The 56,431-nt window shown below is 63.5% G+C and carries 52 protein-coding genes and 1 tRNA gene (1 of these 53 cut by a window edge); 25 read left to right on the top strand and 28 right to left on the bottom strand.

The features are described 5' to 3' along the window. The 4 genes from B3361_RS07005 to B3361_RS06990 all read left to right on the top strand — a co-directional run. On the top strand, positions 1 to 403 hold the 3' portion of the coding sequence (locus tag B3361_RS07005) for a TPM domain-containing protein (protein WP_054905627.1). 215 nt of this gene lie to the left of the window's left edge; only the last 403 of its 618 coding nucleotides appear in the window; its start codon lies off the left edge, out of view; it ends in the stop codon at positions 401 to 403. 349 nt (positions 404 to 752) lie between these two features. Continuing rightward, on the top strand, positions 753 to 1,967 hold the full coding sequence (locus B3361_RS07000) for a class I SAM-dependent methyltransferase (protein ID WP_054905626.1): 1,215 nt from the start codon (positions 753 to 755) through the stop codon (positions 1,965 to 1,967). A 193-nt stretch (positions 1,968 to 2,160) separates the two neighbouring features. Next, positions 2,161 to 2,430 carry a hypothetical protein gene (locus B3361_RS06995; RefSeq protein ID WP_082414699.1) on the top strand — a complete coding sequence of 90 codons (270 nt, stop codon included), beginning with the start codon at positions 2,161 to 2,163 and terminating at the stop codon, positions 2,428 to 2,430. A gap of 2 nt (positions 2,431 to 2,432) precedes the next feature. Continuing rightward, complete coding sequence (locus B3361_RS06990; protein WP_054905625.1) at positions 2,433 to 2,951, top strand: helix-turn-helix transcriptional regulator; 519 nt, start codon at positions 2,433 to 2,435, stop codon at positions 2,949 to 2,951. A gap of 8 nt (positions 2,952 to 2,959) precedes the next feature. Here B3361_RS06990 and B3361_RS06985 read toward each other — a convergent pair whose 3' ends face one another. Both B3361_RS06985 and B3361_RS06980 read right to left on the bottom strand, forming a co-directional pair. After that, positions 2,960 to 3,970 (bottom strand): DUF4917 family protein, encoded by a 1,011-nt coding sequence (locus B3361_RS06985; RefSeq protein ID WP_286920149.1) that lies wholly within the window; start codon positions 3,968 to 3,970, stop codon positions 2,960 to 2,962. A 63-nt stretch (positions 3,971 to 4,033) separates the two neighbouring features. Further along, positions 4,034 to 5,740 (bottom strand): SulP family inorganic anion transporter, encoded by a 1,707-nt coding sequence (locus B3361_RS06980; protein WP_054905623.1) that lies wholly within the window; start codon positions 5,738 to 5,740, stop codon positions 4,034 to 4,036. Here B3361_RS06980 and B3361_RS06975 point away from each other — a divergent pair. Continuing rightward, entirely contained in the window at positions 5,739 to 5,921 is a 183-nt protein-coding gene (locus B3361_RS06975; RefSeq protein WP_009683073.1) for a hypothetical protein, read from the top strand. The two genes, B3361_RS06980 and B3361_RS06975, sit on opposite strands and share 2 nt — an antisense overlap. 2 nt (positions 5,922 to 5,923) lie before the next feature. On the opposite strand, the gene B3361_RS06970 is transcribed toward B3361_RS06975, so the two are convergent. From B3361_RS06970 to B3361_RS06950, 5 genes are all read right to left on the bottom strand, one after another. Then, positions 5,924 to 5,997 (bottom strand) — tRNA-Gly (locus B3361_RS06970). 110 nt (positions 5,998 to 6,107) lie between these two features. Next, positions 6,108 to 6,995 (bottom strand): alpha/beta fold hydrolase, encoded by an 888-nt coding sequence (locus B3361_RS06965; RefSeq protein ID WP_054905104.1) that lies wholly within the window; start codon positions 6,993 to 6,995, stop codon positions 6,108 to 6,110. 459 nt (positions 6,996 to 7,454) lie between these two features. Continuing rightward, entirely contained in the window at positions 7,455 to 8,147 is a 693-nt protein-coding gene (locus B3361_RS06960) for a pseudouridine synthase (protein ID WP_054905105.1), read from the bottom strand. A gap of 9 nt (positions 8,148 to 8,156) precedes the next feature. After that, positions 8,157 to 8,369, bottom strand: a complete 213-nt coding sequence (locus B3361_RS06955) for a cysteine-rich CWC family protein (RefSeq protein WP_286920148.1) — start codon at positions 8,367 to 8,369, stop codon at positions 8,157 to 8,159. Then, on the bottom strand, positions 8,366 to 9,841 hold the full coding sequence (locus B3361_RS06950; protein ID WP_286920147.1) for a sensor domain-containing diguanylate cyclase: 1,476 nt from the start codon (positions 9,839 to 9,841) through the stop codon (positions 8,366 to 8,368). Before B3361_RS06950 ends, B3361_RS06955 begins: the two co-directional genes overlap by 4 nt. 212 nt (positions 9,842 to 10,053) lie before the next feature. Here B3361_RS06950 and B3361_RS06945 point away from each other — a divergent pair, with 212 nt between their 5' ends. Then, on the top strand, positions 10,054 to 10,512 hold the full coding sequence (locus tag B3361_RS06945; RefSeq protein ID WP_054905107.1) for a hypothetical protein: 459 nt from the start codon (positions 10,054 to 10,056) through the stop codon (positions 10,510 to 10,512). A gap of 12 nt (positions 10,513 to 10,524) precedes the next feature. Here the strand turns inward: B3361_RS06945 and B3361_RS06940 are convergent, their stop codons facing one another. Next, positions 10,525 to 11,631 (bottom strand): enoyl-CoA hydratase/isomerase family protein, encoded by a 1,107-nt coding sequence (locus B3361_RS06940; protein ID WP_029886128.1) that lies wholly within the window; start codon positions 11,629 to 11,631, stop codon positions 10,525 to 10,527. Positions 11,632 to 11,757: 126 nt separating this feature from the next. Between B3361_RS06940 and ung the strand changes: the two genes are divergently transcribed. Then, positions 11,758 to 12,450: a uracil-DNA glycosylase gene (gene ung / locus B3361_RS06935; protein WP_009683066.1), complete on the top strand. Its 693-nt coding sequence runs from the start codon at positions 11,758 to 11,760 to the stop codon at positions 12,448 to 12,450. A 60-nt stretch (positions 12,451 to 12,510) separates the two neighbouring features. Here ung and B3361_RS06930 read toward each other — a convergent pair whose 3' ends face one another. The 5 genes from B3361_RS06930 to B3361_RS06910 form a co-directional block, all read right to left on the bottom strand. Further along, positions 12,511 to 13,539: an AbrB family transcriptional regulator gene (locus tag B3361_RS06930; RefSeq protein WP_054905108.1), complete on the bottom strand. Its 1,029-nt coding sequence runs from the start codon at positions 13,537 to 13,539 to the stop codon at positions 12,511 to 12,513. After that, positions 13,532 to 15,046: a tripartite tricarboxylate transporter permease gene (locus tag B3361_RS06925; protein ID WP_054905109.1), complete on the bottom strand. Its 1,515-nt coding sequence runs from the start codon at positions 15,044 to 15,046 to the stop codon at positions 13,532 to 13,534. Before B3361_RS06925 ends, B3361_RS06930 begins: the two co-directional genes overlap by 8 nt. Before the next feature lie 3 nt (positions 15,047 to 15,049). Then, positions 15,050 to 15,508, bottom strand: a complete 459-nt coding sequence (locus B3361_RS06920; protein ID WP_054905110.1) for a tripartite tricarboxylate transporter TctB family protein — start codon at positions 15,506 to 15,508, stop codon at positions 15,050 to 15,052. 182 nt (positions 15,509 to 15,690) lie between these two features. After that, on the bottom strand, positions 15,691 to 16,671 hold the full coding sequence (locus tag B3361_RS06915; protein WP_054905111.1) for a Bug family tripartite tricarboxylate transporter substrate binding protein: 981 nt from the start codon (positions 16,669 to 16,671) through the stop codon (positions 15,691 to 15,693). Between the two features lie 45 nt (positions 16,672 to 16,716). Further along, on the bottom strand, positions 16,717 to 18,006 hold the full coding sequence (locus B3361_RS06910) for an OprD family porin (protein ID WP_009684775.1): 1,290 nt from the start codon (positions 18,004 to 18,006) through the stop codon (positions 16,717 to 16,719). A 197-nt stretch (positions 18,007 to 18,203) separates the two neighbouring features. On the opposite strand from B3361_RS06910, the gene B3361_RS06905 reads away from it, so the two are divergent. Then, positions 18,204 to 18,875 (top strand): response regulator, encoded by a 672-nt coding sequence (locus B3361_RS06905; protein WP_009684774.1) that lies wholly within the window; start codon positions 18,204 to 18,206, stop codon positions 18,873 to 18,875. Beyond that, entirely contained in the window at positions 18,868 to 20,247 is a 1,380-nt protein-coding gene (locus B3361_RS06900) for a sensor histidine kinase (protein ID WP_009684773.1), read from the top strand. The genes B3361_RS06905 and B3361_RS06900 overlap by 8 nt, the downstream gene beginning before the upstream one ends. A gap of 48 nt (positions 20,248 to 20,295) precedes the next feature. On the opposite strand, the gene B3361_RS06895 is transcribed toward B3361_RS06900, so the two are convergent. Continuing rightward, the gene (locus B3361_RS06895; protein ID WP_009684772.1) at positions 20,296 to 21,102 is read right to left on the bottom strand and encodes an HDOD domain-containing protein; all 807 of its coding nucleotides are present in this window, start codon (positions 21,100 to 21,102) and stop codon (positions 20,296 to 20,298) included. Between the two features lie 55 nt (positions 21,103 to 21,157). After that, positions 21,158 to 22,099 (bottom strand): YgfZ/GcvT domain-containing protein, encoded by a 942-nt coding sequence (locus B3361_RS06890; RefSeq protein ID WP_009684771.1) that lies wholly within the window; start codon positions 22,097 to 22,099, stop codon positions 21,158 to 21,160. A 133-nt stretch (positions 22,100 to 22,232) separates the two neighbouring features. Here B3361_RS06890 and B3361_RS06885 point away from each other — a divergent pair, with 133 nt between their 5' ends. Both B3361_RS06885 and B3361_RS06880 read left to right on the top strand, forming a co-directional pair. Then, complete coding sequence (locus B3361_RS06885) at positions 22,233 to 22,487, top strand: succinate dehydrogenase assembly factor 2 (RefSeq protein ID WP_009684770.1); 255 nt, start codon at positions 22,233 to 22,235, stop codon at positions 22,485 to 22,487. Beyond that, positions 22,471 to 22,935 (top strand): protein YgfX, encoded by a 465-nt coding sequence (locus B3361_RS06880; protein ID WP_054905112.1) that lies wholly within the window; start codon positions 22,471 to 22,473, stop codon positions 22,933 to 22,935. The genes B3361_RS06885 and B3361_RS06880 overlap by 17 nt, the downstream gene beginning before the upstream one ends. Here B3361_RS06880 and nadB read toward each other — a convergent pair. Then, positions 22,922 to 24,526 (bottom strand): L-aspartate oxidase, encoded by a 1,605-nt coding sequence (gene nadB / locus B3361_RS06875; protein ID WP_054905113.1) that lies wholly within the window; start codon positions 24,524 to 24,526, stop codon positions 22,922 to 22,924. The two genes, B3361_RS06880 and nadB, sit on opposite strands and share 14 nt — an antisense overlap. Positions 24,527 to 24,958: 432 nt before the next feature. Here nadB and rpoE point away from each other — a divergent pair, with 432 nt between their 5' ends. The 10 genes from rpoE to pdxJ all read left to right on the top strand — a co-directional run bounded on the left by rpoE (position 24,959) and on the right by pdxJ (position 34,976). Next, positions 24,959 to 25,540 (top strand): RNA polymerase sigma factor RpoE, encoded by a 582-nt coding sequence (gene rpoE / locus B3361_RS06870; RefSeq protein WP_003252049.1) that lies wholly within the window; start codon positions 24,959 to 24,961, stop codon positions 25,538 to 25,540. 31 nt (positions 25,541 to 25,571) lie between these two features. Beyond that, the gene (locus B3361_RS06865) at positions 25,572 to 26,162 is read left to right on the top strand and encodes a sigma-E factor negative regulatory protein (RefSeq protein ID WP_029886111.1); all 591 of its coding nucleotides are present in this window, start codon (positions 25,572 to 25,574) and stop codon (positions 26,160 to 26,162) included. A 12-nt stretch (positions 26,163 to 26,174) separates the two neighbouring features. Further along, on the top strand, positions 26,175 to 27,140 hold the full coding sequence (locus B3361_RS06860) for a MucB/RseB C-terminal domain-containing protein (protein WP_054905114.1): 966 nt from the start codon (positions 26,175 to 26,177) through the stop codon (positions 27,138 to 27,140). Positions 27,141 to 27,316: 176 nt separating this feature from the next. Continuing rightward, entirely contained in the window at positions 27,317 to 28,750 is a 1,434-nt protein-coding gene (locus B3361_RS06855) for a DegQ family serine endoprotease (protein ID WP_029886109.1), read from the top strand. Positions 28,751 to 28,931: 181 nt separating this feature from the next. Beyond that, the gene (gene lepA, locus B3361_RS06850; protein WP_029886108.1) at positions 28,932 to 30,731 is read left to right on the top strand and encodes a translation elongation factor 4; all 1,800 of its coding nucleotides are present in this window, start codon (positions 28,932 to 28,934) and stop codon (positions 30,729 to 30,731) included. A gap of 5 nt (positions 30,732 to 30,736) precedes the next feature. Beyond that, the gene (gene lepB, locus B3361_RS06845) at positions 30,737 to 31,591 is read left to right on the top strand and encodes a signal peptidase I (RefSeq protein WP_009684762.1); all 855 of its coding nucleotides are present in this window, start codon (positions 30,737 to 30,739) and stop codon (positions 31,589 to 31,591) included. Between the two features lie 163 nt (positions 31,592 to 31,754). Continuing rightward, on the top strand, positions 31,755 to 32,444 hold the full coding sequence (gene rnc, locus B3361_RS06840; protein ID WP_009684761.1) for a ribonuclease III: 690 nt from the start codon (positions 31,755 to 31,757) through the stop codon (positions 32,442 to 32,444). Further along, entirely contained in the window at positions 32,437 to 33,339 is a 903-nt protein-coding gene (era, locus tag B3361_RS06835; RefSeq protein WP_003252061.1) for a GTPase Era, read from the top strand. The genes rnc and era overlap by 8 nt, the downstream gene beginning before the upstream one ends. Positions 33,340 to 33,508: 169 nt before the next feature. After that, the gene (gene recO / locus B3361_RS06830; RefSeq protein ID WP_054905115.1) at positions 33,509 to 34,192 is read left to right on the top strand and encodes a DNA repair protein RecO; all 684 of its coding nucleotides are present in this window, start codon (positions 33,509 to 33,511) and stop codon (positions 34,190 to 34,192) included. A gap of 61 nt (positions 34,193 to 34,253) precedes the next feature. Then, the gene (gene pdxJ / locus B3361_RS06825) at positions 34,254 to 34,976 is read left to right on the top strand and encodes a pyridoxine 5'-phosphate synthase (RefSeq protein WP_154211104.1); all 723 of its coding nucleotides are present in this window, start codon (positions 34,254 to 34,256) and stop codon (positions 34,974 to 34,976) included. A 46-nt stretch (positions 34,977 to 35,022) separates the two neighbouring features. Here pdxJ and B3361_RS06820 read toward each other — a convergent pair whose 3' ends face one another. Further along, a complete protein-coding gene (locus B3361_RS06820) occupies positions 35,023 to 36,405 on the bottom strand; it encodes a heavy metal sensor histidine kinase (RefSeq protein ID WP_054905117.1) in 1,383 nt (460 codons plus the stop codon). Beyond that, entirely contained in the window at positions 36,402 to 37,076 is a 675-nt protein-coding gene (locus B3361_RS06815) for a heavy metal response regulator transcription factor (protein ID WP_054905118.1), read from the bottom strand. Before B3361_RS06815 ends, B3361_RS06820 begins: the two co-directional genes overlap by 4 nt. A 244-nt stretch (positions 37,077 to 37,320) precedes the next feature. On the opposite strand from B3361_RS06815, the gene B3361_RS06810 reads away from it, so the two are divergent. Beyond that, positions 37,321 to 37,524: a hypothetical protein gene (locus tag B3361_RS06810; protein WP_009684756.1), complete on the top strand. Its 204-nt coding sequence runs from the start codon at positions 37,321 to 37,323 to the stop codon at positions 37,522 to 37,524. Positions 37,525 to 37,751: 227 nt separating this feature from the next. On the opposite strand, the gene cmoB is transcribed toward B3361_RS06810, so the two are convergent. From cmoB to B3361_RS06775, 7 genes are all read right to left on the bottom strand, one after another. Further along, positions 37,752 to 38,708 (bottom strand): tRNA 5-methoxyuridine(34)/uridine 5-oxyacetic acid(34) synthase CmoB, encoded by a 957-nt coding sequence (gene cmoB / locus B3361_RS06805; RefSeq protein WP_054905119.1) that lies wholly within the window; start codon positions 38,706 to 38,708, stop codon positions 37,752 to 37,754. Further along, a complete protein-coding gene (gene cmoA, locus B3361_RS06800) occupies positions 38,705 to 39,448 on the bottom strand; it encodes a carboxy-S-adenosyl-L-methionine synthase CmoA (protein ID WP_054905120.1) in 744 nt (247 codons plus the stop codon). Before cmoA ends, cmoB begins: the two co-directional genes overlap by 4 nt. A gap of 88 nt (positions 39,449 to 39,536) precedes the next feature. Then, positions 39,537 to 39,929 (bottom strand): protease inhibitor I42 family protein, encoded by a 393-nt coding sequence (locus B3361_RS06795; protein WP_054905121.1) that lies wholly within the window; start codon positions 39,927 to 39,929, stop codon positions 39,537 to 39,539. 184 nt (positions 39,930 to 40,113) lie between these two features. Then, the gene (lon, locus tag B3361_RS06790) at positions 40,114 to 42,534 is read right to left on the bottom strand and encodes an endopeptidase La (RefSeq protein WP_054905122.1); all 2,421 of its coding nucleotides are present in this window, start codon (positions 42,532 to 42,534) and stop codon (positions 40,114 to 40,116) included. Positions 42,535 to 42,745: 211 nt separating this feature from the next. Next, complete coding sequence (locus B3361_RS06785; protein WP_054905123.1) at positions 42,746 to 45,157, bottom strand: glucose/quinate/shikimate family membrane-bound PQQ-dependent dehydrogenase; 2,412 nt, start codon at positions 45,155 to 45,157, stop codon at positions 42,746 to 42,748. 28 nt (positions 45,158 to 45,185) lie between these two features. Further along, on the bottom strand, positions 45,186 to 46,520 hold the full coding sequence (locus B3361_RS06780) for a carbohydrate porin (RefSeq protein WP_009681959.1): 1,335 nt from the start codon (positions 46,518 to 46,520) through the stop codon (positions 45,186 to 45,188). Between the two features lie 289 nt (positions 46,521 to 46,809). Beyond that, positions 46,810 to 48,849, bottom strand: a complete 2,040-nt coding sequence (locus tag B3361_RS06775) for a TonB-dependent receptor (protein ID WP_154211089.1) — start codon at positions 48,847 to 48,849, stop codon at positions 46,810 to 46,812. Between the two features lie 163 nt (positions 48,850 to 49,012). Between B3361_RS06775 and B3361_RS06770 the strand changes: the two genes are divergently transcribed. After that, entirely contained in the window at positions 49,013 to 49,234 is a 222-nt protein-coding gene (locus B3361_RS06770) for a VF530 family DNA-binding protein (RefSeq protein WP_009681956.1), read from the top strand. Between the two features lie 2 nt (positions 49,235 to 49,236). After that, positions 49,237 to 49,872, top strand: coding sequence for a Pr6Pr family membrane protein (locus tag B3361_RS06765; RefSeq protein ID WP_054905125.1), 636 nt, complete (start codon positions 49,237 to 49,239; stop codon positions 49,870 to 49,872). Between the two features lie 119 nt (positions 49,873 to 49,991). Here the strand turns inward: B3361_RS06765 and B3361_RS06760 are convergent, their stop codons facing one another. From B3361_RS06760 to B3361_RS06750, 3 genes are all read right to left on the bottom strand, one after another. Then, the gene (locus tag B3361_RS06760; RefSeq protein WP_054905126.1) at positions 49,992 to 50,753 is read right to left on the bottom strand and encodes a siderophore-interacting protein; all 762 of its coding nucleotides are present in this window, start codon (positions 50,751 to 50,753) and stop codon (positions 49,992 to 49,994) included. Continuing rightward, a complete protein-coding gene (locus B3361_RS06755) occupies positions 50,746 to 51,291 on the bottom strand; it encodes a PadR family transcriptional regulator (protein ID WP_054905127.1) in 546 nt (181 codons plus the stop codon). The genes B3361_RS06760 and B3361_RS06755 overlap by 8 nt, the downstream gene beginning before the upstream one ends. Positions 51,292 to 51,381: 90 nt before the next feature. Next, on the bottom strand, positions 51,382 to 54,528 hold the full coding sequence (locus B3361_RS06750; RefSeq protein WP_054905128.1) for a transglycosylase domain-containing protein: 3,147 nt from the start codon (positions 54,526 to 54,528) through the stop codon (positions 51,382 to 51,384). Between the two features lie 311 nt (positions 54,529 to 54,839). Between B3361_RS06750 and B3361_RS06745 the strand changes: the two genes are divergently transcribed. Next, on the top strand, positions 54,840 to 56,258 hold the full coding sequence (locus B3361_RS06745) for an amino acid permease (RefSeq protein WP_054905129.1): 1,419 nt from the start codon (positions 54,840 to 54,842) through the stop codon (positions 56,256 to 56,258). Positions 56,259 to 56,431 lie beyond the last annotated feature (173 nt).

The raw sequence follows: 56,431 nt of genomic DNA, 5'->3' as shown, positions 1-56,431 counted from the left end.
CAACATGCTGCTGTTTGTCGGCTTGTGCCTGCTGCTGCGCAGCCCGCGCCTGGCCGGCTGGCTGATCCCCCGGGTGCTGCGCCGCTGGCGTGCTTCGCGCCTGGCGCACCAGCAATTTCGCGAGCTGAACCTGCAGCGTACGGCGGCTGGCACGGCGGTGCTGATTTTTGTCAGCGAGGCGGAGCGGCATGTGGAAATACTGGTTGACCGCGGCATCGAGCACTGCCTGGATGCCAGCGCTCGGGCGGCACTTGTCAGCCGGCTTGCCGAACAGGTGCGCCAGGGGCGGACCCTGCAGGGTTTTGTCGAATGCATCGAGGCCTGCGGCGAGTTACTGAGCGAGCAGGTGCCACCGACCCATGCGCGTAACGAGCTGCCAAACCGCCTGGTGATTCTCGACTGAGGCAGCATGCAGGCGCAATTGGGTGAGGGCAGGCAGTTCGGGGCTGCTGTGCAGCCCATCGCCAGCTCCTATTGAACGATCCATAACTTGTTCAATTAGCCGGGCCCTTGTGGGAGCGGGCGCGCCCGCGAACATCGGCGTCGCCGGTGCCAGCCACCGCGTTGGGCTCTTCGCGGGCTCGCCCGCTCCCACACAGGCCGCGTCGCGCTTGCGGCAGGTGTTTGCCACAAGCTATGCAGCGCCTGGCCTGGCCTGGCCTGGGCGTGACGCGGCCGTGGGTGGCCAAGGTATGCCTGGCCGCACGGCACACGGTAGAATGAGCGTTCCGCTACCCAAGGCCCCTTTGTCCATGCCCGCCAGTCATTCCGCTTCCGCCGCGCCGGACGCACTCGCCCAGTTCCTCGACCTGCTGAACGCTGCCCTGCAGGGCGGCACGTTAAGCAAGCTGGTGCTGGCGCGCCATGTCGGTGCCGACCAGACCCTGCAACGAATCATCGCCAAGCCGCTGTTGGTCAAGGGCCAGCCCTGCCTGTCACTGGTCTACCGTCACCAGACCCGAGACATCACCCGCAACCTGGCCCTGGACGATGCCTTGACGCTGGTGGCCGAGTTGCTGCCGGGCAGCTTCCGCAACGCCCACCTCTTCGATGCCGATGGCGAAGTACAGCTGACCTTCAGCAAGAAGGGCAAGCCGATGCTTCAGCGCCATGGCGCACAAGCCCCGCGCGAGGCTGCGCCCGCCAGTGGCCATGACCGTGAGAAAAAACGCTACCTGGAGCTGTCGCGTCCATTCCTGCGCGACCTTGGCGTGACCGACGCGCAGGGGGCACTGATCCCGTCCATGTCGCGCAAGTGGAAGCAGATCAACAAGTTCATCGAGGTCTTCGACCACGCCCTGGCCAGCGCCCCGGTGCCGGCACAGCAGGTACTGCGGGTGGCCGACTTTGGCTCGGGCAAGGGCTACCTGACCTTCGCCATGCATGATTACCTGCGCAATACGTTGGGCCGCGAAGCGCAGGTGACCGGGGTTGAACTGCGCCAGGACATGGTCGACCTGTGCAACGCCGCCGCGGTGCGGCTGCAGCATGCGGGCCTGGAGTTCCAGTGTGGTGACGTGCGCAGCGTGGTGCCCGACGCCATCGAGGTGATGATCGCCCTGCATGCCTGTGACATCGCCACCGACTATGCCATCCATACCGGCATCCGCAGCAATGCCGCGATCATCATGTGTTCGCCGTGCTGCCACAAGCAGATCCGCCCGCAACTGCACAGCCCGGGCCTGCTGCAGCCAATGCTGCAATACGGCCTGCACCTGGGCCAGCAGGCCGAAATGCTCACGGACAGCTTGCGGGCGCTGTACCTGGAGGCCTGTGGTTATGAGACCAAGGTGTTCGAGTTCATCTCCCTGGAGCACACCAACAAGAACAAGATGATTCTTGCGGTGAAGCGGCGCCAGCCGGGCGACAACCGTGCGCTGCTGGAGAAAATCGCCCAGCTCAAGGCGTTCTATGGGGTGCAGGAGCATTGCCTGGAGACGCTATTGCGGTGCGACGGGCTGCTCTGAGCGGGCGCGTATCCCTACCATCCCTACAGAATTCCTTTGCCCTTGATCGGTAATGCTTGTAGGGCATTTCCTGGCTGTGCCTTTCAAGTATTTCTTTGATCAGCGTTTCTGTAGTGTGACGTGCTCAATAGTCAGTTAGCCGGGTTGTCATTTGACAACCCATGGGCAGTAAGTCCACACTGGAGAAAAGCTGATGGCCCGCCCCAGTCATGCCAGGAAAGAGGTCGAACTGGCCTTGAGGCACGCGGAATCAAAGGGATGGAGAGTTGTGGTAGGCGGGGGACATTGTTGGGGAAAAATGTATTGCCCTTTCAACGATGCCGACTGTCGATGCGGGGAGTATTGCATTACCAGCATATGGAGCACGCCGCGTAACGCCGGTAATTTAGCGCGACAGTTGAGGCGTGTGGTTGATCACTGTTCGGCTGACAGGCTGGCAATGTGTACCCCCAAGGAGGAGTAGCGATGGAGTATGAATTCACTCTCAGGTATCAGCTGAGCGGGAACGAAGATATCGATGCGTTGCTGGAGCGCCTGGCTCAGTACGGATGTGATGATGCATTGGCTGGTGTAGGTCAACCTGGGCGTCTGGCATTGGCATTCACTCGCCAGGCGACATCTGCCAGGCAGGCCATCGAGAGCGCATTGAGTGATGTTGCCAGAGCGGTTCCAGGCGCTCGCCTGATCGAAGCGACCCCCGATCTGGTCGGGCTCAGCGATGTGGCGGAACTCATCGGTGTATCTCGGCAGAACATGCGCAAATTGATGCTCGCCCATGCAGGTAGCTTCCCAGTACCCGTGCATGATGGCAGCACCGCTCTGTGGCACCTGGCCGATGTGTTGCCATGGCTGCAGGCGCGAGGGAGCTACCCGATCGGCAAGAGCACGTTGGAGCTTGCGCGCATGGCAATGGCCGTTAACGTGTCTAAAGCATACGAACGCGTGCTCGGCGAGCCAGACCTGGCCCCTTCAGCAGGCGCTTGAGGCTGGCCTCAACCTCGGGTGGCCACGGCTTCGATAGACAGCGATGCCTGCCCCAGCGGATGGGTCGTGGCATCGAAGAAGTGCAGTGACGTGCCCGGCATGGCGCCCAGGCGATCGACGAAATGCTGCTTCTGGTTGATCACCGACGCTTCACTCAACGGCCGAATGGCGATCGCCAGGTGCTTGGGCCCGGCCATTCGAATGGCGTCGAGCAGGTGCTGGTCAGTGCTGTCCAGGTGCTGGCCGAACAGGCACAGGCCACGGTGTTCCTGGGCCAGCTGCCCCAGGCACCAGCTCAGGTAGTCCGAGTGGCGGATGGCGCGCAGTTTCTCGTCGCTGCGGTCTTCATTGACGAACAGCGGCACCTCACCGGGAATGTTCACGGCAAAACCTTCCAGCAGCTCGGCGCTCTCGGCGCTGCGTTGACGGGTGGTGCCGTCGGGTTGCTTGAGCAGGTGCAAGCCACCGTGCAGGTGCATCACCCGGGTACCCTCGCTGCTGCGCCGGCGCACATCGAAGTAACCCTGCTCGTCGAACAGGTCGGCGAAGCCCTGAGGGGCATGTTGCAGGGCCCAAGGCAGCAGCAGGTCGTAGTTGCTGGTGTAGACGCTGCGATAGCCACGCAAGGCCTGATTGAGCACGGCCAGGGTTGCCGGGGGCATCAGCCGCCAGGGCAGATGCACGGTGGGCACGGCGTGGATCAGCGCTTCCTTGATCGAGTAATAGCGGTTGAGCGGCGCAGTGGAGTTGATGGCGAGCGCAGCATTGGCGCGCACGGTGGTGTTGAGCGCGCTGAGCACCGGTTCGAACAGCTCCGTGCCCAAGGACTTGAACAGGGCCTGGTCGCTGATCGCCAGGCCTTTCTTGCGACCGGCGCGTTGCGCCTCCTCGAACAGCGAGAAATAGCCGAACGGCTTCCACACTGCGCGGCTGGCGCCGTTACCCAGCAGCAGGGCTTCGCAGGGGTGGCGGGCGGCAAGTTCTGGCCAGGGCAGGAGTGGGGCGTCGAGTACAGGCATGCTGGGTCCATTGGTGGTGCGGGCGCGGGGCGACTTTAGCATGTCAGGCGGGGGCAAGGGGCATCAACCCTGCCTGGCGGCCGGCACGCTGCGCTTGCGGTTACGCCATACCCGGTAGGCCCGGATGCCGGCGCGCACCGAACCGAACAGCAATTTGTCCTCCATCTCGCGCGCCATGCCCGAGCGCACCAGCATGCGCAGGAAGCTGCCGCGGGCACGGGCGATGGCGAAGAAAATGCCCTGCGCGGCCAGGGTATCGCGCACTTCACGCAATGCGGCCATGCCGCTGACATCGATACTGGTCACGGCCTCGGCATCGAACAACACGGCCTTGGGCTGGGCCTCGCCTTGCACCGCCTCGAGAAGGCGCATCTTGAAGTAGTCGGCATTGAAGAACAGGATTGCGTCGTCAAAACGGTAGACCACCAGGCCGGGCACCGTCCGCGCATCCTTGAACTTGCGAATGTCGACCTGGCCTTCGGTGCCCGGCAGCCAGCCGAGCACGGCGTCGGTAGGCTGGTAGATGCTGTACAACAGGCGCAGTATCGCCAAGGTCACGGCAAACACGATGCCAGGCAGCACGCCCAGCCCCAGCACCCCCACGGTGGTCAGCAGGCACAGCCAGAATTCGAAACGGCTCAGGCGCCGAATGTGGCCCAATGACTTGATATCGATCAGCCCCCAGCCAGCCATCAGCAGCACCGCGCCCAGCGCCGCCTGAGGGATCCACGCCATGGGCGCGGTGAAAAACAAAAGGATCAAGGCGATCACCAGGGCGGCGATGATGCCGACCAGCTGGCTTTTGCCCCCGACCATGTCGTTGACGGCGGTGCGCGAGTCGGCACCGCTGATGGCAAAACCCTGGGAAACCCCGGCGGCCAGATTGCTCACGCCCAACGCCACGAACTCGTGGTTGGCGTTGATGGCGTAGCCATGCCGGGCAGCGAAACTGCGCGCGGTGAGCATGGCGCTGCAGAAACTGACCGTGGCGATACCCAGGGCGTCGCGCAGCAGGCTTTTCATTTCTGCCAGGTTGCTGTGTGGCCAGGCCAGTTGCGGGATGCCGGCCGGCACCGGGCCAAGTATGGCGACGCCGAAGCGGTCGAGGCCGAACAGACCCACCAGCAGCATGAACAGCGCCACCACCGTTAGCGCGGCCGGCAGGCGCGGGTAGCGGCGTGGCAGCCAGATCAGCAGGCCTAGGGCGGCCAGGCCGATGCACAACGTCAACCCGTGAATTTCGCCCAGGCGTTGGAGGAAGTTGATCAGGCTGAGGATGAAACCGTCGCCCTCGATGCTGAACCCCACCACCTTGGTCAACTGCCCGGCGATCAGGCTCAGGCCGATACCGTTGAGGTAGCCGATCAGAATCGGCCGCGAGAAGAAGCTGGCGATGAACCCGGCCCGCGCCAGGCCAGCGGCAATCAGCATGACCCCGACCAGTACGGTGACGATGACCGACAGCTCGGCAGTGCGTTGCGGGTCGCCCAAGGCCAGCGGCGCCACGGCCCCGGCAATCATGGCGCAGGTAGCCGCGTCGGGGCCGACCATCAACTGGCGCGAGCTCCCGATCAGGGCGTAGATCATCATCGGCAGCACACAGGCGTACAGGCCGTACTGCGGCGGCAAGCCCACGATCTGGGCGTAGGCGATGGCAATCGGGATCTGGATGGCTGCCACCGACAGCCCTGCCTGCAGGTCGGCGTGCAGCCATTCGCGGCGGTAGTGCAGCAGGTTGGCAAGGCCCGGTAGCCAGCGGGAGAGCAACATGCGTCGTCCTTTCGAAATGTTTCACGAAACCCTGGGCGCATTGAAACGGATCGACAGGCAATTGGCCATGCTGCTGATCATCGAAAGCAGCAGATCGAAGCGATTGGCAGAAACGAAAAAAGGAGCGAACGCTCCTTTTGACAGCGATGACGTTGCCGGAACGCCATGCGGGGGAATGTAATGTGGAGCGGGTAGAGGGAATCGAACCCTCAACTAAAGCTTGGGAAGCTTTCGTTTTACCACTAAACTATACCCGCCTTACGCCGCACTTTTTACCAGAACCCTGCGGGAAATAGAAGCCCACGTTATAAAAAAAGCGTGTCGGCGCCCCATGCCGGCGGCTATCCGCACCAAGGCGCCGAGTTGCTCAGATAGCCAGTGCATGCTGCCCCTGTTGCAGCGGCTGGTAACGTTGCCGGGCTTCACGCAGGGTTGGCTTGAGGAAGCCCAGCATGGCATTGCGGGTGTCCTCGCAGGCGGCCTTGGTCTCCATGTCCAGAAAGTGCCCTGCACCGCGGATAACCCCAAACTGGCTGCGCCCCACGTGTTTGCCGAACTGCCGTGCATCTGCGGCCGTGGTGTACTCGTCGCGTTCACCATTGATGAACAACACCGGAATATCGATAGCGCGCGCGCCCTCCAGTGCCCGTGCCAGGTCATGTTGCAGCACCTGGTTGATGTGGAAGTGCATCTGCGCGTATTCGTGGCTGTCCAGGCTGCTGACGTGCCGGTAGTTGAACCGCTTGAACAGCGACGGCAGGTACTTGCCGATGGTGTCGTTGATCAGGTTGCCGACTTGATAGCGGTCGCAGGCGGCCAAGTACTGGCAACCGCGCGCCAGGTAGTCGCGCATTGGTTCATTGATCACCGGCGAGAACGAACTCACCACGGCCTTCTTCACATACCGCGGCTGGTGCGCCAGTGCCAGTAGCGTGCTGGCACCGCCCCACGAGAACGACATCACGTGGTCGGCCTGGAAGTGATCAATCAGTTCAAGGAGGATATGCGCCTCCGTCTCCTTGCTGATCAGCCGTTCGTGGCGGTTGTGCGGTTTGGATTTGCCCGCGTAGGGCTGGTCGAACAGGACGACATTGAACTGCGGGTGCAGGTTACGCACCGTCTGGGCGAACGAGGCTGTGGTGGCCAGCGAGCCGTTGATCAGGATGATCGTATTCTCAGCCGCATCCGCGCGATAGAACTCCGTGTAAACCCGATACTGACCTTGAATATCAAGTACAGCGATTTCTGGCCTCATGTCATCGACTCCTGGCGCAAAAAGGGTATTCGCGTCACCTGGTGGCTTGTCGCGGCAACGGGTCGTTCACTTTTGGCGGCGGCTTGGCCGAACACTCAAGCCACTGGCTCAAAGAGAGCGCATTCCCGAAACAGGACATCAGGGTGCACGTTCTTTATGACAGGTAGGCATTCGCCTGAAGAGTAACCGGGGCCCTGTGTCGATCCTTGGCACTTGCGTCGACGGTGTTGTTGTATGGCGGGCAATCTGCCGTGCCCCAAGGCATCTAGGCCCTGGGTGGCCGACAAAAAGTGTCTGGGTCTACGATCGTGACTTAGCGGTCACATGCAGACTGACGATTGGGATTCAAGCAGGGGGGCGGGGATCCTGCAAGTGCCGTTCGGGCTTAATTGTGACGTTTGGCGCTGAGCGGTCGTATGGTGCGCGCTCAGCGGTAGGTTGCGCGAGTTCGCGGGCGGGCTAGACGGTGCCTATTTCTTCCCGCGTGAGTTGCCGAAAGGCGCCGGGCGCCAACCCCGGGTCGAGCCGGATCGCCCCCATGCTCTCCCGGTGCAGCCCCACGACCTTGTTGTCGAAAAACCCGAACATGCGTTTGACCTGGTGATAGCGCCCTTCGACAATCGCCAGCCGCGCCTGGCGCGGCCCTAGAATGTCCAGCTGGGCGGGCTGGGTGGTGAGGTTCTCAAAGGCGAAGTAGAAGCCTTCACGGAACTTGGCCACATAGTGCTCGGCAATCTCGTCCTCGGTTTCCACCAGGTACTGCTTGGGCAGCTTGTTCGCTGGCTGGGTCAGGCGGCGCGACCACTGGCCATCGTTGGTCAGGATCATCAGGCCGGTGGTGTTGAAGTCCAGGCGCCCGGCGATGTGCAGGTCTGCACGCAGCGCCGCCGGCAACAGCTCGAGCACAGTGGGGTGCTGTGGGTCGTGGGTTGCGCTCACGCAGCCGGCCGGCTTGTGCAGCATCAGGTAGCGCGCCGGGCGGCCAGCCTGCAGCAACTGCTCGTCCAGTTGCACCCGGCTGAACTCCCGCACCTCGGCCAGCGGGTCGCTGATGACCTGGCCATCCAGGCGCACACGGCGCTGGGCCAGCATCAGCCGGGCTTGCTGGCGGTTGCAGTGGGGCAGGTTGGCAAGGAAACGATCGAGGCGCATGGCTTGGCGTCAGCTGGAAGGGCGTGATTGGAGTTGGTCTTCAACGGCGGCGCAGCGCGGGCACAGGCAGGCTTTGTCCCGCAGCGCGGCGGGCAGTGCCTGAAGCACGCTCGGGTCGATGGTGACACCGTAGCACCAGCAGGCCTGGGTGGTCCGGCGTGGGTCGGCCAGGCTGCAGTGGTTGAGCGCGCCGCAAGCGGGGCAGTGTTGCTGATCAGTCATGGGGTTTCGCTACAGACACGGTTGCGGCCAGCCTGTTTGGCACGATAAAGGGCACGGTCGGCGCGGGTCAGCAGGGTGTGCAGGGTATCCCCCGGTCGCAGGCTGCTCAGGCCGATGCTGGTGGTCAGGCGCAGTGGCTGGTCGTCGTAGCTGAAGGTCAGCTGTTCGGTGCGCTGGCGGATCTTTTCCGCCACCTCGATGGCGTGCCGACCCTCGGCCTCACGCAGCAGCACGATGAATTCCTCGCCACCCCAGCGGCACAGTATATCCGACTGGCGCAGGCTGCTTTGCAGCACATTGGCGAACTGGCGCAGCACTTCGTCGCCTGCCAGGTGGCCATGGGTATCGTTTAACGCCTTGAAGTGGTCCAGGTCGAACAGCAATGCCACCAGCGGGCCATTGTCGCGCTGGGCTTCGCGCAGGGCCTGGGCAGCCAGCAGGTCGAAGCTGCGCCGGTTGAGCAGGCCGGTGAGGCTGTCGAGCGTCGCCAAGGCCTCTGTGCTGGCCTGATGGCGGCGGACCATGGCGTGTACCAGTGCCAGTACCACCAGGGTGATCATGGTGCAGATTGCCAGGTTCAGGTACAGCGAGTGACGGATGCGATCGAGCGCGCCGGTTTCCCGTTTGTCCACCAGCAGGTACCAGTCCAGTTCAGGCAACTGGCGCACGTTGAGGAAGTGGCTGTGCTGGTCGCTGTCACGGTACTCGTGGCTGCCTTCGCTGGGTACCGGCCGTTCGGCCAGCAGGTTTTGCAGTTCGGGGTTGGCACTGAGCCGCTGGCCCACCTGTAGGCCATGCGGGCCGCCTGCCGAGCCGGTCAGCAGCACCTTGCCCTTGGCGTCGGTGAATAGTACCGCGCGCTGGTAGCGTTGTTGGTAGCGGTCGATCAGCTTGACCACCGACGATACGCTCAGGCCGACACCGGCGACGCCGATGAAGCGTTGCTGATAGTCATGCACCTGATAGTTGATGAATACGGTCAGGCTGTCATGGTTGGCCATGTCGAAGTCGACGTTGATCTCATAAGGTGCCTTGAGGTCACGCAGGCGGAAGTACCAGGCGTCGCGCCAGACACCAGGGTCGACATGCTTGAGCACCCCCTTGGCCTGGTAGTAGGTCAGGGTGCGGTCGGACACGAAAAATGAGGTGAAGGTGTCCTGCTTGCCCATGACCTCGCCCAGGTAGCGGGTCATGCGGGCGGTGTCCTGCTCGCCGGACAGCACCCAGTCGCGCAGGAAGGTGTCCTGGGCCATCATCGAGGCGATCAGTACCGGGCGAATCAGGTCTTTCTGGATTTCCGAGTAGACCGTGTCGGAGGTCAGCGGCAATTCGGTGTTGATGATGCCGTCACGGATAGCGCTGCGCGAAGCGAAGTAACTGAGCAGCGAGGTGGCGAGAAAGCCGCAGGCCAGCAGCAACAGGAGGGTGAAGATCAGCGAACGCTGCGAAAACAGGGTGTAACGTAAAGGCATGATCTTCCCATGATGTGTGCCGAGCCGCCCATTCTAGTGAGGTAGCCCTGAAATGACTGCAAGTTATTCGGTGCCCGGGCAGCTGTATCAAATTATTGCAGGAATGGCACTGCACCTTGTTCCCGGTGTCTTATTCAATGTCGATGAACACATTTCGCATCGACGCCCGACAGCGCCGCTGTGCGGGCACTCCAGCGGTCCAGGAGGCCGCCATGTCCTATCGAATCCTGTTGATCGCCCTGCTGGGGTCGATGACTTCCGCCTGCGCGCCTTACTACGAGAGTGGCAGCTACTACCGCTCCGACTATTACACCAGCGACCGCTATGCAGCGCCCGGGTACTATCGTTATGACCGTTACTACGTGGCGCCACAGCCACGCTACTACTACCAGCCGGCACCACGCTACTACTACCAGCCCGCCCCGCGTTACCGCTATCAGCCCGCACCCAACTACCGGCCGCAGCCACGCCCGCCGGTGACCCAGTGGCACGGCAACCCGCGCCATGACTATGGCAACCGCCAGCGTGATGACTACCGGGGTGACCGGGACCGGCACGACTACCGCGATGGCAGCCAGCGCTACCGGCGGGGCGGCTGGCAATCCAATGGGCCAGGCAATGGCGGTGGGCCAGGTGATGGGCCGCGCCGGCAGGGGCAATGGCAGCGCTAGGCAGCCACTGCACTAACCCAGGTCCGCCAGCGGGTGACTGCCCTCCCACACCTTGGCGAAGTGAGCCTCAACCACCGCTGCCGGCACCTGCGCCACATCCGGCCAGTGCCAGCGCGGCTGGTTGTCCTTGTCCAGCAGGCGGGCGCGTACCCCTTCACTGAACTCCGGGTGGCGGCAGCAGTTCAGGCTCATGCAGTACTCCATCTGCAACACTTGCGCCAGTGACAGGTGCCGCGCCCGGCGAATCTGCTCCCAAACCAGATGGGCGGTCAGCGGGCAGCCTTGCTGCAGTCGTTGGCCGGCGTCGGCCAGCAATGGGTCGTCATGGTGCTTCAGGTTTTCCAGCGCGCGCCATGCGGCAGCCGCATCGGCAACATCGAGCAACGCGTCGATCACTGCCCGGCGCGGCAACCATTGAGCGGCCGGTAATTCGGCACACACGCGGTGCTGTTCGGCCTTGAGCAGGCTGTTGAGCTGCAACGCGGTGTGTTCCTGCCAGTTCAGTTGCAGCAGCTCATCGACCAGGGTTTCTTGCTGGTGCTCACCCAGGAAGCGGTCGGCCAAACCCAGGTCCAGGGCATCGCGGGCGTTGAGCGGGGCGCCGGTCAGGCCAAGGAACAGCCCCAGTTTGCCTGGCAGCCGGGCCAGGAACCAGCTGGCGCCCACGTCCGGGTACAAGCCGATGCTGACCTCTGGCATGGCCAAACGGCTGCTGGGTGTGACAATGCGCACGTTGGCGCCTTGCAGTAACCCCATGCCGCCGCCCAGAACATGGCCATGCCCCCAGCACAGCAAAGGTTTGGGGTAGGTGTGCAGGCTGTAGTCCAGGCGGTATTCGGCGGCGAAGAAGGTGGCGGCCAGCGGTGGCACGCTGCCAGGTTGATCGCGGCAAGCCTGGGCCAGCGCGCGCACATCACCCCCCGCGCAGAATGCCTTGGCGCCGCTGCCACGCAACAGCACGCAGACCACCCCGGGGTCGCGCGCCCACGCCTGCAGCTGGTCGCCCAGCGCCTCGATCATCGGCAGGGTCAGGGCATTGAGCGCCATGGGCGCATCGAGGGTGGCGATGCCCATGCGGGCGCCATCGGCGCCAGTAAGCACCTCGCAATGAATGGTCATGGACTACCTCGCGCAAGTCATGGCCCAAGTATGGCTTGCCTGGCCAATCATGCCGGTCGTCGGTCGGATCGTTTGACAAGCGGGTAGGGCTTACCTAGTGTCGCGCCATTGTTTATGGAAGGCCCCATGACTGACGACGACCGTATCAAACTCGAACCCAGCTGGAAGGCCGCGTTGCGCGGTGAGTTCGACCAGCCCTACATGCATCAGTTGCGCGAGTTCCTGCGTAGCGAGTACGCTGCCGGCAAGCAGATCTACCCGCCAGGGCCGCTGATCTTCAACGCGCTCAACTCGACACCGCTGCAACAGGTGAAAGTGGTGATCCTCGGCCAGGACCCTTACCACGGGCCTGGCCAGGCGCACGGCTTGTGCTTCTCGGTGCAACCTGGGGTGGCCACGCCGCCGTCGCTGGTCAATATCTACAAAGAGTTGCAGCGGGACCTGAACATCCCGATCGCCAGCCACGGCTACCTGCAAAGCTGGGCCGAGCAAGGCGTGCTGCTGCTCAACACCACCATGACGGTCGAGCGCGCGAATGCGGCCTCGCATGCCAAGAAAGGCTGGGAGCACTTTACCGACCGGATCATCCAGGTCGTCAGCGAGCAGTGCCCGCACGTGGTGTTTCTGCTGTGGGGCGCCCATGCGCAGAGCAAGCAGAAGCTGATCGATGGCACCAAGCACCTGGTGCTGAAGTCGGTGCACCCGTCACCGTTGTCGGCTTACCGCGGCTTTCTCGGCTGCGGGCACTTCAGCCGCACCAACAGCTTCCTCGAGCAGCGCGGGTTGGCGCCGATCAACTGGGCGTTGCCGCCGTTGTAGTCATGTGGAATGGCGCAGCGCCTGGCCAGCGGGTTCACCGCTCGCCGGGCGCTGCGTTCATCAAGGCCTGGCGTTCCACGCGCGGAACAATGGCTCGGCCAGGAACAGCACCAGCAGCAGCCGCATCACCTGCAGAGCCGTCACCAGTGGCACCGACAGCTGCAGTGTCTCTGCGGTCAGGCTCATTTCGGCAATCCCGCCTGGCATCATGCCCAGTGTCAGCGAGCGCAAGTCCAGTGCCGTCAGGACGCTCAGTGCCCAGGCGGCCAGGGCGGCAATGGCCATGCAAAATGCCGTGGCCAGCAGGGTGCGGGCGAGAAACGATGGGGCGCGGCGGAAGAATTCGCGGTTGAAGTGGCAGGCCAGGGCGCTGCCAATCAACCATTGGCCGATCTGGCTGGCGCCGTTGGGCAGGGCGATCTGCAGGTTGGTGGCCAGGCTCACCGAGGCCGCCACCAGCAGTGGCCCGAACAGCCATGGGTTGGGCTGGCGCAAGCGCTGCCACAGCAGGGCCACGGCAATGCCCAGCGGGGCAATCAGGGCCAACCAGCTCCAACTTACGCTGCCTGCGTGGTTGAGCGCGACGCCGTCGCCCAGCAGGTACTTGAATATTGCCGGTACGCACAACACCACAGCCAGCACCCGCAGGCTCTGCGCGGCCGCCACCTGGCTGAGCACCGCGCCGTTGCGCGCGCCAAGGTTGACCATCTCTCCCGAACCGCCGGGCATGCTGGCGAAGAACGCAGTGGCGCGGTCCTCGCCGCTGCGCCTGAGCAGCCACACGCTGATCACGCTGGTCACGGTAGTGAACACCGCGCTGAAGAAAATCAGGACGAAGTGGCTGGCGACCTGCTCGATCACCGCCGGGGTGAAGTGCAGGCCAATGCCGATGCCGATGACCCACTGCCCGCATTTGCGGCCATTGGGTATTTCCGGCAATTGCCAGGGCGTCAGGCAGCGCACCAGGATGATCGCCAGCAGCGAGCCGATCATCCAAGGCAAAGGCCAGCCGACCTTGCTGGCGGCAAAACCCCCAGCAAGGCCGACCAGCCCGGTTGCAACGTACAGCGGCAGTGACCGGTCAGGCATCGGCCATGGCCCGACGCTGCTTCGCACGTTTGCGCCAGATGCGCAGCAGCGGCAGGGTCAGCATGCACAGGGTCAGCACCCATACCGACAGGCTGATGGGGCTTGACCAGAGGATGCCCAGTTCACCGTTGGAAATCGACAGCGCGCGGCGCAGGTTCTGTTCCATCAGGCCGCCGAGGATGAAGCCCAGCAGGATCGGCGACAGCGGGAAGTCCAGCTTGCGCAGGATGTAGCCCATGATACCGATGCCGACCATCAGGAACAGGTCGAAGGTGGTGGCGTGCACGGCGTACACGCCGATTGCGGTGATGATGGCGATCACCGGCACCAGCGCCCAGTTTGGTACGGCCAGGATGCGGGTGAAGATGCGGATCATCGGGATGTTGAGGATCACCAGCATGATGTTGGCGATGAACAGCGAGGCGATCAGGCCCCAGACGATGTCTGGCTGCTGCTCGAACAGCAGGGGGCCAGGGGTGATGTTGTACAGGGTCAGTGCACCGATCATCACCGCGGTGGTACCGGAGCCCGGTACGCCCAGCGTCAGCATGGGCACCAGGGCGCCACAGCAGGAAGCACCAATGGCGGTTTCGGGTGCCGCCAGGCCACGGGCGTCGCCCTTGCCGAACTTGCCGCTGGTGCCGGCGAGGCGTTTTTCGGTCATGTAGGCCACGGCGCTGGCCAGCGTGGCGCCAGCGCCCGGCAGCACGCCCATGATGAAACCGAGCAGGCCACAGCGGATATTCACCACGAACACCGAAGCCGCTTCCTTGAAGTTGAACAGCATGCGCCCGGTGGCCTTGACCGCCTGGTGGCCATGGTGGGTCTTTTCCAGCAGCAGGAGGATTTCGCTGATCGAGAACAGGCCCAGTACCAACACCACGAACTGGATGCCATCGGCCAGGTGCACGCTGTCGCCGGTGAAGCGGTAGACGCCGCTGTTGGCGTCGATACCGACCGCCGACAGGAACAGCCCGATCAATGCGGCAATGAAGGTTTTCAGCGGTTTGTCACCGGCCATGCCGCCCAGGCAGACGATGGCGAACACCATCAGCACGAAGTACTCGGCCGGGCCGAAGGCAATCGCCCATTTGGCCAGCAGGGGGGCGAACAGCACCATGCCGCAGGTGGCGATGAGCGCACCGATGAACGAACTCCAGGCCGACAGCGACAGGGCAACGCCAGCCAGGCCCTGGCGGGCCATCGGGTAACCGTCGAGGGTGGTCATCACGGTCGAAGCCTCGCCCGGGATGTTCAGCAGAATCGAGCTGATACGCCCGCCGTACTCGCAGCCCAGGTACACCGCTGCCAGCAGGATCAGCGCCGATTCTGGCGGCAGGCCGAGGGCGAAGGCAATCGGGATCAGCAGGGCCACGCCGTTGATCGGGCCCAGGCCCGGCAGCAGGCCGACCACGGTGCCGATCAAGGTGCCGGACAGGGCGGTGACCAGGTTATAGGGGGACAGGGCAACGCCGAAGCCCTGGCCCAGGTAGCTCAAGGTATCCATGTGTCAGTTCTCCAGTACGCTCAGCAGGCCAAGGGGCAGTGGCACGTCCATCACGCGGTCGAACAGCCAGTAGAGGAAGATGCTCATGCCCACCACCACGATGGCGCTGTGCAGCCAGCGGCCGCCGTACAGGCGCGCCATGGGCAGGCCCACCAGGCTGGCACTGAGAATGAAGCCCAGGGGTTCGAAGGTGGCGGCGAAAACCAGCAGCAGGCCGACGCACGCGGCGATCTTGATCAGGGTTGCGCGGTCCAGTTCTGGTTCGTCGTCCTTGCGCACGATCGGGGTCGGGCGGATAGCCAGGTACAGCAGGCCCAGGCCCATCAGGCCGAGCATCAGCAGTGGGTAGGCACGCGGGCCCACCGGCTCATAGGAAAACGCCGCCTGGTAGGGCCAGGCCATTACGGCAAGCACGGCGCACACCGCCAGCAAGACCAGGGCGAAGAGGCGTTGCAGGATCATGAAGGAATCCTCGTTGGGATCGCTGTAGGAGCGGCCTTGTGTCGCGATCGGCCGCGAAGCGGCCGCAAAGCCAGCCTCTGCGATCTGTCTGAAGCATCGCACGGCTGTTCCAGGGGCCGCTTTGCGGCCCAATCGCGACGCAAGGCCGCTCCTACACAGGGATGGTGGTGGATCCGGCAGGCTTACTGGATCAGGCCAAATTCCTTGGCCAGCGTCTTGTAGTCAGCCACTTGCTTCTTCACATAGCCGTCCAGTTCTTCGCCGGTCATGGCGAACGGGAACAGCTCGCGCTGGTCACGCAGTTTGGCGAAGTCTTCCGAAGCCAGCATCTTGTCGAACGACTGCTTCCACCAGGCGTAATCCTCGTCGCTGACCTTTGGCCCCAGGTAGAAACCGCGCACCACTGGCCAGACGATGTCATAACCCTGCTCCTTGGCAGTCGGGATGTCTTTCATCTCCGGCTCGTCCAGGCGGTTTTCCGAGAACACCGCGAGGATGCGCATGTTGCCGCTCTGAATGTGCGGCATGGAGTCTGAAATGTCGGTCGAGCCCACCTGGATGTGGCCGCCCAGCAGGGCCGTGGCAATTTCGCCGCCGCCTTCCAGGGCCACGTAACGCAGGTCGCGCGGGTTGATCCCGGCGGCCTTGGCGATCAGGGCGGTCTGCATCCAGTCCTGGCTGCCGACGGTGCCGCCAGAGCCGATCACCACTTTGCTCGGGTCTTTTTTCAGTGCTGCGACCAGGTCGTCGAGGGTCTTGTAGGGCGAGTCGCTCTTCACCGCGATGGCGCCGTAACTGGTGCCGACCGCGGCCAGCCATTTCACGGCGTTTTCGTCGAAGCGGCCGAACTTGCCCTGGGCCAGGTTCAGCAACGAACCGCTGGACCAGGCCACCAGTGTGCCGGCGTCAGCCGGGCGTTGGGCGACCACGGCGTTGTACGCCACCGCGCCGACACCGCCGGGCATGTAGGTGACGCGCATGGGTTTGCTGAGGATATTTTCCTGCACCAGGGCGCTTTGCACCAGCTTGCAGGTCAGGTCGAAACCGCCGCCCGGCGAGGCGGGGGCGATACATTCGGGGCGTTTCGGTTCGGCAGCGAGGGCGTTGCCGGCCAACAGCAGGCAGCCGGTAGCGAGGACGAGGCGGCGCAGTGAAAAGGTCATCGTCGATCTCCGTGAATGTTGTTGTTATCGGGTTAGGCTAGCGGCTTACCACAGCGCCACGCTGTAGCTCACCAGCAGCCGCACTTCGTCGGCATCGCGGGCGAGGTTGGAGCGGAATGTGGCGTTGCGCAAACGCACGGCCACGTTCTTCAACGGGCCGCTTTGTACGACGTACTTCATTTCGGTGTCGCGTTCCCACTCTTTGCCTTCGCCACCGGCGGCGCGGCTGACATTATCGCCGCTGATGTAGCGGGTCATGAAGGTCAGGCCGGGCACGCCCAGGGCGGCGAAGTTGTAGTCGTAGCGTGCCTGCCAGGAACGCTCGTCCTTGCCTGCGAAGTCGTTGATCTGCACGAAGTTGACCAGGTAGGGGTCGGCGCCATCCACATAAGGGAACGCGCTGTCGCCCGACAATTGCTGCCACGCGCCACTGACCTTGTGCCCACCCAGGGCGTAGCTGAGCATGCCGTTGAACGTGGTGTTGTCGATGTTGCCGGCCTTGGCGGCACCGGCGTCGTCGCTGATGGCCAGGCGCAGGTCGGCACCGAGGGTGCCTGGGCCCCACGGCTGGGTGGCGACCATGCCGATGAAGTGCTGGCGGTAGATATCGTCGAGCTGGGCGAAGTGATAGCTGCCGGTGATACGGTCGGTGAACTGGTAGTCGAGCCCACCCAGGGCCAGGTGATCGGCGCTGAACGAACCACCGAAGCGGCCATTCTTGTTGTTCAGGGCCAGGTCTTCCCAATTGGTGTCGTTCCGGTCCTTGGCTTTGTCCAGGCGCCCGCCAGTGAACGTCAGGCCCTTTATTTCCTTCGAGGTGAGCAGGCCGCCTTCGAAGGTTTGCGGCAGGATCCGGCCGTCGTTCGGTTGCAGGGTCGGCAGCTCGGGGATCAGCGTGCCGATCTTCAGTTCGGTCTGGGAGACCTTGACCTTGCCGGTCAGGCCCAGCTTGGAATATTCGTCGGCAGCCTTGCCGTCATCGTGGGTCGGCAGCAGGCCGGTATCGGTGCGGTCCGGGCTGGAGTCGAGCTTGATACCGAGCATGCCCAGCGCGTCCACGCCGAAGCCTACGGTGCCATCGGTGTAGCCGGACTCGAAGTTGAGCATGAAGCCCTGGGCCCATTCATCGCGCTTGGATTGTTGCGCGCTGGTGCCGTCGCGGAAATCGCGGTTGAAGTACATGTTGCGGGTTTCGAAGGTGGCCGTGCTGTCTTCGAAGAAGGCGGCCTGGCTCAGCGGGGCGACACCGGCGAGCGCCAGGGCGCTGGCGAGGGTGCTGGGGCGTGAGGCAAAGGAACGGGTAGGCGCAAACGCCTGCGGCTGTGCTGACAGCATCGTCGGTGACTCCGTTTTTGTTCTTATTCGTTGCACCTTGCTGGTGCTTTTTTCGGTGCGAGGCGCGACCGTAGGGCGATGCTAGGCAACGAACCTTTCGCTAACCTTTCAACCTGAAAGGTTGCCTCAAGGGGCTTCACAGGCCCGGCGACAGCGGTACACTCCGCGCCATTGCCCCAGCCGAGAGGGAGAAACCGATGCGTGTGCTGCTGGTCGAAGACCACCTGCAACTGGCCGAAAGCGTGGCCTTGGCCTTGAAAAGCCTGGGCCTGACCGTGGATGTGCTGCACGACGGCGTGGCCGCCGACCTGGCCCTGGCCAGCGAAGAATACGCAGTGGCCGTGCTGGATGTCGGCTTGCCGCGCATGGATGGCTTTGAAGTGCTGGCGCGTTTGCGTGGGCGCGGCAAGACCCTGCCGGTGTTGATGCTGACCGCCCGCAGCGACGTCAAGGACCGGGTCCACGGCCTGAACCTGGGGGCCGATGACTACCTGGCCAAGCCGTTCGAGCTGACCGAGCTGGAAGCCCGGGTCAAAGCCCTGCTGCGGCGCAGCGTGCTCGGTGGGGAGCGCCAGCAGCGCTGCGGGCCGTTGGTGTACGACCTCGATACCCGGCGTTTTGCCCTTGGCGACGACAACCTGACCCTGACCTCCCGTGAGCAGAGTGTGCTGGAGGCGCTGATCGCCCGCCCGGGCCGGGTGATGAGCAAGGAGCAGCTGGCCGCCCAGGTCTTCGGCCTGGACGAGGAGGCCAGCCCCGATGCCATCGAAATCTACATCCACCGCTTGCGCAAGAAGCTCGACGGCCAGCCGGTAGCCATCGTCACCTTCCGCGGCCTGGGCTACCTGCTAGAGCACCGCGATGCGTGACAATGGCAGCCTGCGCGGGCGCTTGATGGGCAATCTGGCGTTGCTGCTGGTGGTGCTGATGCTGGCCAGCGGCCTGAGCGCCTACTGGAATGGTCGCGAGGCTGCCGATACAGCCTACGACCGTACCCTGCTGGCCTCGGCACGGACCATCGCCGCGGGGCTGTCGCAGCGCGATGGCTCGCTGAGCGCCGACGTGCCTTACGTGGCGCTGGACACCTTCGCCTACGACAGCGCCGGGCGCATTTACTACACCGTGCTCGATATCCAGCAGCGGCTGATTTCCGGTTACGAGAACCTGCCGCCACCGCCGCCAGGCACGCCCCGCACCGACGATTACCCGGCGCTGGCGCGGTTCTACAACGCCACCTACCTGGGCCAGGACGTGCGCGTGGTCAGTTTGCTCAAGGCGGTGAGCGAGCCGAACATGAATGGCATGGCGGAAATCCGGGTGGCCGAGACCGAGGAGGCGCGGGTGAGCATGGCCCGCGGCTTGATGGCCGATACCTTGCTGCGCCTGGGCATGCTGGCGCTGGCGGCGCTGGTGATGGTGTGGTTCGCCGTCAGTGCGGCGCTGCGGCCGCTGGAGCGCCTGCGCACAGCGGTGGAGGAGCGCCAGCCCGACGACCTGCGGGCGCTGCCGGTGGTGCAGGTGCAGCGTGAGTTGGGCCCATTGGTGCGTGCCTTGAACCACTTCACTGAACGCCTGCGTGGCCAGTTCGAGCGCCAGGCGCAGTTCATTGCCGATGCCGCGCACGAACTGCGCACGCCGCTGGCGGCCTTGAAGGCGCGCGTCGAGTTGGGCCTGCGTTCGCCAGAGCCGCAGGCGTGGCGGGAAACGTTGGAGTCTGCCGCCCAGGGCACCGACAGGTTGACCCACCTGGCCAACCAGCTGCTGTCATTGGCACGGGTGGAGAACGGCGCGCGGGCGATTGCCGAGGGCGGTGCGCAGCGCCTGGACTTGAGCCAACTGGCCCGGGAGCTGGGCATGGCCATGGCGCCCCTGGCGCACAAGCGCGGCGTTGCGCTGGCGCTGGAGGCCGAGGCGCCGGTCTGGCTGAAGGGCGAGCCGACGTTGCTCAACGAGCTGTTGAGCAACCTGGTGGACAATGCCCTGGCGCATACACCGCAGGGCGGCAATGTGATCATTCGCGTGCTGGCCCCGGCCGTGCTGGAAGTGGAAGACGACGGGCCTGGCATTCCCGAGGCTGAGCGCGAGCGGGTCTTCGAGCGGTTCTACCGGCGCAGTGCGCAGGGCAGCGGGTTGGGGCTGGCCATCGTGGGCGAGATCTGCCGGGCGCACCTGGCGCAGGTGAGCCTGCATGATGGCGCGAAGGGCGGGTTGCGGGTACGGGTGAGTTTTATCGCGGACTGACGCGGTGCCTGTGCTGGCCCACCGCCGGCCAGCGCAGGTTTGAGCGGGTCAGCGCAACATGCTCCGCGCCTCAAGCAACTCTTCCACCTCAAGTTCGGTACCGAACGGCAAGCCCAGGTGGCGGTACGCCGGCAGCGCCGCCAACGGCCGCTGGCGCCCACGTTGGCTGATGCAACGCGCGATCTGCACGATGTCGATGTAGTCGACCTTGTCAGTCTGGCGGTCCAGGTCCTGAACCTGCGAGGGCAGGTTGACCAATTGCTCCGGAAACTCCCACGCCTTGAGAATCTTGTCACCCAGCGCCGGCTGGATCTGCTCGATCACATAATGCAGGCACACCGGGTCGGACAGCAGTTCGTTGTGCTCTTCGGCGTAGATCAGCACGGGCAGCGCGCCAATCTGGTTGACCAGCCCACCCAGGGTCGCCTGCTCAGGTTTGAGCTGGGTGTAGCGGCGCGTGATTTCGTAACTGATGCCCGCCACTTCCAGGCTGTTGGCCCAGATTTCACGCAATTTTTGCTCCACGGCCGACGAGCGGGCGTGGAAAATCTGCTCGATGACCAGGCCGATGGCGAGGTTGCAGCTGTAGTTGATGCCCAGCCGCGTGATGGCGGTGTGCAGGTCGGTCACTTCTACCGCCGCGCGCAGCAGCGGGCTGTTGACGACCTTGATCAGGCGCGCCGAAAGCGCCGCATCACGGCCGATCACCTTGCTCAGGGCCGCTACGCTGATCTCGCTGTCTTCTGCCGCCTCACGGATGCTCAAGGCAACTTCGGGCAGGGTCGGCAGGACCAGGTCATCCTTTTCGATGGCATCGAGCAACTGTGCTTGAACCATCTCGGCCAGCTTGTTCATGGGCGTGTCTACCGCAGTGGTGGTGCGGCCCCGCCACGCGGGCGGGGCAGGCTGGTCAGCGCTGGATTTCCCGGTCGCGGTCCAGTTCGTAAGGCAGGGTCAGCACCTGCAGGCGCGGGCCTTCCAGGCTGCCCAGGTGCAGGTTGTCGTCCTCTACCGCCTCGGCACTCAGCACGGCGAGCAATTCGCAGCCGGCACCGTTGCTGGCGGCCAGCACCACTTCACCGACCGACGAGCCGTGGGTGGGCGAGAAGATTTCCGCCCCCGGCGCCGGAACGGCGGCCTGGTCCAGCGCCAGGCGGTACTGACGGCGCTTGAGCTTGCCCAGGTACTGCATGCGCGCGACGATCTCCTGGCCGGTGTAGCAGCCCTTCTTGAAGCTGACGCCATCGACAGCTTGCAAGTTGATCATCTGGGGAATGAACAGCTCGCGGGTCGGCCCCATGACCTGACCGATGCCGGCGCGGACCTGGCCGAGCAGCCAGTCGTTGAGGCTGCCTTCGGGCAGGGCGGCGGCGAGGGCCTGGCGCACGGGCTCGGCGTTGTCCGCCGCTACCCACAGCTCTACGCGGCCGGCGGACACGGTGACCGCGATCAGCCCGGCCTGGCGCACGGTGCTGCCCGCGGCGCTGGGCAGGTCGATCCCCAGTGCTTGCAGTGCCGCCTCGCCCCCTTGCAGGCCGAAGCGTGCCCAGGCGCTGCTCTCATCGGTGAGCGTGGCCTTTGAAAACACGGCGTACTTCTTCAGGTCGGCCAATTGCGCCTCGAGCAGCTCGCTGGCCATGGCCAGCAGGTAGCCGTTGCCTTCGGGCAGGATACGGAAGCTCGACTGCATGCGCCCCTTGACCATGCAGCGGGCGCCGAGGCCGGCATGTTCCTGGCTGAGATAGTTGATGTTGCAGGTCAGCTGGCCTTGCAGGAACTTGCCTGCATCGGAGCCGCGGACGGCGAGGATGCCCTCGTGGGACAGGGGGCAGAAGAAAGCGGAATCGGCCATGGGTCATCGCGGTGGCTAAAGACTGGCGGCCATCATAGAACGCCGGTAACAAAATAGGTAGGTGAGTAGACCAACGCCCGGTGCCGCTGCGCTCGCCTGGCTGTATACTGGCGGGCCATTCGAGGAGGGCCCCATGGTCGAACAAACTGAACTCAACCGGCTGTTCTGGCACAGCCGCCGCGGCATGCTGGAACTGGACGTGCTGCTGGTGCCTTTCACCCAGGAAGTCTACCCCACCCTCAACGAGGCCGACCGCGAACTGTACGTGCGCCTGTTGAGCTGCGAGGATCAGGACATGTTCGGCTGGTTCATGGAGCGCACCGAGTCTGAAGACCCGGAGCTGCAGCGCATGGTTCGCATCATTCTGGACCGTGTCCAGCCCAAGTGAGTGTTATGAGTGCCGCTGGCAGGGCTCGCGCCGGCTGCTGGCGGTCTACCTGGCATGCCAGGGGGTAGCCTGGCTTGCCGCGTGGGCAAGCGCGCTGCCAGCCTGGCTGGCGTTTACCCTCATCATTGCCTGCCTTGCCCACGCTGCCTGGGCGCTTCCCCGCCGTATTCTCTTGACCCATGAACAGGCCGTTACCGGCTTGCGCCGTGATGTGCGCGGCTGGCAGGTGTACACCCGTGGTGGTGGTTGGCAGCCGGTGCGGCTGTGCCGGGACAGCATGGCCCTGCCTGAGTTGGTGGTGGTGCGCTTTGAGCGCGCCGGGCGCTGGTTGGGGCAAAGCCAGTGTGTACCGCCGGATGCCCTGGGCGCGGACGAGCATCGGCGGTTGCGGGTGCGGTTGAAATTCAGCCGGCGGCGCTGGGGCGCTGCAGCGCTCAGGTCGGGCTGAGCACCGTGTCCTTTGCTTCGTCCAGCATGCCCGGGTAGTCCAGGGTGTAATGCAAGCCGCGGCTCTCTTTGCGCTGCATCGCCGACAGGATCATCAGCTCGGCCACCTGCGCCAGGTTGCGCAGTTCGATCAGGTCGCGGCTGACCTTGTAGTTACTGTAGAACTCGTCGATTTCATCCAGCAGCAGCCGAATGCGGTGCTGCGCCCGCTGCAGGCGCTTGCTGGTGCGCACGATACCCACGTAGTCCCACATGAACCGCCGCAACTCGTCCCAGTTGTGCGCGATGATCACGTCCTCGTCCGAATCGGTCACCTGGCTGGCATCCCAACCCGGCAGAGCCCTTGGCATGCTCACCTGCTGCAGGTTGGCCTCGATGTCGGCAGCCGCGGCGCGGCCATACACAAAACACTCCAGCAGTGAGTTGCTGGCCATGCGGTTGGCGCCATGCAGGCCCGTGAAACTGGTTTCGCCAATCGCGTACAAACCCGGCACATCGGTGTGGCCGCGGTCGTCGACCATTACCCCGCCGCAGGTGTAGTGCGCGGCAGGCACCACCGGAATCGGCTGGCGGGTGATGTCGATGCCAAACGCCAGGCACCGCTCGTACACGGTGGGGAAGTGGCCCTTGATGAACTCGGCTGGCTTGTGGGTGATGTCCAGGTACACGCAGTCCACACCCAGGCGCTTCATTTCGTGGTCGATGGCGCGGGCGACGATATCGCGGGGCGCCAGTTCCTCGCGCGGGTCGAAACGTGGCATGAAACGCTCGCCATTGGGCAGGCGCAGCAGGGCGCCCTCGCCACGCAGGGCCTCGGTGATCAGGAAGCTCTTGGCCTGCGGGTGATACAGGCAGGTCGGGTGGAACTGGTTGAACTCCAGGTTCGCCACCCGGCAACCGGCCCGCCAGGCCATGGCAATGCCGTCGCCACACGCGCCGTCGGGGTTGCTGGTGTAGAGGTAGACCTTGGCCGCGCCGCCAGTGGCCAGCACGGTGAAGCGTGCCCCGAAGGTGTCGACCTCACCACTGTTGCGGTTGAGCACATAGGCGCCCAGGCAGCGCTCGCCGGGCAGGCCCAGGCGCCGCTCGGTGATCAGGTCGACTGCCACGCGCTGTTCAAGCAGCTCGATATTCGGGCGCGAGCGGGCCTGCTTGAGCAGCGTGGTGAAAATGGCGGCACCGGTCGCATCGGCGGCGTGGATGATCCGCCGGTGGCTATGGCCGCCCTCGCGGGTAAGGTGGAACTCGAAGCCGCCATCGTCGACGCTGTAGTGCTCGTCGCGGGTAAACGGTACGCCTTGTTCGATCAGCCACTGTATGGCTTCGCGGCTGTGTTCGACAGTGAAGCGTACGGCGTCTTCATGGCACAGGCCGCCGCCGGCATTGAGGGTATCCTCCACATGCGACTGCACTGTGTCGGTATTGTCCAGCACCGCAGCGACACCGCCCTGGGCCCAGAAGGTCGAGCCATTGGCCAGGTCGCCCTTGCTCAGCACGGCGATGCGCAGGTGGCTGGGGAGGTTGAGTGCCAGGCTGAGACCGGCGGCACCGCTGCCGATCACCAGGACATCATGTTGGAATTGTTGGCTCATGTCGGGACACTAGTAATCTTTGGAGGGGGCGCGGCACAATAGCCACGCGCAGGTGGCATAGTGAAACTATTGTTCGCTCGACCGGGCTGCCTTTATAGCAGCCCCCGGTGGCCAATTTCCATGCCAGCTGCCAGCGTGGCCAACCTTTGTGGGAACTTTCCGACATGGCCGGAAATCCTATGAAGGTTGCCCGCACGCCACAAATTGCCGCGGCGACGCAGGGCGGCAGGCCTGTCCCGGCTGTCCCTGCGTACACGTAACCTGATTATCGACGAAGCCGGCGATGACCGTGCCTCGTCTTCCGTGCAAGCCGACCAAGGGCTGCAGGAAACTTGCTTGGAGGGGAGAACTTTTGCGAAAAGCCCGAGTCTATGGTTGCAAGCCTGAGCGATGGCTGTTGCAACGCTCCTTCGAGTTCACTGAGGAGTGTTCATGCTAACCCAGGAAGAGGATCAGCAACTTGTCGAGCGCGTGCAGCGCGGCGACAGGCGAGCGTTCGATCTGTTGGTGCTGAAGTATCAGCACAAGATTCTCGGGTTGATCGTGCGGTTCGTTCACGATACCCACGAGGCCCAGGATGTTGCGCAGGAAGCCTTTATCAAGGCCTACCGTGCACTTGGCAATTTCCGCGGCGACAGTGCGTTTTACACGTGGCTGTACCGCATCGCCATCAACACGGCGAAGAACTACCTGGTGTCCCGTGGAAGACGGCCGCCAGACAGCGATGTCAGCTCCGAGGATGCGGAGTTTTACGACGGCGATCATGGCCTCAAGGATCTTGAGTCTCCAGAGCGCTCGTTGTTGCGGGATGAGATCGAAGGCACCGTCCATCGCACCATCCAGCAACTGCCCGAAGACCTGCGCACGGCGCTTACCCTGCGTGAGTTCGATGGCCTGAGTTACGAAGACATTGCCAGTGTCATGCAATGTCCGGTGGGTACCGTGCGCTCTCGAATCTTCCGCGCTCGGGAGGCCATAGACAAAGCCCTGCAACCGTTGTTGCAGGAAACCTGAGACAGCGGCGACAGCCAAGAGAGGAACCGCCATGAGTCGTGAAGCTTTGCAGGAATCGCTGTCCGCGGTAATGGATAACGAAGCGGACGAACTGGAATTGCGTCGGGTGTTGAACGCCGTCGACGAAGCCGAAACCCGTGCCACCTGGTCCCGTTACCAGGTAGCCCGCGCAGCCATGCACAAGGAGTTGCTGCTGCCCAACCTGGATATCGCCTCGGCGGTGTCTGCGGCGCTGGCCGATGAAGCCGTGCCGGCCAAGGTCAACAAGGGCCCGTGGCGCAGCATCGGCCGCCTGGCTGTGGCTGCTTCGGTCACCGTGGCCGTGCTGGCGGGTGTGCGCATGTACAACCAGGACGAGATCACCGGTGCCGAGCTGGCTGCCCAGCAGCCGGTCCAGCAGGGCGTGAGCGTGCCACAAGCACAGGGCCCTGCAGTATTGGCAGGTTATACCGAGAGCAGCGAGCAACCGACCGGGCCAATGGCCAACGGTGTGCTGCAGAACCAGGCCGGCTGGGACCAGCGTCTGCCAGGTTACCTGCGCCAGCATGCTCAGGAGTCTGCGCTCAAGGGTACTGAAACTGCACTGCCGTATGCCCGCGCTGCCAGCCTGGAAAACCGTTAAGTAAGGAGGCTCATGCGCGCGCTACCTCTCCTGACGCTGCTGGTTGGCAGCTGCATGACGGTGCCAGCGTTGGCAGCCAATTCTTCGCCCGAGGCGAGTGAATGGCTGAACAAGCTGGCACAGGCCGAGCAAAAACAGAGCTACCAAGGCGCTTTCGTCTACGAACGCAACGGTAGTTTTTCTTCACACGATATCTGGCACAGGGTAGAGGGCGGCAAGGTCAGCGAGCGGCTATTGCAGCTCGATGGCGCAGCCGAGGAAATCGTGCGCGTTGATGGCAAGGTGGCGTGTGTCAGCGGCGCCTTGGCCAGCGGGGTTACCAGCCCTCCAGATACTGCACCGCGTGTGCTTGATCCCCTGAAGCTCATGGGTTGGTACGACCTGAGCGTGGCGGGCAAGTCACGCGTGGCCGGGCGTGACGCGGTGATTGTGACGCTCACGCCGCGCGACCAGCACCGCTATGCCTTCGAATTGCACCTGGACCGCAAGACCGGCCTGCCGCTGCGCTCCTTGATGCTCAACGACAAGGGGCAGTTGCTGGAACGCTTCCAGATGACCCGTCTCGATACCGATGACCTGCCCAGCGACAGCGACCTGCAACCAAGCGCCGCCTGCAAGCCTGTGCAGCATGTGGCCTCGGTCAGCAATGACAACATCGCCGCCTGGCGTTCGGACTGGTTGCCGCCGGGCTTCGAACTGGTCAACAGCACCGTGCACCGCGACCCCAAGCTTGGCAGCTCGGTCAGTAGCCTGATGTACGACGATGGCCTGGCGCGCTTCTCGGTGTTCCTCGAGCCGGTCAAGGATGACGGTGGTAACGATGTGCGCACCCAGCTTGGGCCGACGTCGGCGGTTTCACGTCGCCTGAATACGCCCAAGGGCAAGGTCATGGTGACGGTCGTCGGTGAAATCCCCCTGGGTACGGCAGAGCGTGTTGCCCTGTCCATGCGACCTCAGGATGCCCAGGTACGCCAGTAATGGCGCCCGTTTGCGGGCCGTGCCAAAGGCAGCCGGGCATACGCCTGAAATGAAATTAAAGCATTGTCATTTGCAATCCGGCGGCAAATTTTCTATAGGTCAGGCTTTCAGGAGCCTGGCCTTTCCTGTTTTGTGCAGGGGCCTTTCTAACTACCGCTCGTTGTGACGGGAGCCGTATGTCAATACCACGCTTGAAATCCTACCTAATGATGGTCGCCACCGTGCTGATGCTCGGCCAGGCGCTCACCGCCCAGGCCGACGAAGCCCTGCCGGACTTCACCACGCTGGTCGAGCAGGCCTCGCCCGCGGTGGTCAACATCAGCACCAAGCAGAAGCTGCCGGACCGCCGCGTGGCCCAGGGCCAGATGCCGGACCTGGAAGGCCTGCCGCCGATGTTCCGCGAATTCTTCGAGCGCAACATGCCGCAACAGCCGCGCTCGCCCCGTGGCGATCGCCAGCGTGAGGCCATGTCGCTGGGCTCTGGCTTCATCATTTCCAGCGATGGCTATGTGTTGACCAACAACCATGTGGTCGCCGATGCCGACGAGATCATCGTCCGCCTGTCGGACCGCAGTGAGCTGCAGGCCAAGCTGATCGGCACCGATCCCCGTACCGACGTGGCCTTGCTCAAGGTTGATGGCAAGAACCTGCCCACCGTGAAACTGGGTGACTCCGAGAAGCTCAAGGTGGGCGAGTGGGTATTGGCCATCGGTTCGCCGTTCGGCTTCGACCACTCGGTGACCAAGGGCATCGTCAGCGCCAAGGGTCGCACCCTGCCCAACGATACCTATGTGCCGTTCATCCAGACCGACGTGGCCATCAACCCGGGTAACTCCGGTGGTCCGCTGTTCAACATGAAGGGCGAAGTGGTGGGTATCAACTCGCAGATCTTCACCCGTTCGGGCGGCTTCATGGGCCTGTCGTTCGCCATCCCGATCGATGTGGCGCTCGACGTTTCCAACCAGTTGAAGAAAGACGGCAAAGTCAGCCGCGGCTGGCTGGGCGTGGTGATTCAGGAGGTCAACAAGGACCTGGCCGAATCCTTCGGCCTCGACAAGCCGGCCGGCGCCCTGGTAGCCCAGGTGCTGGAAAACGGCCCGGCCGCCAAGGGTGGCTTGCAGGTGGGTGACGTGATCCTGAGCATGAACGGCCAGCCGATCGTCATGTCGGCCGACCTGCCGCACCTGGTCGGCAGCCTCAAGGATGGCGAAAAAGCCAAGCTGGAAATCATCCGCAACGGCAAGCGCCAGACCCTGGACGTGGCCGTGGGCGCCATGCCGGACGACGACGCCGACATCACCGCCGGTGCCGACGGCAGCACCGAGCGCAGCAGCAACCGCCTGGGTGTCGCGGTCGCCGACCTGACCGCCGAGCAGAAAAAATCCCTCGAGCTCAAGGGCGGCGTGGTGATCAAGGAAGTCCAGGATGGTCCGGCAGCGCTCATCGGCCTGCGCCCGGGTGACGTCATCAGCCACCTGAACAACCAGGCCATCGGCTCGGCCAAGGAATTCACCGAAATCGCCAAGGAACTGCCGAAGAACCGCTCGGTGTCGATGCGCGTGCTGCGTCAGGGCCGTGCCAGCTTCATCACCTTCAAGCTCGCTGAATAAGCGGCCAGGTGGGGCGAAAAGGGCAGCTTCGGCTGCCCTTTTTCATGAATATTCACAATTGGCTGGCGGGTAGTTGTGTACAGTCGGGCAGAGGAATCTCCCATCTGCGAACAGCTTAAGGTACAATGCCCGGCTATTTTTCGGCGGGCGTCCGGCTCGCAGCCTTTTCGAGTGTTGACCCGTGAGTGATTTGAGTCATATCCGCAATTTCTCCATCATCGCCCACATCGACCATGGCAAGTCGACGCTGGCCGACCGTTTCATCCAGATGTGCGGTGGCCTGACGGCTCGCGAAATGGAAGCCCAGGTACTGGACTCCATGGACCTGGAGCGCGAACGCGGTATTACCATCAAGGCCCACAGCGTCACGCTGCACTACAAGGCGCAGGACGGCAAGATCTACCAGCTGAACTTCATCGACACCCCCGGCCACGTCGACTTCACCTACGAAGTCTCGCGCTCGCTGGCAGCCTGTGAAGGCGCACTGCTGGTGGTCGACGCCGGCCAGGGGGTAGAGGCCCAGTCGGTTGCCAACTGCTACACCGCCATCGAGCAGGGCCTGGAGGTCATGCCGGTCCTCAACAAGATGGACCTGCCCCAGGCCGACCCGGACCGCGTCAAGGACGAAATCGAGAAAATCATCGGTATCGACGCCACTGACGCCGTGGCCTGCAGTGCCAAGAGCGGCATGGGCGTGGACGAGGTGCTCGAGCGCCTGGTGCACTCGATCCCGGCACCCGTGGGCGAAATCGATGCGCCGCTGCAAGCGCTGATCATCGACTCCTGGTTCGACAACTACCTGGGCGTGGTCTCGCTGGTGCGCGTGCGCCAGGGGCGCGTCAAGAAGGGCGACAAGATCCTGGTCAAGTCCACCGGCAAGGTGCACCTGGTCGACAGCGTGGGGGTGTTCACCCCGAAACACACCCAGACCGCCGACCTGAAAGCCGGTGAAGTGGGCTTCATCATCGCCAGCATCAAGGACATTCACGGTGCCCCGGTCGGCGACACCCTGACCTTGTCCTCGACCCCCGAGGTCGAAGTGCTGCCAGGCTTCAAGAAAATCCAGCCGCAGGTCTACGCAGGCCTGTTCCCGGTCAGCTCCGACGACTTCGAAGACTTCCGCGATGCCCTGCAGAAGCTCACCCTGAACGATTCGTCGCTGCAGTACATGCCGGAAAGCTCCGATGCACTGGGCTTCGGTTTCCGTTGCGGCTTCCTCGGCATGCTGCACATGGAGATCATCCAGGAGCGCCTGGAGCGCGAGTACGACCTGGACCTGATCACCACCGCACCCAGCGTGATCTACGAGCTGGAGCTGAAAACCGGCGAAACTATTGTCGTCGACAACCCGTCCAAGCTCCCGGATGTTTCAGCCGTGGCCGACTTCCGCGAGCCGATCGTGACCGCGACCATTCTGGTGCCGCAGGAGCACCTGGGTAACGTGATCACCTTGTGCATCGAGAAGCGTGGCGTGCAGCGCGACATGCAGTTCCTCGGCAGCCAGGTGCAGGTGCGCTATGACATGCCGATGAACGAAGTGGTGCTGGACTTCTTCGACCGCCTCAAATCCACCAGCCGCGGCTATGCTTCGCTGGATTACCATTTTGATCGCTACCAGTCGGCCAACCTGGTCAAGCTGGACGTGCTGATCAACGGCGACAAGGTCGATGCCCTGGCATTGATCGTGCACCGCGACAACGCGGCCTACAAAGGCCGTGCGTTGACCGAGAAGATGAAGGAACTGATCCCTCGGCAGATGTTCGACGTGGCGATCCAGGCAGCCATTGGCGGCCAGATCATTGCCCGGACAACCGTCAAGGCGCTCAGAAAGAACGTACTGGCCAAGTGCTACGGTGGTGACGTCAGCCGTAAGAAGAAACTGCTGGAGAAGCAGAAGGCCGGTAAGAAACGCATGAAACAGGTGGGCAACGTGGAAATTCCACAGGAAGCCTTCCTCGCCGTGCTCAGGTTGGATAGCTAGGTCCTATGTCGCTAAATTTCCCGCTGTTGCTGGTCATTGCCGTATTCGTCTGCGGTTTGCTGGGCTTGATCGACTTGCTGTTCCTGGCCCCGCGCCGGCGTGCGGCAATTGCCAACTATCAGGGCAGCGTAAGCCAGCCTGAAATGGCGGTGGTCGAGCGCCTGAACAAGGAACCGTTGCTGGTCGAGTACGGCAAGTCGTTCTTCCCGGTGCTGTTCATCGTACTGGTACTGCGCTCGTTCCTGGTCGAGCCGTTCCAGATCCCTTCGGGGTCGATGAAACCCACTCTGGAAGTGGGCGATTTCATCCTGGTGAACAAGTTCTCCTATGGCATTCGCCTGCCGGTGATCGACAAGAAGGTCATCGAGGTGGGTGACCCGCAGCGCGGCGACGTCATGGTGTTCCGTTACCCGAGCGACCCGAACGTCAACTACATCAAGCGTGTGGTCGGCCTGCCAGGCGACGTGGTGCGTTACACCAACGACAAGCGCCTGTTCGTCAACGGGCAGCCGGTTGCCGAACAGCTGGTAGGTAGCGAGCCGGGCACCTTGGGCAGCGCCACGCTGTACAAGGAAAAGCTGGGCGAGACCGAACACCTGATCCGCAAGGAAATGAGCCGCTATCGCATGCCGCCGGACCAGCAATGGACCGTGCCGGCAGGCCACTACTTCATGATGGGCGACAACCGCGACAACTCCAACGACAGCCGTTTCTGGGATGACCCGAATATTCCCAAGGAGCTGCACGGCATGGTTCCGGACCGGAACATCGTCGGCAAGGCCTTCGCGGTATGGATGAGCTGGCCGGAACCCAAGCTCAGCCACCTGCCCAACCTGTCGCGGGTCGGTTTGATCCATTGATACCCATCGGCGCTGTCCAGCAGACAGCGCCGAATGCATTTCTGACATAGGCTGTGTTCTCAGGGATCGGGAGATTCGCCGCACATCGCGCGGCGGGCCACAGCCAAACAGTCTTTCAGGATGTTGATTTGAACAACGCGTTAAATAACCAACGGGTGGCCGCATGAGTGCTTCCCTTGCCCGTCTGGAGCGAAAGCTCGGCTACACCTTCAAGAACCAGGACCAGATGCTCCTGGCGCTGACCCATCGCAGTTACGCCGGGCGCAACAACGAGCGCCTGGAGTTCCTGGGTGACGCCATTCTCAACTTCGTCGCCGGTGAAGCGCTGTTCGAGCGTTTTCCGCAGGCCCGCGAAGGCCAGCTGTCGCGCCTGCGGGCGCGGCTGGTCAAGGGCGAAACCCTGGCCCGCCTGGCCCGTGGCTTCGACCTTGGTGAGTACCTGCGCCTGGGGTCCGGCGAGCTCAAGAGCGGTGGTTTTCGCCGCGAGTCGATCCTTGCCGATGCGCTGGAAGCACTGATTGGCGCCATTTACCTGGACGCCGACATGGAAACCGCCCGCGAGCGTGTGCTGGCCTGGCTGGCCAATGAGTTCGAGGGCCTGACCCTGGTCGACACCAACAAGGACCCGAAAACCCGCCTGCAAGAGTTCCTGCAGTCGCGCAGCTGCGAGCTGCCGCGCTACGAAGTGGTGGATATCCAGGGCGAGCCGCACTGCCGCACCTTTTTCGTCGAATGCGAAGTGGTGCTGCTGAACAACAAGAGCCGTGGCCAAGGCGTTAGCCGGCGTATTGCCGAGCAAGTTGCCGCTGCGTCTGCACTGATCGCCCTGGGCGTGGAGAATGGCAATGACTGATAGCAACCCGACCCGCTGCGGCTATGTAGCCATTGTCGGCCGCCCGAACGTGGGCAAGTCGACCCTGCTCAACCACATCCTCGGCCAAAAGCTGGCGATTACCTCGCGCAAGCCGCAGACCACCCGCCACAACATGCTCGGCATCAAGACCGAAGGTGATGTGCAGGCGATCTACGTCGATACCCCTGGCATGCACAAGGCCAACGACAAGGCCCTGAACCGCTACATGAACCGCAATGCTTCGGCGGCCCTGAAAGACGTCGATGTGGTGATCTTCGTGGTCGACCGTACCAAGTGGACCGACGAGGACCAACTGGTGCTGGAGCGCGTGCAGTACGTGACCGGGCCGCTGATCATCGCGGTCAACAAGACCGACCGCATGGAAGAGAAGGCCGAGCTGATCCCGCACCTGCAATGGCTGCAGGAGCAGTTGCCGAACGCCGAGGTGATGCCGATTTCTGCGCAGCAGGGCCATAACCTCGAGGCGCTGGAAGCGCAGATCGCCAAGCATCTCCCGGAAAATGACCACTTCTTCCCGGAAGACCAGATCACCGACCGCAGCAGCCGTTTCCTGGCGGCCGAACTGGTGCGCGAGAAGATCATGCGCCAGCTGGGGGCCGAGTTGCCTTACCAGATCACCGTGGAGATCGAGGAATTCAAGCAGCAGGGGCACGTGCTGCACATCCACGCGCTGATCCTGGTTGAGCGCGATGGCCAGAAAAAGATCATCATTGGCGACAAGGGCGAGCGCATCAAGCGCATCGGCTCCGAAGCGCGCAAAGACATGGAAGTGCTGTTCGACTCCAAGGTCATGCTCAACCTGTGGGTCAAGGTGAAAGGTGGCTGGTCCGACGATGAGCGCGCGTTGCGTTCACTGGGTTACGGCGACCTGTAAGCAATACTGTTGGGGCCGCGGTGCGGCCCATCGCTGGCAAGCCAGTTGCCACAGGTACTGCACAAGCCCTGGGGCGATGCGGTCGGTGTGGGAGCTGGCTTGCCGGCGATGGGCTGCACAGCCGCCCCACTGTGCGGTTTTCCTGGCTACAGGGAACGAGTGATTTCCCATGGAACAACCTGTCGGCCAGCCAGCCTATGTGCTGCACAGCCGCGCCTACAAGGAAACCAGTGCGCTGGTGGACTTTTTCACCCCGCAGGGCCGCATGCGCGCGGTACTGCGCCGTGCGCGCGGCAAGGGTGGCAGCCTGGTACGGCCGTTCGTGCCGCTGGAGCTCGAACTGCGCGGGCGTGGCGAGCTGAAGAATGTCGGGCGCATGGACAGCGCCGGCATCGCCGCCTGGTTGCATGGCGATGCACTGTTCAGCGGGCTGTACCTCAACGAGTTGCTGATGCGCCTGCTGCCTGCCGAGGCGCCATTCGTGGCCCTTTTCGAGCACTACGCACTCACCCTGCAGGCCTTGGCCGAGGGGCGCCCGCTGGAGCCGCTGCTGCGTTCGTTCGAATGGCGGCTGCTCGATGAGCTTGGTTACGCGTTTTCCCTGAGCCAGGACGTCAACGACCACCCCATTGCCGCCGATGGCCTGTACCGCTTGCGCGTGGACGCAGGCCTGGAACGGGTCGAGCTGGTGCAACCCGGCTTGTTCCGCGGCACCGAGCTGCTGGCCATGGCGCAAGCCGATTGGAGCGCGGACGGTGCCTTGCTCGCCGCCAAGCGCCTGATGCGCCAGGCCCTGGCCGTTCACCTGGGCGGCAAGCCACTGGTCAGCCGGGAACTGTTTCGCAAGCGCTGATCACGACGTATGCTGTGGGCCTCAATCTTCAGGAGAGCCTTTCGTGACTCACAGCAACCGCATGCTTCTTGGCGTCAACATCGACCACGTGGCAACCCTGCGCCAGGCCCGCGGCACGCGTTACCCTGACCCGGTCAAGGCTGCCTTGGATGCCGAGGAAGCAGGCGCCGACGGCATTACCGTGCACCTGCGCGAAGATCGCCGGCACATTCAGGAGCGCGACGTGGTGCTGCTCAAGGACGTGCTGCAGACGCGCATGAACTTCGAAATGGGCGTCACCGAAGAGATGATGGCCTTTGCCGAGAAAATTCGCCCGGCGCACATCTGCCTGGTGCCTGAAACCCGTCAGGAGCTGACCACCGAAGGTGGCCTGGACGTGGCGGGGCAGGAGGCACGGATCAAGGCGGCGGTCGAACGCCTGGCACGCACTGGCGCCGAAGTGTCGCTGTTCATCGATGCTGACGAGCGGCAGATCGAGGCCTCACGCCGGGTCGGCGCCCCCGCCATCGAGCTGCACACCGGGCGCTATGCCGACGCGCAAACCCCAGGCGAGGTGGCCGATGAGCTGCGGCGCATTGTCGACGGTGTGGCGTTTGGCGTGGGTCAGGGGCTGGTCGTCAATGCCGGCCATGGCCTGCATTACCACAACGTCGAGGCGGTGGCGGCGATCAAGGGTATCAATGAGCTGAACATTGGCCACGCATTGGTGGCGCATGCCCTGTTCGTGGGCTTCAAGGCTGCTGTGGCCGAGATGAAGGCCCTGATCGTCGCGGCTTCGCGCTGATCTGTCAGTTGCCTGTACCAGCCTATTCGCGGGTACAGGCGGCCGATCACTCGGCAGGAAACACCAGCGTGAAGCGGGTCGGCCCCAAGGGGCTGCTGCTCACCTCGACCCGCCCGCCGTGCAGTTGCATGATCGATTTGACGATCGCCAGCCCCAAGCCGGTCCCGCCCTCCAACCGCGAGCGCCCCGAACCCACCCGGTAAAAGCGTTCGAACAGCTGTGGCTGCTCAGCCGCAGCGATGCCTGGGCCACGGTTCTGCACAGATAGCCGTATTTCGTTGCCTGTACGCTGGATATGCAAGTCGACCGGTTCACCCTCAGGGCTGTGCCGTATGGCATTGCTCAACAGGTTCGACAGCGCCCGTTGAACCATCAACCGGTCGCCCAACGCCGTGCCCCAACCCTGCACCCGCAGCGCTACGCCTTTGAGCTCGGCACTGAAGGTGAACAGCTCGACTACCCGGGCAGTTTCGTCGGCCAACGCTAAGGGCTTGAGCGCCACCTGGGTTTGCGGTTGGCTGACCTGGGCAAGAAACAGCATGTCATTGATGATGCGGTTGAGCCGGGTCAGCTCCTCGATACTGTCTTCCAGCACCTCCCGGTAGTTGGCGTTCTCCCGTTCGCGCGCCAGGGTCACCTGGGCCTTGCCCATCAGGTTGCTCAAGGGGGTACGCAGTTCGTGCGCCAAGTCGTCGGAGAACTGCGCGAGCTGGCTGACACCCTGGTCAAGGCGGTCGAGCATCACGTTGATGCTGCGCGCGAGTTCAGCCAGTTCCAGTGGCAGGCCGCTGGCGGGCAGGCGATGCTGCAGGTCCTGGGCCGAAACCTGGCCAGCGATGCGCCGAAAATGTCGCAGGGGCTTGAGGCCGCGCTGCATCAGCCACCAGGCCCCCGCGCCAATCAGCAGCAGCATCAGTGGCAGCGCCAGCAGGGTTGAGTGCAGGTACGCCTGCAACAGGGCGTTATCGTCGGCGCGGTTGAGCGACATCAGCACCTTGACCGGGGTGTTGTCACGCAGGCGCATCAACCGGCTGACGGTCAGGATCTGGTTGCCGCTGCTGTCGCGCCAGGCGTGAAAGGTTAGGCGTTCGTCGGTGGGCAGCTCAGCGACGCGCGAGTCCAGTGCCGGCCCCAGGCTGAGCAGGTGTGGGTGGCGGCTTTCCTGCGCCAGCACGCTGAGGCTCAGGTTGTCGTGCCCCATCACCAGGTCGAGCAGGGGGTGGGCCCTGGTGCCCAGGTCCTCGCTGCGCAGATCGACCCGCAGGTTGTGCTCGACTTGCAGCATCTTGCGCGCCAGGTCCCCGCGTGCGCGGCTGTCCAGCTCGTGATCCAGGGCGAACACGGCCAGGCAGGCCAGCAACAACACCAGCGCAGCGCCCATCAGCGTGACGCTAAGGCCCAGGCGCAAAGAGAGGCTGGTAGTCTTCAAAAACGCGCCTCCAGCACGTAACCGACACCGCGCAGGGTATGGATCAGTTTGTTGTCGAACGGGTCGTCGATCTTGGCGCGCAGGCGCCGGATCGAGACCTCCACCACATTGGTGTCGCAATCGAAATTCATGTCCCACACCATTGAGATGATCTGCGTGCGCGACAGCACTTCACCGGTCTGACGCATCAGCAGGTGGAGCAGGGCGAACTCCTTGGCGGTCAGGTCGATGCGTTGCCCGGCGCGATAGGCGCGGTGGCGGCCCGGGTCCAGCTCAAGGTCGGCGACCCGCAGGGTACTGGGTTGCAGTTGCTGGTCGTTGCGGCGCAGCAGGCTGCGAATGCGCGCCAGCAGTTCAGGGAATTCAAAGGGTTTGAGCAGGTAGTCATCGGCGCCCAGGTCCAGGCCCTTTACCCGGTCGGCCAGGCGGCCATGGGCGGTCAGCATCATGATGCGCGTGGTCGATTCGGCACGCAGGCGCTGAAGTACGGTCCAGCCATTGAGCTCGGGCAGGTTGACGTCGAGGATGACCAGGTCGTACGGGTGCTGGCGTGCCAGGTGCAGGCCGTCGGTGCCGGTATGGGCGCAGTCGACCACATAGCCGTTTTCGCGCAGCCCTTGCTGCAGGTAATCGGCGGTACGCAGCTCGTCCTCGATGATCAGTAGGCGCATGGGTTGGCTCGGTGTGGTGGAAAGGGGGCGATTCTCGACCCTGTAGTGACATCAGGGTCAAGGCGCAGGATGTTACGGCATGCGTTAGCGGCCGAGGTGTAGATAACGGATTTGTAATGCGGGTGTTATCTGGCTGTCCGTTGCGGCGCCGGCACATTGCAGGACTGTAATCCGCGCCTCACCTTGCTGTTAGCCAGCCTCTGCGACCATGGCCTGACTGATCGGCTACCACGAGGCAACCCCGATGAACCTGACCAAATACCTACTGTTGGCCACCCTTGCCCTGGGCAGCGCCAGTGTCTACGCCGAGGGCGGTGCGGAGCGCTCCAGGCAGTTCTGGCAAGCGTTCCGCGAAGACCAGCAGCGCCTGCACGGCGACAAGCAGCAGGCCGTGGCCGAGCGCGAGCGCAAGGCGCAAGAGAAGGCCCGTGAGGTGGCCAAGGATTGAGTCGCAACAGCGGCGCCGGCACTGCTCCCCGGCGTCGCTGTCTTCAGGCGCCCGCATGGGTAATGCCTGTCAGTTAAGCGTTAGTGGGGCTGCTTTGCAGCCCTTCGCGGGCACGCCCTGAACTCAAGAAATGCGCGATCCCCTGTGGGAGCGGGCGTGCCCGCGAAGGGTCGCAAAGCGGCCCCAAATCGCTTAACTGACTGGCATTACCCCCATGGGCGCTTTTTTTATTTGCGCGCCAGCAGGGTGGCCCGGCGTGGTGCGGGCAGGCCTTCGATGGTCTTGCTGTGGTCGTTCGGGTCGAGGAAGTCAGCCAAGGACTGGTAACGCATCCAGTCGGTGCTGCGCTGCTCTTCAATGCTGGTCACACTCACGTCGACGCAGCGTACGTCGCTGAAGCCGGCACGGCGCAACCAGCGCGCCAACGCCGGTACCGAAGGCAGGTACCAGACATTGCGCATCTGTGCGTAGCGGTCTTCGGGCACCAGCACCTGGTTTTCATCACCCTCGACCACCAGGGTTTCCAGTACCAGCTCCCCCCCTTTGACCAGGCAGTCCTTCAGCGCCAGCAGGTGCTCGATGGGCGAGCGGCGGTGGTAGAACACGCCCATGGAAAACACCGTATCGAACCCTTCCAGGTTGGCCGGCAGTTCTTCGAGCGCGAAAGGCAGATGCCAGGCGGGCAGTTCCGGCAGGTATTGCTGCACCGCCTGGAACTGGCAGAAAAACAGCCAGTTGGGGTCGACGCCGATCACCATGTCGGCGCCCGCACCGAGCATGCGCCACTGGTAGTAGCCGTTGCCACAACCGACATCGAGCACACGTTTGCCCTTGAGATCCAGGTGAGGGGCCACGCGAGACCACTTCCAGTCGGAACGCCATTCGGTGTCGACGTGCACGCCGAACAGGTCGAACGGGCCTTTGCGCCAAGGTGACAGGCCCATCAAGGCCTGGCGCATCTGTGCACGGGTGGCCGCGTCGCAGTCGCAGTCCAGGCGCAGGCCGTTCACCAGGTCGACTTCACTCGGTTGCACGGCGGGCAAGGCTTCCAGCGCACCGCGCCAGCGGTCCAGGTCACCGTGGCCCTTTTCCAGCTTGGCTTGCAGTTGCGCTTGCAGGCCTTGCGACCAGGAAGCCAGGGGGGTACCCGCCAGGCGGCGGACCAGGGAAGACAGATCGATCATGGCAGGGCTATCAACGAGGCGAAGTTAAGGCATTGGAACCACGGCACCACTTTCGAGAAGCCGGCGGCAAGCAGGCGCTCCTGGTGGGTTTCGAGGGTATCGGGGCGCATCACATTTTCAATGGCGCTGCGTTTCTGGGCGATTTCGAGTTCGCTGTAACCGTTGGCCCGCTTGAAGTCCAGATGCAGCTCATTGAGCAGGTCCTGGGCTCGCTCATCGGCGAAGCGCAGTTTTTCCGACAGGATCAACGCACCGCCGGGCAGCAGTGCCTGGCGGATGCGGGCAAGCAGTGCCAGGCGTTGGTCGGGGGCGATGAATTGCAGGGTGAAGTTCATCGCCACCACCGAGGCGGGCTCGAAGGGGAGGGCGAGGATATCGGCTTCGAGCACCTGTACCGGCAACAGCTCCTGGAACATCGAGTCCTGGGCGGTGAGGTACTGGCGGCAGCGCTCGACCATGGCGGCGGAGTTGTCGACCGCGATCACCCGGCAACCATCGCTGCGCACATGCCGGCGCAGCGACTGGGTGACCGCACCCAGCGATGCGCCCAGGTCGTAAAGGGCGGTATGCGGCTGGGCAAAGCGTGCGGCCAGCACACCGAGGTTTTCCACGATGGTTGGATACCCCGGCACCGAGCGCTTGATCATGTCTGGGAACACGCGCACCACGTCCTCGTTGAAGACGAAGTCGGGCACTTGCTCCAGGGGTTGGGCAAAAAGGCGGTCGGGTTGTTTGCTCACGGCGGATCCAGGCTGCGGGTGGTAGGCAAGGGCGGCATTCTAGCCAAACCGCGGCCTGGATGCATGATTGGCTGACCGGCGCTGCAGCTCAGTTGACCCGAAGGGCGCAATCGAAGGTTTGCACGGGCGCGACGTCGGTGGCCCAAGGCTGCTGGTAGACCAGCACCAGCTTGCCTTCACCCCGGGCGTGGGCCTGGTAGCGCCAGGTGGACAAACCCGAGCTGCCGACCATGCCTGTGTCGTCTGGCGCGCTGTAGACCTCGGGGCCAAGGCTGTGCAGTACACCGGCTGCCGGGTCCTGCACACGCCAACGGTAGCCGGTAGAGGGGTTGCTGGGCAGGCTCAGCGTGAGGTTCTGGCCAACCTGCAGGCGGATGGGGCACTCGCTTTCGGCGTCCAGTTCGACGGGTTGAGTGGGTTGCTGGGCGCAGGCGCCCAGCAGGGCGAAGCTCAGGGGAACGAGCAGACGAGGGGCGGCCATGTTGGCTCCGGAGGCTGGCGATGGCCTGAGGATAACCGATGATCAAGGAAATTTGTGGGGCTTGTGCCTGATGCCGGTCAGCCAAGCGATTGGGGCCGCTGTGCGGCCCATCGCCGGCAAGCCGGGCTCCCACAGGCTGGGCGCTGGCTTGCCATCGATGGGCTGCAAAGCAGCCCAGGGCCTGTCAGAACAGTACTTTCGCCACGTCGGCAAAGCGTTTGGCAAAATGCACTGTCAAACCTTCGCGCAGGTAGTCCGGCAGTTCCTCGAAGTCGCCGCGGTTAGGCTCTGGCAAGATCAATTCGAAGATCTTCTGCCGCCGTGCCGCGATCACTTTCTCGCGCACCCCGCCAATGGGCAGCACCTGGCCGGTGAGGGTAAGTTCGCCGGTCATGGCCACCCCTTTCTTCGGTGCCTGGTTGCGGGCCAGCGACAGCAGGGCACTGGCCATGGTGATGCCAGCGCTCGGCCCGTCCTTGGGGGTGGCCCCTTCAGGCACATGCAGGTGAATGAAGGCTTCGTTGAAGAAACCGGGGTCACCCCCGAACTGCTTGAGGTTGGAGCTGACGTAGCTGTAGGCGATCTCGGCCGATTCCTTCATCACATCGCCCAGCTTGCCAGTCAGCTTGAAGCCGCGGTTGAGGGTGTGGATGCGGGTTGCCTCGATCGGCAAGGTCGCGCCGCCCATGCTGGTCCAGGCCAGGCCGGTGATCACACCTTTGCCCGCCAGTACTTGCTCGCTGCGGAACACCGGCATGCCGAGTGCGGCCTCCAGGTCCTTGGTGCCGATTTTCAGCTTGGCGTCCGGGTTTTCCAGCAGCTTGACCACCGCCTTGCGCACCAGCTTGCCCAATTGCTTTTCCAGCTGGCGCACCCCGGCCTCTCGGGCGTAGCCCTCGATCACCGTGCGCAGCGCGCTGTCGCTGATGCTCAGGCTGGCCTTGGCCACCCCGGCCTTTTGCAACTGCTTGGGCCACAGGTGGCGCTTGGCGATGGCCAGTTTTTCTTCGGTGATATAGCCGGACAGGCGGATCACTTCCATGCGGTCCAGCAACGGGCCGGGGATCGAGTCCAGGGTGTTGGCGGTACATACGAAGAGCACTTTCGACAGGTCCAGGCGCAGGTCCAGGTAGTGGTCGAGGAAGTCGACGTTCTGTTCCGGGTCGAGGGTTTCCAGCAGCGCCGAGGCCGGGTCGCCCTGGTAGCTCTGACCCATTTTGTCGATCTCGTCGAGCATGATGACCGGGTTCATCACTTCGACATCCTTCAACGCCTGCACCAGCTTGCCGGGTTGGGCGCCGATGTAGGTGCGGCGGTGGCCCTTGATCTCGGCCTCGTCACGCATGCCGCCGACGCTGAAGCGGTAGAACGGTCTGCCGAGCGACTCGGCAATCGACTTGCCGATACTGGTCTTGCCCACGCCGGGCGGGCCTACCAGCAGCACGATCGAGCCGCTGATCTCGCCCTTCCAGGCGCCAACGGCGAGGAACTCGAGGATGCGTTCCTTGATGTCGTCGAGGCCTGCATGGTGCTGGTCGAGTACCTTGCGCGCGTGCTTGAGGTCGAGCTTGTCCTTGCCGTGGATCCCCCATGGCAGGGCAGTGGCCCAGTCCAGGTAGTTGCGGGTAACGGCGTATTCGGGCGAACCGGTTTCCAGAATGGCCAGTTTGCCCATTTCTTCATCGATGCGTTTGCGCGCCTGCTCGGGCAGGGTCTTGCCTTCCAGGCGCTGCTCGAACTGCTCCAGGTCGGCACTGCGGTCGTCCTTGGTCAGGCCCAGCTCCTGCTGAATGACCTTGAGCTGTTCCTTGAGGAAGAACTCGCGCTGATGCTCGCCAATCTGGCGGTTCACCTCGGCCGAAATCTCGTTTTGCAGGCGGGCGACTTCGACCTCCTTGCGCAACATGGGCAGCACTTTTTCCATGCGCTTGAGCATGGGCACGCAGTCCAGCACTTCCTGCAACTGGCCGCCGGTAGCCGAGGTCAGCGCGGCGGCGAAGTCGGTGAGCGGCGACGGGTCGTTAGGGCTGAAGCGGTTGAGGTAGTTCTTCAGCTCTTCGCTGTAAAGCGGGTTGAGCGGCAGCAGTTCCTTGATCGCGTTGATCAGCGCCATACCGTAGGCCTTGACCTCGTCGGTAGGCTCGGCGGGCTGGCGCGGGTATTCCACTTCGACCAGATAGGGCGGGCGGTGATGCTTGAGCCAGGTACGGATACGCACCCGGGTCAGGCCTTGGGCCACGAACTGCAGCTTGCCGTTTTCACGGCTGGCATGGTGCACCTTGACCAGCGTGCCGTACTGCGGCAAAGCCGAGGTATCGAAGTGGCGGTGGTCTTCTGCCGGCGTGTCCATGAAGAAAAGGGCCAGGCAGTGGTCAGGGGACTTGGCGACCAGATCAAGGGTTTCCGCCCAGGGCTCTTCGTTGACGATCACAGGCAGTACCTGGGCCGGGAAGAACGGGCGGTTGTGGATCGGAATCACATAGACCTTGTCCGGCAGTTGTTGGCCGGGCAGGGCGAGGGCGTGGCCGGCTTGGGCCTGGGGGGTGGTGTGCTCGACTTCGCTGTGTTCGTCGGGGTTTTCCGGGAAATCCTGCTGGTCGCTCATGGGGCACCTGCGTGAATGACTATGGTGCTTAGATGGGGCGCAGGGGATTGGGTTTCAAGTTTCAAGCTGCAAGGTGCAAGCTGCAAGCTGCAAGCTGCAAGCTGCAAGCTGCAAGCTGCAAGCTGCAAGCTACAAGCTACAAGCTACAAGAAAAAAGCGGGACCGCATTGGCCCCGCTTGTACTTGCAGCTTGTAGCTTGTGACTTGCAGCTTATTCAGCCAGTTTGTAAGCGATGATGTAATCGCCCATCCGCGTACCCAGCGAGCCATGCCCGCCCGCGGTCACCAGCACATATTGCTTGCCGTCCTTGCCGGTGTAGGTCATCGGGGTGGCTTGGCCACCCGCTGGCAGGCGGGCTTTCCACAGTTCCTTGCCGTTGTTCACGTCGTAGGCGCGCAGGTACTGGTCGAGGGTCCCGCTGAGGAAACCGACGCCGCCTGCGGTCACGATCGAGCCGCCCATGCTGGGCACGCCAACCGGCAGGCCGATCGGCACGGGTGTGCTGTCACGGGTGGTGCCGTTCTTGTGCTTCCACACGACTTTGTTGGTGAACAGGTCGATGGCGGCCACGTAGCCCCAGGCCGGGGCCTGGCACGGCACGCCCAGGGGCGACATGAACGGGTGCATGGTCACGGCATACGGGGCACCGGTGTTCGGCTGCACGCCGCTGGTTTCGCTTTCGCGCTTGCTGCCCTCGGCAACCTGTTCACGCGGCACCATCTTCGACACGAATGCCATGTAGTTGGGCGAGGTGAACAGCAACTGGCGCACCGGGTCGACCGATACGCTGCCCCAGTTGAACACGCCTACGTTGCCTGGGTAGACCAGCGAGCCCTGCTCGGACGGTGGGGTGTACTGGCCCTCGTAGCGCAGTTCGCGGAACTGGATGCGGCACAGCATCTGGTCGAACGGGGTGGCGCCCCACATGGCTTGTTCGGTCAGGTCCGGGCCCAGCAGGTTGAGGTCGGAACGGGCCTGGGTCGGCGAAGTGTGGTCGCCTTTCACCGCACCTTGCGGCGTGGGGATTTCACGGATCGGCACGATTGGCGTACCGTCGCGGCGGTCGAGTACATACAGGCTACCCTGCTTGGTCGGCACGATGATCGCCGGTTTCACGCCATCGTCGGTCTTCAGGTGCACCAGGGTCGGCTGGCTGCCGACGTCCATGTCCCACAGGTCGTGGTGGGTGAACTGGTAGTTCCAGCGAGCCTTGCCGGTCGCAAGGTCCAGGGCCACCACACCAGCGCTGTACTTCTCGGCGCCTGGGGTGCGGTCAGCGCCCCACTGGTCTGGGGTCTGGTTACCCAGCGGCAGGTAGATCATGCCGAGGTCTTCGTCGACACTGGCGATCGACCACATGTTGGCCGAGTTGCGGCTGTACATCTTGCCGGGGGCCAACGGCTTGGTGTCTTCCGGGTTGTTGCTGTCCCAGTTCCACACCAGGTGGCCGTCGTGCACGTCATAGGCGCGGATAACGCCAGACGGCTCGTTGGTGGACTCGTTGTCGGTGACATGGCCGCCGATGATCACCAGGTCGCGGGTAATGGCCGCGGGCGAGGTGGAGTAATAGCCGCCGGCGGTGAACGGGCCGATGCCGGTTGTCAGGTCGATCACACCCTGGTTGGCGAAGCCTTCGCAGACCTTGCCGTTATCGGCGTTGATGGCGATCAGGCGCGCATCTGCGGTGGGCAGATACAGGCGGCGCGGGCAAGCCTGCGCCACGGCTTGGCCGGCGTCGCTGATTTTCGGGGCCGGGCTGCCGTCGCGGCTGACGTAGCGGTTCTCGTCATAATACGAAACCCCGCGGCAGGTCATGTGGGCAAAGCCTTTGAAGGTGCCGGTGGGGCTCTTCACCTGCGGGTCATAGCGCCAGATTTCCGCGCCGGTGTCCGGGTCGAGTGCCAGCAGGCGGCTATGCGCGGTGCAGGCATACAGCATGCCGTTGACTTTCAGCGGGGTGTTCTGGTTGGTCAGCTCGACCGGGTCGTTCTCGGTCGGCAGGTCACCGGTGCGGATGCGCCAGGCTTCTTCCAGGCGGTAGGCGTTCTGCGGGGTGATCTGGCGCAGTGGCGAATAGCGGTCGCCATGCTCGGTACGGCCATAAGCCTGCCATTCGCCGTCCGGCATGCTCGGCGCGGCGCTGGCCATCTCGCTGCTGTCGCGGCCCAGTTCGCCAAACACCTCACCCGGGTGGGTGAACTGGCTGCCCAGGGCGCAGGCGCCTGCGGCCACCACGGCCACGCTGAGCAGCGCCGTGTTGGCAGTGCTGGCCGGGCCGATCAGCGGGCGGCGCGCCCACGGCAGCAGCAGGACCACGCCGATGGCGAACCAGATGGCCAGGCGCGGCACCAGTTGCCACCAGTCCAGGCCGACTTCTAGCAAGGCCCACACCGTGCTGCCTAGCAGCACCAGGCCGTACAGGCCCAAGGCAATGCGCCGTTGGGCCAGCAGCAGAATGCCCGACAAGGCAAAGCCGATACCGGCAACAAGGTAGTACAGCGAGCCGCCCAGCTGGCTCAACTTGATGCCGCCGGCCAGCAGGGCCAGGCCCATCAGCAACAGCAGCGCGCCAATCAGGCGCGGTAGCCAGCGGCTTCCAGTGTTGGCACCTTCAGTGCTCATTTCAGGTTCTCCGTCACGTCAAAAAAATTCAGAAACTGCTTTGGATCTTCAGGCCACCGACCAGGGCGCCATCAACTTGCGACACGCCGCCGGGATGGCGGATGTACTGCAGGTTCGGGCGGACCGTGAGCCAGTTGGCCACATGAATGCCGTAGTACAGCTCGGCGCTGTATTCCGTGTCTTGCACAGGCAGGAAGCCGGGGTTGTCGTAATCGTCAAGGCCGGCTGCCTGGTTGGCCAGGCGGGCGTTCTTGCGGTAGCCAGGGTTGACGTGCACGCGGGCGAGGGCGAAGCCGATGTCGTCCTTGGCGCGGGCATCGAAAGGCCCTTTGAATACCAGTCCTGCCTGAACATAGTTGTCGATGACATTGGTTTTCTTGTCGTGCATCGTTGCGTTGGCGAATAGGCTCAGGCCACGCGAATGGTCGGAAGCCAGTGCAGTCACCTGCTGCTGGGCGCCGAGCCACACGCCATGCTTGCTCGAGCTGCTGCGGTAGGCGCCGCCGCTCAGGGCTGCCGGCTGGCCGTTGCTGTCCTTGAGAACATCGTGTGCCTTGGCATTACTGTAGTAGTAGCCGGCGCGATATTCCCCTTTCAGGCCTTTGACGCGCGGGCTCCATACCAGTTCGACTGGCATGACCGCACCTTGGGTGCCGCTGCCACTGAGCTTGAAGCCGTTACCTGACTCGAGGTTGGACGGGTTCTGTTCGAACACGCCAACCTGCGCGTACAACGTGGGGCTGAGGTTGTAGCGCACGCGCAGGGCCCATTGGCTGACCGGCCAGTTGTACCAGATGCCACCCACCCAGTTGCCCACCTGCGAGCCGCAGAAGGCCAGGTTCTGGAAGTCACAGGGGAAACTGTTGAAGTCCTCGCCTTCGCCGAAACGGCCGAATTTCACGTCCAGTGCGCCGTCGAAGTACTTCTGCTTGATCCACATTTGCGTCAGCCGCCAGGTTTCACCGCGGCCCCATACTTCCTGGGCCGAGGTAAAGCCACCCACGCGTGGGTCATTGATGCGGTCGTTGCTGATGTTGTCGCCGTGGCGCTCGGTGATGGTCAGTTGCACTTCGGTGTCGTGCCAGCCAAGGATCTTGTCCAGGTCCAGGTGGCTGCCAAAGGTGAACTGGTCGCTGTAGCGCGCGGTACGATCATGGTCGTAGCCACCGTGCAGGTTGCTGCCCATCTCGCCGGTGTAGCCGAGGGTGAAGTCGTAGCCTTGTTCAAGCAACCGGGTGCGGGTGCCGCCCCAGTCGCCGAGCATCCACGGGGAGTCGTTGGCGAACATTTCGCTGGCGCAGGTGGGGGTCGCCAAGGCAGCAAGGGCGACGCCTATGTAACAGGTTTTGGGCAGTTGGAGCATGAGATAGCGCTATCTTCTGATTATTGAAAAAACGGCAAGCGCATCGAAAGGCCAGGCTTTCAATGGATGTGGCAACGTGGGAGTTCAGTGAAGCGTTTCAGCTTGCGGCGGGGAGGATATAGGGGAAGGCGTCAGAAAAAAAGACAAATTGTCGCAGGTCATTATTGTTCAATTGGTAATAATGCCCTTCGGGGTCTGCTCTGCGCAGTACCTGCGCCTACCCAGGTATGGCGCAGTACGTGTAGGAAATGGCTTGCCGGCGATTGGGGCGCAATGCGCCCCCACCATTTCAAAAGGTGGTACGCAGGCCCACTTCCACACTGCGCCCCGGTGCTGGCGCGATATCGCGCAGAATCGAGCTGGCATAGCGCACGGTCTGGTCGGTCAGGTTCTCACCGCGCACGAACGCCAGCCACTGGCTCTGGCCAACGTCGAAGCGGTAGCCGACGCTGGCCCCCAGGGTGGTATAGCCATCGGTGCTGCTTTCGTTGGCCGGCTTGCGGTGCTGAGAGGCGGCGTGCTGCACGTCCACCCGGGCCTGCCAGCGGTCCAGCTCCCAGACCAGGCCACTGTTCAGGCGTAGCGGAGCAATGCGGGGCAGCGGCTCGCCGCTGTCAAGGTTCTTGGCCCGGGTGTAGTCACCCGACAATTCCAGGGCAAAGCTGCCATAACGGTTCTCGACCAGCTGCCAGCGGTCCTGGGCCTCGATGCCGTAGAAGCGTGCCCGCACACCTTGGTACTGGTACTCCGGGAAACCTTCGTCGTGATCATGGTCAGCTTCGTCGTGGTCGTGATCATGCCCGCCTTCGCGCAGGTTGCCGGTGCCGATCAGGCCGATGTAATTGCGGAAGTGGCTGTAGAACAGCCCGACGCTGCCCTTGTGCGTACCGTTGTCGAAGCGTAACGCCAGGTCGGCGGAAATGGCCTTTTCCTTGTTCAGGCTGGCATCACCGACTTCATAGGCACCGGTGGCGACGTGGGCGCCATTGGCATACAGCTCGTAAAAGGTCGGGGCGCGTTCGGTATAGCCAAGGTTGGCCGCCAGCGACCAGACCGGGTCGAGTTGGTACACCGCGCCCGATGACAGGCTGAACGCATTGAAGCTGCTGGTGCTGTTGGCGTCGACGAAGTTCTCGTTGCCTTTGGCATCCGGGTCCACGCGGGTGTGTTCCATGCGTGCGCCCAGGCTCAGGTTCAGGCGCTCGGTCGCTTGCCACTGTTCGAGCATGAACAACGCCAGGCTGTCGGTATCGGTGTGCGGCACGAAGGCCTCTTCGCCCAGGGCAGAGAATTCGTTGCGGCTGACTTGTGCACCGATCACGCCCTCTACCGGCCCGAGCGGCTGGTGGCGGGCTTCGATACGCGCTTCGTAGCCTTTGTTCTTGAACGTGGTGTGAACCTCGCCTTCCTCTATTTCGCTGTGTTCGTAGTCGGTGTAGCCGGCATCGACCTTGACCGAGCTGAACGGGCCGTCGAGGTCGCGCAGTTCGGAGGCGAAGGCGTAGTGGTCCTGTTTCATGTCCAGGCGCACGCCGGATTCGGCCACCGAGCCGTAGTTGCTGTCGTAGCGGCTGTACGACAGGCCGGCGTAACCGTGGTCCCAGTGGTAGGCACCGCCGATGGCGCCGCCATCCTGGCGGCCATCGCTGTTTTCCAGGCGGTGCTTGCTGCCGGGCTCTTCGGCATCGCGCACTTTCGCGCTACGGGCGTAGCCAGGAATGCGCAGGTCATTGAACTGACGGCTGTTGGCATCCAGGTGCAGGGCGAAGGTGCCATCGCCGGCTTCTAGCTTGCCGGCGCTGCTGCGGGTGGTGTCGGCGCCGCCGTATCGCAGTTCACCGGCGCCGTGAATGCCCTCGATGGGGGCGTCCGGGATGCGGTTGTCAAAGGTGTTGACCACGCCGCCAATGGCGTTGCCGCCGTACAGCAGTGCGGCTGGGCCGCGCACGATTTCGACACGATCGACGGTCACCGGGTCCAGCGGCACGGCATGGTCGTAGGACAGCGAGGAGGCATCCAGGGCGCCTACGCCGTTGCGCAGGATGCGAATGCGATCGCCATCCAGGCCACGAATGACCGGGCGGCTGGCGCCAGGGCCGAACCAGGTCGAGGCGACACCGGGCTGCTTGTTCAGGGTTTCACCGAGGCTGCCGTGCTGCTGTTGCAGCAGGTTGTCGCCTTCGAGCACGGTGCTGGGCGCGGCCAGTTGGCGGTTGCCCAGCGGGTTGGCCGTGATCACCTGGGGTTCAAGTTCCACCGCGTGGCTGGGCGAAGCGGCCAGCCAGAGCGCGACGGCAAGGGGGGAAAGGCGAAGCGGTGCAGACAACATGAGAGTGGGACGTTCCTTGGCAGATGCTCATATAATGTTACAACATAACATAACTATTTCAGCATAGAGGTTTCTTCCCTGGCCAGCGTTTTTCTGCGGCCTCGCCGGATCCCACCCGCCACTACACTCGTGTAAGGTGCGCATCTTTCCCACGGAGTACAGCATGAGCACGGCCCAACACAACGCGCTGCACGGCAAGACCCTCGAACAGATCCTTACCGAGCTGGTGGTGCATTACCAATGGCAGGGCTTGGCCGAACGCATTGACGTGCGTTGCTTCAAGAGCAACCCGACGATCAAGTCGAGCCTGACCTTCTTGCGTAAAACCCCTTGGGCGCGGGAAAAGGTCGAGCAGTTGTACGTGAAGCTGCAGCGTCAGGCCTGAACGTGCTGCGGCGACCTTGGCTGACCGGCATGGCGGTGCTGGGCTGGTTCGGCCTGACCGTGCAGGTGTACCTGGTACTGCTGGCGCGTTGGCAGGAGCAGGCCAGCCTGATCGGCGGCCTGATCAACGTGTTTGGCTATTTCACGGTGTTGACCAACACCTTGGTGGCCACGGTGCTCAGTTATGCGGCGTTTGGCCGCGAAGGCCGGGCCAGGCATTTTTTTCTGTCGCCGTCGGTGAGTTCCGCGGTGGCCGCGAGCATTGTGCTGGTAGCGCTGGCCTACAGCGTGTTGCTGCGCCACTTGTGGCAGCCAGAGGGCTGGCAATGGCTGGCCGACGAGTTGCTGCACGATGTGATGCCGGCGCTGTATGCCTTGTACTGGTGGTGTGAGGTGCCCAAGGGCCATTTGCGTCTGCGGCACCTGGCGCTGTGGGCACTCTACCCGGCCGTATACTTTGGCTACGCCTTGTGGCGGGGTAGCGAGATTGGCCTGTACGCCTACCCGTTCATCGATGTGGCGAGGCTGGGGTACGGGCAAGTGCTGCTCAATGCCCTGGGCGTGCTGGCGGGGTTCTGGGGGATCGGGCTGGTGTTGCTGGGGCTGGATCGTTGGCGTGGGGCGCAAAAGTTTGTTTAGCCTGTGCCGGCCTCTTCGCGGGCAAGCCCGCTCCTACAGGAATACCACCGTCTCCAAGGCTGGTGATGTACCTGTGGGAGCGGGCTTGCCCGCGAAGAGGCGTAACAGGCTGAAGCCGATTATTCGTCGTCCCCAGCCCCGTCGGCCCGCCAGTAAGCCGCGGCTTTCAAAGCATCCTCGGGCACGCCTTTTTCCAGCAGCAGCGCCTTGGCCTGGCGGGTCAGGGTTTTTTCCAGCGCTACCCAGGCGTACAACCGGCCTTGCGGCAAGGTCAGGTTCTGCACCAATGCCAGCAGGTCTTCCTCGTGGCGGCGTACCCAGATCACCTCGACCTGCGCCTTGCTCGGCAGCGGCTGGCGCTCCTGCTCATCCTCGATCTGGATCACCGCCAGCACCTGGCGGCCAGCGGGCAGCTCCTCAAGCCGCCTGCCGATTGCCGGGATGGCCGTTTCATCGCCGATCAGCAAGTAGCTGTCGAACACATCCGGCACCACCAGTGAAGCGCGTGGCCCGGCGATATTCAGGGTTTGCCCGACCGCGGCCTGCGCCGCCCACGTGGAGGCAGGGCCGTCGCCATGCAGGACGAAGTCGATGTCCAACTCGTTGGCCACCAGGTCTATGCGCCGTGGCGTGTATTCACGCATGGTGGGCCGTACGCCACTGTCCTTGCCCAGCTTGCGGGCCTCAATGGCCTGTTGCTGCTCAGGGGTTTCGCCGAACAGCAGCTTGATGTGGTCGTCGCTGCCCAAGCTGGTGAAGCCTTGCAGTTCGGCACCGCCGAGGGTGATGCGGCGCATGCGCGGCGTCAGCTCGGTGACCCGCAGCACCTGCAGGCGGCGCTGGCGAATCTCGTGGTTGACGCGGTGAATGCTGTTAGTCATGGGGCGTCTCCGTAGCAGCGTCGGCCGGCCCGGAAGCGATGGCCGTGGCGGTGTGGTTGAGCAGGTCGCGAACCCTATCGATTTCTTCAGGTGTCCAGCGGCCGCTGTGCATGTGCAGCGCATGGCGCAGGTTGCCCACCGCTTCGTGAATTTCAGGCGGGCGGTCGTGGCCGCGCAAGGCGCGCTTGCTGACTTCGATGCGCATGCGCACGCCGTCCAGCGCCACCGCCTGGTCCGCCAGTGCACGGCGGCCGGCCTCGGTGATGGCGTACAGGCGCTTGCTGCCCTGCACCTGGCCGCTGATCAGCTCGGCTTCTTCAAGAAAATTCAGCGTGGGGTAGATCACCCCGGGGCTCGGGCTGTAACTGCCTTCGAACAGGTTCTCGATCTGGCGGATCAGGTCGTAGCCATGGCCGGGCTGGTTTGCGAGCAGGTCGAGCATCAGCAACTTGAGGTCACCGGGGGCAAATACGCGGGGGCCGCGTTCGCCGCGCCCGGGGCGCCGTTCGAAGGGGTCATGGGGGGTATGTTCACGCATGGGAATAGGGGGCTCCTTCTTTGCGATATATCGTAAGATATTACTCAAGATATATCTAAAGACAAGCCCTCAATTGCTGATGATTCTCATCTAATGGTTCGATTCGTCCGCTTTCGTGGTCGAGTTGGCGGCCACTTCCGGCGGCTTGCACGCGTTCGGATTGCCCGGCTGCAGGTATGGCATGAGGATCGGTGCCATGCCCTTGAGTACCTGCACCGGCAGCGCCGAAGTGAACTTGAATGCCTCTGCCGAACGCCCTGGCACGAACGCGGTCAAGGTGCCGAAATGGTTTTCGCCCAGGAAGAACACGAAGGTGGCGGTACGGTTGAGCGACCGCGAGCCGATCAGCCGGCCGCCGGCGCCAAAGCTTTCGATGCGGTTGTCACCGGTACCGGTCTTGCCGCCCATCACCAGGGGCGTGCCGTCCTGCAGCTTGAAACTGCCGGAGATGCGCCGGGCGGTGCCGGCATCGACCACCTGCGACATGGCGCCTTTGAGGGCGCGTGCCACCTCGACCTGCAGAATCCGCACCCCCCGGTCCGGGTCGCTGATCAGTTTGGTCTCGTAGGGGGTGTTGGCGGCAAAATGCAGGGTGTCGATGCGCAGTGTAGGCAGGCGAATGCCATCGTTCTGGATGATCCCGACCAGCTCCGAGAGGGCGGCAGGGCGGTCGCCCGAGCTGCCGATGGCGGTCGCCAGTGACGGCACCAGGTGGTCGAACGGGTAGCCTACGCGCTTCCAGCGCTGGTGGATGTCGAGGAACGCTTCGATTTCCACCATGGTGCGGATGCGGCTGTCGCGAGCGCCCTGGTGGCGGCTCTTGAACAGCCAGCCGTAGACCTCCTGGCGCTCGAAGCGGCTGGCGTTGACCATCTCGCTCAAGGTCGAACTGGGGTTCTTCAGCAGGTAGCCGAGCAGCCACAGGTCCAAGGGGTGGACCTTGGCAATGTAACCCTGGTCGGGCAGGTCGTACTTGCCCGGGCCATAGGCTTCGTACATCTCGGCCAGGCGGCCATCGCTGAGTTTGCCCAGGGCGCTCTTGTCACCCTTGAGGTAGGCGCGGACAAAGGCATTGAACGTTTGCTGGCCCGCTTCGGGGAACAGGTAGCGGTGCACGGCGGCCAACCGTTGCGGGGTCACGCGCATGCTGTCGAGGAAGGTATCCAGGCGCTGTTGCGAGGTCTTGCGCTGGTATTTCTTCCAGAAGCGCATCAGGTAGTTGGTGCCTTCCTTGTCGGCAAAGCGCGCCAGGTATTCCTGGCGACGCGGGTCGGCGTCATCCTTGAGCAGCGGTACGCGGTTGTAGGGCTGCTGGTAGGTCACATAGCGCACCAGGTCGCGCATCAGGCGGATGAAGGGCAAGTTGATCGACTCGCGCAGGGCATCCTTGAGCGTGGGGTTGCGGCTGTTGTCTTCCTTGCGGAAGTTGTTGAACACATGCATGCCGCCGCCGGTGAAAAACGCCTCGCCGGTGCTGGCCGAGTACTTGCGCTCCAGGGCGGCGTCGAGCATGGCATCCAGGCTCTGGTTCTTGCTGTTCTGCGCCAGCCAATCCAGTGACCATTGGGTGATGCGGTCAAGCTCGGCGACGTCGACCTTTTTCAGCTCGGCGACAGGCTTGCCGGCATACTTGTCGTGCAGTTCGGCAATGATCTCCAGGTAGGTCGTCAGTACCCGCAACTTCGCCGTGGAGCCCAGCTCCAGCTTGCTGCCTTCGTTGATGTCGAATGGCTGGTCGGTACTGTCGGTCTGCACCCTGACCCGCGAGCCATCGGCGGTGCGTTCGAACAGGGTGAAGCTGTAGCTCACCTGGTCGGTGGTCTTGGCGGTGAGCAGGCGCTCGCCGATCAGGCCGATCTGCGCAGCGAAAGCCGGGTCGGCAAGGTTTTTCAGGTATTGGCTGACCTGCAATTGCAGGTCAGCCTGCAGGGTGCTGGTAGCCGATACATCGAGGCGGTCGAGGTCGTACAGCGGGCGGTTGAGCATGGCCGCCAGGCGGTTGCGCGCCAGGCTGATACCCTTGTTGGTGACGATGGGCACGATGGTCGGTTGCGCCACCCAGTCGCGGTACACCGCCTTGCTGGCCAGCGCTGCCTCGGCCAGTGGCTGTTCGATGACCTTGTTGGCGGCCAGCACGCGGATGTGCGAGTCGGTCAGCTCGGCCAGTTCCACCCGGCCTTTGGACAAGTAATGCGAGGGCCGCCGCTGGGCGATCATCAGCGACAGCACCTGGCGCAGGGCCAGGCCACGCGCCGCCATGCTTTGCGGGTCAGTGGCGGTGGACGTCAGCGCCTGGTTGACCTGGTCGAAATCGGCGCCGTACCACACCCGCAGCCCCTCGGCCATGCCGTGCACCTCGCCGTGCCCAGGCACGGCCGACAGTGGCACGCTATTGAGGTAGTCACGCACGATGCGCTGGCGGGCCTCGGTGGTGTCGGGGCCGCCCTGGTACGCGCGCACGCTGGCCGAAATCATCTGGCGGATCTTCTCGGCCCCCGACACGGTCAGGCCATCTGGGGAGTGGCGATACTTTTCCAGTTGCGTGGCCAGGGTGCTGCCACCCGCCGACTGGCCGGGCAGCGCCAGGTACTTGGCCACCTGGCTATAGGCGGCCTTGGCGAAGCGCGGCCAGTCCACGGCCGGGTTGTTGCGCGGGTCGTGGGTGTCAAGCAGGTCGCGGTTCTCGATGAACAGCAGGCTATTGACCATCACGGGCGGGATGGCAGCGAAGTCAGGGTACAGGTGCTGCGGGTAGTTGTACTGGTAGAGCATGTCGCCACGGCAGTCGGTGATCGACAGGCCCGCCTGGATCTTCTCGATATAGGGCACGAACAGCCCATGCTCGACGTAGTTCATCAACGCCGGGGAAAACCTGACCTGTTCGCTGATCAGGTAGTCACGCTTGAGCAGGCGCGGCAGAAATTCACCCAGGGCACTGTAGCCCAGGCGTTTGTCGAACGGCCCGTCACCGGGGTAGACGATGGCGTCGCTGGGGCCGGGCTGCAGCGAGTAGGTGAGGGTGCTGGCGAGCTTGCTGAATTCCCGCGACTGCAACTCGGACGTGCGAAATTCGTCGTAGGCGGCGAAGCCGACAGCCACCAGCGCCACCAGCACGATGAGGATGATCAGCCGCCACCATAGCCGACGCTGCCGGGGGGTCTTGCGTTGTGGCGTCTCGGCCGGCGGTGTCTCGGGTGCTTCCGTCCTGCTTGGTTCCGATTGCCACAGTGCGCCCATAGTCTTCAATCCGGCCAGGTATTTTCGTCTTGCTTGCCTGAAGCTTAGACGGTGAGCGGGTATGCGGAAACATTTGTCGGCGCTGATCAAGGTACCGGGGGCTCCGGAGAACTCGCTGATTATTCATGGATATACAGCGAAAACCCCTTCAGCGGTCTTCCTATACTGCTCGCCCCTTCGCCCTGCCGGGTTGCGCTGACCCGGCCCGCAGGCCGGCCCAAAAGGCCAGCTTGGCAAGCCAAGGCCACGCCTATCGGCGTGGCGGGTGCTGCACGAAGGCAAATCCAATAACAAAATGAGGTTGAATCGCTATGCCAGTCGGCAACCACCCTGCCCATGGCCAGCCCACCCAAGGCGGCCCGCTCAAGCGTGAACTGGGCGAACGGCATATCCGTCTGATGGCGCTGGGCGCCTGTATCGGTGTCGGTCTTTTCCTAGGCTCGGCCAAGGCCATCGAAATGGCCGGCCCGGCCATCATGCTGTCCTACATCATCGGTGGCCTGGCCATTCTGGTGATCATGCGCGCCCTTGGTGAAATGGCCGTGCACAACCCTGTCGCCGGCTCGTTCAGCCGCTATGCGCAGGACTACCTCGGCCCGCTGGCGGGCTTTCTTACTGGCTGGAACTACTGGTTCCTGTGGCTGGTGACCTGTGTTGCGGAAATTACCGCGGTAGCCATCTACATGGGAATCTGGTTCCCCGACGTGCCCCGCTGGATCTGGGCCCTGGCGGCGCTGGGCAGCATGGGGGCGGTCAACCTGGTAGCGGTCAAGGCCTTCGGCGAATTCGAGTTCTGGTTCGCCCTGATCAAGATCGTCACCATCATCGCCATGGTGCTGGGCGGCGTCGGCATCATTGCCTTCGGCCTGGGCAATGACGGTGTGGCAGTGGGCATCGCCAACCTGTGGAGCAACGGCGGCTTCATGCCCAATGGCGTGACCGGCGTGCTGATGTCGCTGCAGATGGTGATGTTCGCCTACCTGGGCGTGGAAATGATCGGTTTGACTGCCGGTGAAGCCCGTAACCCGCAAAGGACCATTCCGCAGGCCATCGGCTCGGTGTTCTGGCGCATCCTGCTGTTCTATGTCGGTGCGTTGTTCGTGATTCTGTCGATCTACCCGTGGAACGAAATTGGCAGCCAGGGCAGCCCGTTCGTCATGACCTTCGAGCGCCTGGGCATCAAGACCGCCGCGGGCATCATCAACTTCGTGGTCATCACTGCGGCGCTGTCCTCATGCAATGGCGGCATCTTCAGCACCGGGCGCATGCTCTATAGCCTGGCGCAGAACGGCCAGGCCCCGGCGGCCTTCGCCCGTACCTCGAACAACGGGGTACCGCGCAATGCGCTGCTGCTGTCCATCGGCGCGCTGCTGCTGGGTGTGCTGGCCAACTACCTGGTGCCGGAGAAGGTCTTCGTCTGGGTGACGTCGATTGCCACCTTTGGCGCGATCTGGACCTGGGTGATGATCCTGCTGGCGCAGTTGAAATTCCGTGCCGGCCTTACCCCTGTCGAGCGCCAGGGGCTGAAGTACCGCATGTGGTTGTGGCCGCTGAGCTCTTACCTGGCATTGGCGTTCCTGGTGCTGGTGGTGGGCCTGATGGCGTACTTCGAGGACACCCGGGTGGCGCTGTACATCGGCCCGGCATTTCTGGTGCTGCTGACCGTGCTGTACCACGTGTTCCGGTTGGCACCCAAAAACGTGCAGGGTACGGCCAGTACCGCTTCCTGACCTGAGTTGGCCGGGGCCGCGCTGCGGCCCATCGCCGGCAAGCCAGCTCCCACAGGGATCGCCTTAGGGCTGACAGGTGTTTGCCGCAAGGTATGGCAGCGCCTGTTAGAGCGAGCGCCGCCCGCGCGGCGCAATCGCGAGCTGCGCTCGCTCCTACGTTGTTTCGGGCCAAT

Origin of the sequence: Pseudomonas sp. UBA6699 (assembly GCF_002454615.1) — a bacterium.
Lineage (GTDB): Bacteria > Pseudomonadota > Gammaproteobacteria > Pseudomonadales > Pseudomonadaceae > Aquipseudomonas > Aquipseudomonas juntendi.
This window is presented reverse-complemented; position numbering and strand designations above follow the sequence as displayed.

Coding starts and splice junctions, on each gene's coding strand:
- B3361_RS07000 (WP_054905626.1), top strand. CDS start 753: ATGCCCGCCAGTCATTCCGCTTCCGCCGCGCCGGACGCACTCGCCCAG.
- B3361_RS06995 (WP_082414699.1), top strand. CDS start 2,161: ATGGCCCGCCCCAGTCATGCCAGGAAAGAGGTCGAACTGGCCTTGAGG.
- B3361_RS06990 (WP_054905625.1), top strand. CDS start 2,433: ATGGAGTATGAATTCACTCTCAGGTATCAGCTGAGCGGGAACGAAGAT.
- B3361_RS06985 (WP_286920149.1), bottom strand. CDS start 3,970: ATGCCTGTACTCGACGCCCCACTCCTGCCCTGGCCAGAACTTGCCGCC.
- B3361_RS06975 (WP_009683073.1), top strand. CDS start 5,739: ATGCGTCGTCCTTTCGAAATGTTTCACGAAACCCTGGGCGCATTGAAA.
- B3361_RS06980 (WP_054905623.1), bottom strand. CDS start 5,740: ATGTTGCTCTCCCGCTGGCTACCGGGCCTTGCCAACCTGCTGCACTAC.
- B3361_RS06965 (WP_054905104.1), bottom strand. CDS start 6,995: ATGAGGCCAGAAATCGCTGTACTTGATATTCAAGGTCAGTATCGGGTT.
- B3361_RS06960 (WP_054905105.1), bottom strand. CDS start 8,147: ATGCGCCTCGATCGTTTCCTTGCCAACCTGCCCCACTGCAACCGCCAG.
- B3361_RS06955 (WP_286920148.1), bottom strand. CDS start 8,369: ATGACTGATCAGCAACACTGCCCCGCTTGCGGCGCGCTCAACCACTGC.
- B3361_RS06950 (WP_286920147.1), bottom strand. CDS start 9,841: ATGCCTTTACGTTACACCCTGTTTTCGCAGCGTTCGCTGATCTTCACC.
- B3361_RS06945 (WP_054905107.1), top strand. CDS start 10,054: ATGTCCTATCGAATCCTGTTGATCGCCCTGCTGGGGTCGATGACTTCC.
- B3361_RS06940 (WP_029886128.1), bottom strand. CDS start 11,631: ATGACCATTCATTGCGAGGTGCTTACTGGCGCCGATGGCGCCCGCATG.
- ung (WP_009683066.1), top strand. CDS start 11,758: ATGACTGACGACGACCGTATCAAACTCGAACCCAGCTGGAAGGCCGCG.
- B3361_RS06930 (WP_054905108.1), bottom strand. CDS start 13,539: ATGCCTGACCGGTCACTGCCGCTGTACGTTGCAACCGGGCTGGTCGGC.
- B3361_RS06925 (WP_054905109.1), bottom strand. CDS start 15,046: ATGGATACCTTGAGCTACCTGGGCCAGGGCTTCGGCGTTGCCCTGTCC.
- B3361_RS06920 (WP_054905110.1), bottom strand. CDS start 15,508: ATGATCCTGCAACGCCTCTTCGCCCTGGTCTTGCTGGCGGTGTGCGCC.
- B3361_RS06915 (WP_054905111.1), bottom strand. CDS start 16,671: ATGACCTTTTCACTGCGCCGCCTCGTCCTCGCTACCGGCTGCCTGCTG.
- B3361_RS06910 (WP_009684775.1), bottom strand. CDS start 18,006: ATGCTGTCAGCACAGCCGCAGGCGTTTGCGCCTACCCGTTCCTTTGCC.
- B3361_RS06905 (WP_009684774.1), top strand. CDS start 18,204: ATGCGTGTGCTGCTGGTCGAAGACCACCTGCAACTGGCCGAAAGCGTG.
- B3361_RS06900 (WP_009684773.1), top strand. CDS start 18,868: ATGCGTGACAATGGCAGCCTGCGCGGGCGCTTGATGGGCAATCTGGCG.
- B3361_RS06895 (WP_009684772.1), bottom strand. CDS start 21,102: ATGAACAAGCTGGCCGAGATGGTTCAAGCACAGTTGCTCGATGCCATC.
- B3361_RS06890 (WP_009684771.1), bottom strand. CDS start 22,099: ATGGCCGATTCCGCTTTCTTCTGCCCCCTGTCCCACGAGGGCATCCTC.
- B3361_RS06885 (WP_009684770.1), top strand. CDS start 22,233: ATGGTCGAACAAACTGAACTCAACCGGCTGTTCTGGCACAGCCGCCGC.
- nadB (WP_054905113.1), bottom strand. CDS start 24,526: ATGAGCCAACAATTCCAACATGATGTCCTGGTGATCGGCAGCGGTGCC.
- rpoE (WP_003252049.1), top strand. CDS start 24,959: ATGCTAACCCAGGAAGAGGATCAGCAACTTGTCGAGCGCGTGCAGCGC.
- B3361_RS06865 (WP_029886111.1), top strand. CDS start 25,572: ATGAGTCGTGAAGCTTTGCAGGAATCGCTGTCCGCGGTAATGGATAAC.
- B3361_RS06860 (WP_054905114.1), top strand. CDS start 26,175: ATGCGCGCGCTACCTCTCCTGACGCTGCTGGTTGGCAGCTGCATGACG.
- B3361_RS06855 (WP_029886109.1), top strand. CDS start 27,317: ATGTCAATACCACGCTTGAAATCCTACCTAATGATGGTCGCCACCGTG.
- lepB (WP_009684762.1), top strand. CDS start 30,737: ATGTCGCTAAATTTCCCGCTGTTGCTGGTCATTGCCGTATTCGTCTGC.
- rnc (WP_009684761.1), top strand. CDS start 31,755: ATGAGTGCTTCCCTTGCCCGTCTGGAGCGAAAGCTCGGCTACACCTTC.
- era (WP_003252061.1), top strand. CDS start 32,437: ATGACTGATAGCAACCCGACCCGCTGCGGCTATGTAGCCATTGTCGGC.
- recO (WP_054905115.1), top strand. CDS start 33,509: ATGGAACAACCTGTCGGCCAGCCAGCCTATGTGCTGCACAGCCGCGCC.
- pdxJ (WP_154211104.1), top strand. CDS start 34,254: ATGCTTCTTGGCGTCAACATCGACCACGTGGCAACCCTGCGCCAGGCC.
- B3361_RS06815 (WP_054905118.1), bottom strand. CDS start 37,076: ATGCGCCTACTGATCATCGAGGACGAGCTGCGTACCGCCGATTACCTG.
- B3361_RS06810 (WP_009684756.1), top strand. CDS start 37,321: ATGAACCTGACCAAATACCTACTGTTGGCCACCCTTGCCCTGGGCAGC.
- cmoB (WP_054905119.1), bottom strand. CDS start 38,708: ATGATCGATCTGTCTTCCCTGGTCCGCCGCCTGGCGGGTACCCCCCTG.
- B3361_RS06795 (WP_054905121.1), bottom strand. CDS start 39,929: ATGGCCGCCCCTCGTCTGCTCGTTCCCCTGAGCTTCGCCCTGCTGGGC.
- lon (WP_054905122.1), bottom strand. CDS start 42,534: ATGAGCGACCAGCAGGATTTCCCGGAAAACCCCGACGAACACAGCGAA.
- B3361_RS06785 (WP_054905123.1), bottom strand. CDS start 45,157: ATGAGCACTGAAGGTGCCAACACTGGAAGCCGCTGGCTACCGCGCCTG.
- B3361_RS06780 (WP_009681959.1), bottom strand. CDS start 46,520: ATGCTCCAACTGCCCAAAACCTGTTACATAGGCGTCGCCCTTGCTGCC.
- B3361_RS06775 (WP_154211089.1), bottom strand. CDS start 48,849: ATGTTGTCTGCACCGCTTCGCCTTTCCCCCCTTGCCGTCGCGCTCTGG.
- B3361_RS06770 (WP_009681956.1), top strand. CDS start 49,013: ATGAGCACGGCCCAACACAACGCGCTGCACGGCAAGACCCTCGAACAG.
- B3361_RS06760 (WP_054905126.1), bottom strand. CDS start 50,753: ATGACTAACAGCATTCACCGCGTCAACCACGAGATTCGCCAGCGCCGC.
- B3361_RS06755 (WP_054905127.1), bottom strand. CDS start 51,291: ATGCGTGAACATACCCCCCATGACCCCTTCGAACGGCGCCCCGGGCGC.
- B3361_RS06750 (WP_054905128.1), bottom strand. CDS start 54,528: ATGGGCGCACTGTGGCAATCGGAACCAAGCAGGACGGAAGCACCCGAG.
- B3361_RS06745 (WP_054905129.1), top strand. CDS start 54,840: ATGCCAGTCGGCAACCACCCTGCCCATGGCCAGCCCACCCAAGGCGGC.